The sequence below is a fragment of the Mycobacterium yunnanensis genome, from assembly GCF_025823185.1.
Taxonomy (GTDB): Bacteria; Actinomycetota; Actinomycetes; order Mycobacteriales; family Mycobacteriaceae; genus Mycobacterium; species Mycobacterium yunnanensis.
On the sequence record NZ_JACKVK010000005.1, the window covers coordinates 511,858 to 569,528 of the forward strand.

The following is a 57,671-nucleotide window of genomic DNA, read 5'->3' on the forward strand; positions in this document are numbered from 1 at the left end:
ATCACGTCGCGGATTGGCCGCAACAGGTGACGGTCCAGTTCGGTGGTCACCGCGTCGAAGGCGGCTGCGAAGACCGGGAACTCGGCGTGCAGCTCGCGACCCATGCCCAGCGCCTGCGCGCCCTGGCCGGGGAAGACGAACGCGGTCTTGCCCGAACCGGTGGCGCGACCGACGACGGTCTGTCCGCCGGGTGCGTCCTCGGCGAGCCCCTTCAACTCGGCCAGCAGGTCGTCACGACCCGCGCCGAGCAGCACCGCCCGGTGGGCGAACGACGACCGGCCGCCCAACGTCCAGCCGACGTCGACGGCGTCGAGGTCGGGGTGGGCGTCCAGGTGGTCGGACAGGCGGCGGGCCTGTGCGGCAAGCGCTTCGGGCGTCTTGGCCGACAGCGCCCACGGCACGACGGCCGGCCGGTGCACCTCGCCGACGGGTGCCTCCGACGGGGGCGCCTGCTCGATGATGACGTGCGCGTTGGTGCCGCTGATGCCGAACGACGAGACACCGGCACGCCGCGGCGTGCCGTTCTGGGGCCACGGCTGAGCCTCGGTCAGCAGCGCGACCGAGCCCATGGTCCAGTCGACGTGCGGGGTGGGTTCGTCGACGTGCAGCGTCGCGGGCAACTGCTCGTGGCGCATCGACTGCACCATCTTGATGATTCCGGCGACACCCGCGGCGGCCTGGGAGTGACCCATGTTCGACTTCACCGAGCCGATCCACAGCGGCTGCTGACGGTCCTGGCCGTAGGTGGCCAGCAGCGCCTGCGCCTCGATGGGATCACCGAGGGTGGTGCCGGTGCCGTGGGCCTCGACGACGTCGACGTCGGCGGCGCTGAGGCCGGCGTTGGCCAGGGCCGCGCGCAGAACGCGTTGCTGCGACGGACCATTCGGCGCGGTGAGCCCGTTGGACGCACCGTCCTGGTTGATCGCCGACCCGGCGACCAGTGCCAGCACCTCGTGACCGTTGCGCTGGGCGTCGGAGAGGCGCTCGACGACGAGGATGCCGCCGCCGTCGGCGAATCCGGTGCCGTCGGCCGCGCCGGCGAACGACTTGCACCGTCCGTCGGAGGACAACCCACGCTGCCTGCTGAACTCGACGAAGATGTCGGGTGCGGCGTTGACGGTGACACCGCCGGCGAGTGCGAGATCGCACTCACCGGTGCGCAGCGCCTGAACGGCCATGTGCAGGGCGACCAGAGACGACGAGCACGCCGTGTCGATCGACACGGCCGGACCCTCGAGGCCCAGCACGTAGGACACCCGGCCCGAGGCGACGCTGGAGGCCTGGCCGGTCAACCGGAAACCCTCCGCGCCCTCGGCGCCGACGCCGTAACCCTGGGCGTACACGCCGGCGAAGACGCCGGTGGCGCTGCCGCGCAACGACAGCGGATCGATGCCGCCACGCTCGAGGCCCTCCCACGCCAGCTCGAGGAACAACCGCTGCTGCGGGTCCATCGCCAGCGCCTCGGTCGGGGAGACGCCGAAGAAACCGGGATCGAAGTCGGCGGCGTTGTCGATGAAGCCACCCGTGCGGGCGTAGGACTTGCCAGGAGCGTCCGGATCGGGGCTGAACAGCCCGGCGAGGTCCCAACCGCGGTCGGTCGGGAAGTCGGTGAGGACGTCGCGGCCCTCGGCGACCATCTCCCACAACGCCTCTGGGGAGTCGACACCGCCGGGGTAGCGGCACGACATCGCGACGATGGCGATCGGCTCGTCGTCGACGCGCTGCGCCGCCGACGAGGTCGCGGTGATCTCCTGCGGCGCGCCCGCGAGCTCCTGGCGGATGTAGCCCGCCAGCGCCAGCGGAGTCGGGTAGTCGAAGATCAACGTCGGAGACAGGGCCAGACCGGTCGCCGTCTTCAGCCGGTTGCGCAGCTCGACGGCGGTCAGCGAGTCGAAGCCGTGGTCGGAGAAGGCCAGCTCGGCGGTGATGGCCTCGGGCTCGGTGTTTCCGAGCACCGCGGACATGTGCGACCGCAGCAGGTCGAGGATCACGGCCTGCTGAGCCTGTTCGGTCAGCCCGTGCAGGCGTTGCGCCAGAGCGGACTTCGACTTCGCCGCCACCAGGGAGTCGTCGACCCGGCGCCGAGCCGAGGTGCTGGCCAGCTGGGCGAACATCGGCGGCAGCAGACCCTCGGCCGACCTGGCCCGCAAGGCCGCGCGGTCGATGCGGACGGGGGCCAGCAGGGGCTCACCCACCACCAGGGCCGAGTCGAACAGCGCCATCGCGTCGGCGGTCGACATCGCCAGGATGCCGTCGCGACCCAGTCGGCTCAGGTCGGCGTCGGCGAGGTGCCCGGTCATGTCGCTGGCCTGGTCCCACAGACCCCACGCCAGGGAGGTGGCGGGCAGCCCGTGGACGCGGCGGTGTGCCGCCAAGGCGTCGAGGAACGTGTTGGCGGCGCAGTAGTTGGCCTGGCCGGCTGAACCGACCACACCGGCCATCGACGAGAACATCACGAACGCGGCGACATTGGCGTCGCGGCTGAGCTCGTGCAGGTTCCACGCCGCGTCGACCTTGGCCCGCAGTACGGGGTCGACGCGCTCGGGGGTCAGTGACCCGACCACCGCGTCGTCCAGCACGCCTGCGGCGTGGATCACCGCCGAGAGCGGTCGGTCGAGCCCGCCCAGGACGGATTGCAGCTCGGCCCGGTCCGCGGCGTCGGCGGCGAGCACCCGGACGTCGGCACCCGCGGCGCTCAGTTCGGCCACCAGCTCGGCCGCACCGGGTGCGGCCGGACCGCGACGGGAGAGCAGGACCAGCTGAGTCACCCCGTGGTTGGCGACCACGTGGCGGGCCACCGCGGAGCCGGCCATGCCGGTACCGCCGGTGATCAGCACGGTGCCGCGGGTCCATGCCGCGGGCATCGTCATCACGATCTTGCCGACGTGGCGGGCCTGGCTGAGGTACCGCAGGGCGGCCGGTGCGCGACGAATGTCCCACGTGGTCACCGGGAGTGGGGTCAGGATGCCCTCGTCGAACATCCGGGACAGCTCGACGATGTACTCGTGCATCCGCGGGCGGCCCGGCTCGAAGAGGTCGAACGCCCGGTAGCGGACGCCGGGGTGGGCGGCGGCGACGGTGTCGGCGTCGCGGATGTCGGTCTTGCCCATCTCGAGGAACGAGCCGCCGCGGGGGAGCAGGCGAAGGGACGCGTCGACGAAGTCGCCGGCCAGCGAGTCGAGCACGACGTCGAAACCGCGGCCGCCGGTGACCTCGGCGAACTTCTGCTCGAAGCCCAGTGAACGGGAGTCGCCGATGTGGTCGTCGTCGAAGCCCAAGGCCCGCAACGCGTCCCACTTGGGCTGGCTGGCGGTGGTGAACACCTCCAGCCCCCAGTGCCTGGCCAGCTGGACGGCGGCAAGGCCGACGCCACCGGTGGCGGCGTGGATCAGGATCGACTGTCCTGGCTGCACGTCAGCCAGCTCGCGCAGGCCGTAGTAGGCGGTGGTGTAGACGACCAGCGTGGCCGCGGCCTCGGCGTCGGTCCACCCGGTCGGGATGGGCGCGACCAGCCGGGCGTCGGCCTGCACGAGCGTGCCGGTGCCCTCGGGGAACAGGCCCATCACGCGATCGCCGACGGCGAAGTCGGTGACACCCTCGCCGACGTCGACCACCACGCCCGCACCCTCGGAGCCGAGCAGCGCGTCGTGGGTGAACATGCCGAGGGTGATCATCACGTCGCGGAAGTTGGCGGCGACGGCGTTCATCTCGACGCGAATGTGTCCGGTGCGCAACGGTTCTTCGGAGTGCGGCACCTCTTCGAGGGCGAGGTTGTCGAACGTACCCGCGGTGGCGATGCCGAGCCGCCACGGCTTGCCCGAGGTCGGCGGTTGCAGCACCGCGTCGGCACTGCGGCTGCGGACCACTCGCGCGACGTGCGGCACGCCGCCCCGCACGACGACCTGCGGTTCGCCGACGGCGAGTACGGATGCGAGGTCGAGGGAGACGTCCGGGTTGCCCGTGGCGTCGACCAGCACGATCCGGCCGGGGTTCTCGGTCTGCGCGGCGCGGACGAGGCCCCAGACGGCGGCGCCGGCCAGATCGGTGGCGTCCTCACCCTGCAGCGCGACCGCTCCGTGGGTGACGACGACCAGCGTGGCCGCCGACGGTTCGGCGAGCCAGGACTGCAGATGCGTCAGCGCGGCCTTGACCGCGGTGTGCGTCGCCGCGACGGCGTCGGCGGAATCGGCTGCGGCCGAGGGCACTTCGTACACCGTGAATTCCGCGGCAGGCGTGGCCGGCTCGGGCATGGCCACGGCGGACCACTCGACCTCGAACAGTTCACCGTCGGCGCTGGCCTGGCCGACGAGCGCCAGCTGCTCGGCGTTGACCGGACGGGTGGTCATCGAGCCCACCGACAGCACGGGCAGGCCCAGTCCGTCGGCCAGGTCGATGGACACCGAATTCGGGCCCACCGGTGCGATTCTCGCGCGCACCGACGAGGCTCCGGCGGCATGCAGGGCAACCTGCTGCCAGGAGAAGGGCAGGGCCAGCTCGTGATCCTCGAGGGCGAGCGCGATGGCGTGCATCGAGGCGTCCAGCAGCACGGGGTGCACGCCGAATTCGCCGGACTGCACGTCTTGCGGGATGGTGACCTCGGCGAACACCTCGTCGCCGCGGCGCCACATCGCCGTCAAGGCGCGGAAGGCAGGCCCGTACTCGTAGCCGCGGGCGGCCAGCGTCTCGTAGGCGTCGCTGACGTCGGTGGCCACGGCGCCGGCAGGCGGCCAGACCGACAGGTCTGCCGTCGACGGGACCTCGGCCGACCCGACGATGGCCTCGGCGTGCTGGACCCACGGGGCTTCGGGATCGTCGGGGTGGGAGAACACCGACACCGTCCGCGAACCGGACTCCTCGCTCGCCCCGACGACGACGCGGATCGGAACACCCGACGGGGCCACCACCAGCGGCGCCATCAGGGTCAGCTCCTCGACGATGCTGCAGCCGACCTCGTCGCCCGCGCGGACGACGAGCTCGACGAATCCCGCACCGGGGAACAGGATTAAGCCACCGACGGCGTGGTCGGACAGCCATGGTTGCGTCGCGGCGGACAGCCGGCCGGTCAGCACGACCTGACCCGTCTCCGGCACCTCGACCACGGCACCAAGCAGCGCGTGCGCCGCGCCGTCGATGCCGAAGCCAGAGGCGTCCGAAGATCCGGTGCCGCCGCCGGACAGCCAGAAGCGGCGGCGGTCGAAGGCATAGGTGGGCACCTCGACGAGGCGGCCGCCGGTGCACGTCGCACGCCAGTCGACGGCGATGCCCGAAATGAAGGCCTGCGCGGCGGAGGCAAGGAAGCGGTCCCAACCGCCGTCGTCACGCCCGAGTGTGGGCACCACGACGGGTTCGGTTGCGGCGTCGGTGCAGTCGCGGACGGTGTCCTCGATGCCCGCGATCAGCGCCGGGTGGGGGCTGGTCTCGACGAAGGCGCGGTAACCGTGGGCCGCCGCGGCGCGGACGGCCTGGTCGAACTGCACCGTCTGCCGGATGTTGCGGTACCAGTAGTCGGCGTCGAGCGTCGCGGCGTCGACGAGATCGCCCGTGACGGTGGAGAAGAACGCGGTGCGGGTCGAGTGGGGCTCCAGGCCGGCGAGGGCTTCCTGCAGGCGACCGTCGATGGCCTCCACCTGTGCCGAATGCGACGCGTAGTCGACGTCGATGCGGCGCGCGCGGATCTCGAGCGCTTCGCACTGGGCCATCAGGGCCTCGAGTGCGGCCGTCTCACCGGACACCACGACGGCGTTGCGGCCGTTGACGACGGCGATGCCGGCTTGCCGAGGCTCGATGTCCAAGCCCGACAACAGTTCTCGGGCGCGGTCGGCGCCACACGCCAGCGACACCATGCCCGCCGAACCGGACAGTTCGACCAGCAGCTTGCTGCGCAGCGCGACGATCTTCGCGGCGTCGCGCAGGGACAGCGCCCCCGCGACGTGCGCGGCGGCGATCTCGCCCTGGGAATGCCCGATGACGGCGTCGGGCGTCACGCCGACCGAGCGCCACAGCTCGGCCAAGGACACCATCACGGCGAACAGTGCGGGCTGGACGACGTCGACGCGGTCGAGGGTGGGTGCACCCGGCTCCCCGCGTAACACGTCGAGCAGCGACCAGTCGACGAACTCCGACAGCGCTTCGGAGCACGCGGTCAACTTCTCGGCGAACACCGTTGAGGCGGACATCAATTCGATGCCCATGCCAATCCACTGACTGCCCTGGCCGGGGAACACGAAGGCGACCTTGCCCACGGGGGTGGCGGTGCCGCGGATCACCCGCGTGACGTCGGCGTCGGACGTCAGCTCCGAGAGGCCGGCGGCCAGCTGAGCGCGATCGGTGCCCAGGACGACGGCGCGGTGCTCGAAGGACGTGCGTCCTGCCAGCGTCCAGGCGACGTCGAGGTCGGAGAGGTCGGCGTGGGTGGCCAAGTGGTCGGTCAGGCGAGCGGCCTGGTTGCGCAGCGCCGTCGCCGTCTTGGCCGACAGCACCCACGGAAGGACGCCGGCCTGCGGAACCGGTGCCGTCGCGTCCTTCTCGACCTGCACGGTCGGAGCCGACTCGACGATCACGTGGGCGTTGGTGCCGCTGATGCCGAACGACGAGATGCCGGCCCGGCGCGGGGTGGGGCCTGCGGGCCACGGCTGGGGGTCGGTCAGCAGCGAGACCGCACCCATCGTCCAGTCGACGTGCGGGCTGGGCTCGTCGACGTGCAGCGTGACCGGCAGCGTCTCGTGCTGCATCGACATGATCATCTTGATGACGCCGGCGACGCCGGCCGCGGCCTGGGTGTGGCCCATGTTGGACTTCACCGAACCCAGCCACAGCGGCTGCGTGCGGTCTTGGCCGTAGGTACCCAGCAGCGCCTGTGCCTCGATGGGGTCACCCAGCGGGGTGCCGGTGCCGTGCCCTTCGACGACGTCGACCTGGGCGGCCGTCAGGCCGGAGTTGGCCAGCGCGGCGCGCACCACGCGCTGCTGGGACGGCCCGTTGGGTGCCGTCAGACCGTTCGACGCGCCGTCCTGGTTGACCGCCGAGCCCCGCACCACGGCGAGCACGTTGTGTCCGAGCCGCTGGGCGTCGGAGAGGCGCTCCACGACGAGCACGCCGCCGCCCTCGGCCCACCCGACGCCGTCGGCTGCATTCGCATACGGCTTGCACCGTCCGTCGGCGGCCAGACCGCGATGGCGGCTGAATTCGACGAAGATCGTCGGCGTCGCGTTGACCGTGACACCGCCGGCCAGGGCCATGTCGCATTCGCCGAGTCGCAGCGCCTGGACGGCCATGTGCAGCGCGACCAGTGACGACGAGCAGGCGGTGTCGATGGACACCGCCGGGCCCTCGAGGCCCAACACGTAGGCCACCCGGCCGGAGGTGACGCTCGAGGTCATGCCGGTCAGCCGGTAGCCCTCGATGCTGTCGTCGGACATGCCGTAGCCGCCCGCGATGACGCCCGCGAACACACCCGTCGCGCTGCCCCGCAGAGTCGTCGGGTCGACGCCGGCCCGCTCGAGGGCCTCCCACGACAGCTCGAGGAGCATGCGCTGCTGGGGATCCATGGCGAGGGCTTCGCTGGGGGCGATGCCGAAGAAGCCGGCGTCGAAGTCGCCGACGTCGGTGACGAAGCTGCCCGCCCGGGCGTAGGACTTGCCAGGGGCGTCGGGGTCGGCGTCATAGAGGCGGGCGACGTCCCAGCCGCGGTCGTCCGGTAGCTCGGTGGCCACGTCGCGACCCTCGGCGACCATGTTCCACAGGTCCTCCGGGGAGTTAACGTCGCCGGGGAATCGACACGACATGCCGACCACGGCGATCGGTTCGCCAGAGCGCTCGAGAAGGGCCCGGTTCTGGGTCTTCAGCCGGTCGTTCTGGACGAGAGCCCGACGGAGCGCCTCGGTGGCATTGGCGAGTTGATCGGCCATACGGTGTGAAACCCCTGTCTGAACCGCTGCGCGTGCAGCGACCCACAAGTATTCGGTACGACGTGTTCGAAGGATGAGCCTAGAAGCCTCTGGCGGTGCAGGGCGAACCGTGACTGGTCATTGTGTTCCTTCCGGTGGCGTCGGGTATCCCGTCGGGTGCATACACTCGGGCGTTCCCTCCAACCGTGGAGGGGGCACCGAGCGAGATGACTAGGCGAGATGAGTGGTCACGCGATGAGGATCGGCGCAGGTAGCCGGCACGCGGTCCTGTTGGACGAGGGACTCGACGATGCCACGCTACTGGTGATCGGCGGCAAGGGTCGGGCGGTCGCCTCGATGGTGTCGCTGGGTTTGCCGGTGCCCCCCGCCTTCTGCGTGACCTCTGGCTGGTGTGACGAAGAACCCGCCAAGCTCGTCGACCGCCTGTGGCAGGACGTGCTGGGCGGGCTCGAGGTGCTGGAGGAGCGCACGGGGCGCGTGTTCGGTTCCGGCCCGCGACCACTGCTGCTGTCGGTCCGCAGTAGCGGTGTCACGTCCATGCCAGGGATGCTCGAGACCGTGCTGAACGTCGGAGTCGACGACGGTGTGGTCGACGCCCTCGGAAGGGAGCACTCGAGGCCGTTCGCCGAGGACGTCCGGGAACGCTTCCGACGCGGCTACCGGCGCGCGGTCGGTGCGCCGGCCCCCGACCGGCCGCTCGACCAGCTGCGCGGCGCCCTTGACGCGGTGGTGTCGTCGTGGTCGTCGAGCCGAGCCGAGGCATACCGTGCGCACCGCGGACTCGACCGCGGCGGGATTTCGATCTTGTTGCAGGCCATGGTCTTCGGCAATCTCGACGACCGCTCGGGCACCGGGGTGCTGTTCACGCGCAACCCGACGACCGGTGCGTCGACGCCGTTCGGCGAGTGGCTTTCCGCCGCCCAGGGCGAAGACGTCGTCTCGGGCATCACCGACTGCGAGCCCCTCGCGTCGATGCGCGAGCTGTTGCCGGAGGCCCACGACCAGCTGGTCGACGCCGGGACCCGGCTCGAACGTCTCGCCGGCGACGTTCAAGACGTCGAGTTCACCGTCGAGGCCGGCACGCTGTGGTTGCTGCAGGCTCGGGTGGCGCAGCGATCGCCGCAGGCGGCGTTGCGGTTGGCCCTCGCGTTCCGGGACGAAGGTCTCGTCGACGACGCCGAGGTGATCGAGCGGGTGACGCCCGAGCAGCTCGAGACGCTCCTGGCGGTGCGCTCGGCGCCGGCGGGACGGCTGCTGGCCACCGGTGCGGCCGCGTGCCCGGGCGTCGCCTCCGGGGTCGCGTGCACCACCAGCGACGACGCCATCGCGGCGGCCGACGAGGGCCGCGACGTGATCCTGGTGCGGCCGACGACGAGCCCGGACGACGTGGCCGGACTCGTGGCCGCCAACGGCGTCGTGACGGAGGTCGGAGGCGCCAGCAGCCATGCCGCCATCGTGGCCCGCGAGCTAGGGATACCGGCGGTCGTCGGGTGCGGTGTGGGGCTGACGGCGGCGATGGCCGGACTGGTGATCACCGTCGACGGCGACGCGGGCGAGGTCCGGATCGGCGAGTCGGCGTCGTCGCAGCCGGTGCTCAGCCCGGAACTGGCCAGGTTCGCCGAGATCGTGCGCGCGGCCGCCCCGAACGCCGTCGGCGACCTGCCTGCGCTGCATCTGGCCGCCCGTTCGGGGCGCCCGTGACCGACGCCGACCAGCTGGCGCTGCTGCAGACGGTCCGGCTCAAGGGCCGGATGCCGCGAGCCGAGCCGACCGGTCCCGTGGAGGACTGCGTCGCCGCCGGACTGCTGGTCGACGCGCCGTCGGTGCGGCTCACCGACGCGGGCCGGGCCCGGTTGGCCGAGCTGCTGGTCGCCGAACGCGCCGGCGTCGACCGAGCCGCCGCCGAGGACGTCTACGACCGGTTCCTCGCGGTCAACGGCAGCGTCAAGCCCCTGATCTCGCAGTGGCAGCTGACCAGGGACTCGGCGGGCCCGGACGAGGTGACCGCCGTGCTAGACCGGCTCGACGGCCTGCACGCCCAGGTGCTGCCGGTGATCACCGCGGCCGCCGACCTCGTCGCGCGGCTCGCGACGTACGCCGATCGCCTCGATGCCGCGTTGCGGAGGGCACGCGACGGCGACATGTCGTGGCTGACCCGTCCGATGGTGGACTCGTATCACACGGTGTGGTTCGAGCTACACGAAGAGCTCATCGGGCTGGCCGGGCGGACGCGCGCCACCGAGGCCGAATCCGGAAGCGGCGGATGAGTTTGCGTGCGAAGCTGGCGGCGTGACGGCTGAGAAGGTGCGCGTGGTGGTGGGTGACGACCACCCGCTGTTCCGCGACGGCGTGGTGCGCGCCCTGAATTCGAGCGGTTCGATCGAGGTGGTCGGCGAGGCCGACGACGGCGTGGAGGCGCTGGCGATGATTCGGGAGCACGGGCCGCGGGTCGCGCTGCTGGACTACCGGATGCCGGGCCTGGACGGCGCCCAGGTGGCCGCAGCCGTCCGTCGTGACGCGCTGCCGACCCGGGTCCTGCTGATCTCCGCGCACGACGAATCGGCGATCGTCTACAGCGCGCTGCAGGAGGGTGCCGCCGGCTTCATCTCCAAGGAGTCCAGCCGGTCCGAGCTGGTCGACGCCGTCCTGAGTTGCGCGAAGGGCCGCGACGTCGTCGCCCCGAACCTCGCGGCCGGACTGGTCGGAGAGATTCAACGCCGCAACGAGTCGGACGCTCCAATGCTCAGCGCCCGCGAGCGTGAGGTGCTCGGCTACATCGCGAGCGGTCGGAGCATCCCCGCGATGGCCAAGGACATGTTCCTCGCCCCCTCGACGGTGAAGACCCACGTGCAGCGGCTCTACGAGAAGCTCGGTGTCGGGGACCGGGGCGCTGCGGTCGCCGAGGCGATGCGGCGCGGACTGTTGGAGTAGCCGTGGACCGCGCGTCCCGCCAGATCGTCGACTACTTCGCCGCCGAACCCGTCCGCGTCTCGGCGCTACTGCGGCTCCCGCTCATCGGTCTGATCGGCTTCCTGGTCTGGATCTGGGAAGTCGACAGCTGGTTGCCCGAGGTCTACGCGGCGATCCTGGGTGCGTATGCGATCGCGGCGGTGCTGTGGGCGGTCGCGGTGTTCCGCGGGCCGGTGCCAAGCTGGGGTGGCCGGCTCTCCACCGGCGTCGACGTGCTCGCCGTGGTGGCGTTGTGCGTGGTGTCCGGCGGGGCCACGGCGGCGCTGCTGCCGGTGTTCTTCCTGTTGCCACTGTCGGTGGCGTTCGGTGACCGGCCGGTGTTCACCGGCATCCTCGGCATCAGCACCGCCGCGTGTTACCTGGCGGCGTGGATCGTCTATTCCAAGCGTGACGACCACGTCGGGTTGCCCGACGTGGTCTATCTGCAGGTCGGGTTCCTGGTCTGGCTGGCGGTCGCGACGACCGCCCTGTGCTTCGTGCTGACCAGGCGGGCAGCCCGGGTGGCGACGCTGCTGGACGTGCGCCGCAGGTTGGTGGCCGAGTCGATGCAAGCCGACGAGCAGACCAAGCGGGAGCTCGCCGAGGAGCTGCACGACGGCCCACTTCAGACCCTGCTGGCCGCCCGTCTCGAGCTCGACGAGGTGCGCGACCGGATGCCCGATCCCGCGCTGGACATGGTCTATGCGGCGCTCAACGACACCGCGGCCGGGCTTCGGTCGACGGTGACGGCCCTGCATCCTCAGGTGCTGGCTCAGCTCGGGTTGACCCCCGGTGTGCGAGAACTGGTGCGACAGTTCGAAATTCGTGGTGACTGGGTGATCACTGCCGAGTTGGAGGACGTGGGCAAGCCCGTGTCGCAGCCATTGATGTACCGCGCGGCGCGCGAACTGCTGACCAACGTGCAGAAGCACGCGGGTGCGCACGAGGTGACGATCCGCTTGTTTCGCCAGGGGCGCCGGGTGGTGCTCACCGTGGCCGACGACGGTGTGGGCTTCGAGCCGTCGATCGTCGACCAGCGGGTCGCCGAGGGGCATATCGGATTGGCGTCGCTGCAAGCCCGGTTCGACGCGATGGATGGTGAGATGTCGATCGTCTCGGGGGAGGGGCGTGGCACGGTGGTGACGGTGACGTCCCCGCCGGAACTCTTCGCCGACCTCTAGCGGGGGCGGAAGGCGCCCGCCGTCGCGAGGGCCACCCTGTCGCGGGCGCGTGGCGGCTCGTCGCCGAACCGGTCGATGGCCCAGGAGACGGCCGTGACGAGCTCGAAGAGGTCGTCTGCCGTGACGGACTCCGATGCCGATCCGTCTGCCTGGGCGCGGTCCAGGAAGTGGCGGGTGCGGTCGGTCAGTCGGGTGGCGACGTCCTGCACCGGGGACGAGGAGTCCTCGATGGAGGTGGCGATGCAGGTTGGCAGATCGTTCCAGATGCGAAGCTGCCACGCCACGCGCTGAAGCCATTCGCGCAGGGCCTCGTCGGCGGGCAGCGTCTGCCCCAATTCGACTGAGCCGTCGACGAGTTCGACGATGCTCTTCTCGATGACGGCGGCCAGCAGGTCGTTGCGGGTGGGGAAGTTGCGGTAGAGGGTCGCGTTGCCCACGCCGGCAGCTGTGGCGATGCAGTCGATGGGCGCGTAGATCCCCTGGGTGTCGAAGATCGTCATCGCCGCGCCGAGGATGGCGTCGCGATTGCGTTGAGCGTCCGCGCGCAACGGTCGAGGGCTCTGTGTCGTCACCGACGGACCTCCGCCCCTTGCGTAAGTGGGGACACTCCCCACATAATCGAAATGGGGAGTGACCCCACTTAGTGCCCGACTTTACCGCAGGAGTGATCATGGCAGAACGGCTCGACGGTCGAACGGTGTTGGTGACCGGGGCAAACGGAGGCCTCGGCGAGGAGTTCGTGCGGCAGGCCCTCGAGCGGGGTGCCGCGAAGGTGTACGCCACCGCCCGCACGCCCAAGAGCTGGGGTGACGACCGCATCGTCCCGCTGGCGCTCGATCTGACCGACCCGGCGTCGGTGGCCGGCGCCGCCGAGGCTGCCGCCGACGTCGACCTGGTGGTGAACAACGCCGCCATCGCACCGGCGGAGGACGTCTCGGTGGCGACCGGAGACGAGGAGATCACCCGCCGGATCTTCGAGACGAACTACTTTGGAAATCTGCGGGTCGCCAAGGCTTTCGCCCCGGTGCTGGCGGCCAACGGTGGCGGCGGCTTGCTCAACGTGCTGTCGTTGGCGGCCTGGCTGCCGCTGCCCACGGCCTATGCCGCCTCGAAGGCTGCGACGTGGTCGGCGACGAGCGCGCTGCGCACCGAGCTCGCGCCCGCCAACACGACGGTGACCGGCGTGATCGTGGGGATGGTCGACACGGCCATGTCGGCCCGGTTCGACATGCCGAAGGTGACCGCGGCGAGCGTCGTCGAGCAGGCGTACGACGGTGTCCTGACGGGCGCCTTCGAGGTGCTCGCCGACGAGGACTCGCGCGACGTGAAGTCCCGGCTCAGCGGCTCGGCCGAGGATCTCGGCGCCTACATCCTGGCCAAGCTCGCCACGTTCTACGACGACCTCGGTCAGGGATCCGCCGGCGCGGCATAGGGCTCGCGTTCGGCGTTGAGCTCGCGTTCGGCCGCGACGCGGTGGGCCCGGTCCTGGGCACGGGTGGTCCTGCGACGCGGCATCGCGAGTCCTGCGGCGTGGGGTGCGGGCCTCCCTGTCGTCGACACCGTGGCGGTGGGTCTGGAGAGTTCAGGGAGCAGCAGCCGACTGCCCGGCGTGGTGACGTACTCCCGGCCGTCGGGTGCGGTCCAGATGACGGTGCCGTCGTCGAGTTGCCGGTCGCGCCAACCGTTCTCACCACCCCAGAACGTCTTGAGCAGGTGGTGTCGGCGGCAGACGCATTTGAGATTGGACGCCGCGGTGGGGCCGTGCGGCCATGGGATCGTGTGGTCGATGTCCGTCTGGGTGGCGGGCACGCGGCAGCCAGGGAAGCGGCAGGTCATGTCGCGGCAGCGGATGAAGTCGGCCAGCTTCTTCGACGGTCGGTACCGGGTCTCCGGTGGCGCTTGCCCGGGGTGCACGACCGGGGTGATGGTGGCGCCGATCGCGGCGCGGCAGGCGATCGCACCGGGCAGGAACTGCCCACCCATCATCGCCGCGGGGCGCAGTGATGCCTGATACCCGGGGGTCGGGGTCAATGCTTCGGTCAGCGTGAGCTCACGCAAGGGCTTGTCGAACAGGGGAGGTTGCTCGCCGTCGAGGGCTGCGCGCTCGTCAGTGGAAGGGGAAGGCGTGGCTGGCCGTGAATCGCTCTGCGGCGCTGCGGCATCGGATGTTGGCGCGGCATCGGCGTCTTCGGCGGTGTCCTCCGCGACCAGTTCCGGTGGCGGCGCCGGCGACTCCGGCTTCGACGCAAGCGGCTCGGACCTAGGCGCGGGGTCGGGGTCGGGGTCGGCCAGCGTCTCCTGGCTGGCAATCACGTAGACCACCACGCCGGTGGCGGGCGGGTTCTGCGCGGCCGAGCAGTCGTCGTTGCCGCACAGGCAGGCCATGCGGTCGGTGCCGTTCCCAATGGCCCCGTAGGCATCGGCACGCAACTGGTCGGCGGTCCGGGGATCATCCGGGCAGACAGTGGCGGCCAGGTTCTTCAGTCGTGCCTGGAACGCCTTGGCGTCGTGGGCGAACAGGGTGGCCAACACCGTGGCCAGGCCGCTGCCGTCCTCCTCGATGCGCACCTCAACCGACCGGCCTCGTGCCTTGGTCTCGTCCCGCCGCACCGCGTGCGGGTCGACCTGCGCCACGAAGACGTCGATGGCCTTCTCGGTCTTGTCGACCGACCTCGGTTCCCAGTCCTCGAACGCTTCTGCCAGCAGGCCATCCAACGCACGTAGGGCGTCGGGGTCGATCACCAGGGCGCCGCGGTGCACCACGGTCTTCACCAACGCATAGGTGATCAACCCCTCCGCGAACACGGCAGCCACGCGAGGGAACCGGTCGTGCAACGCCACCGCGATTAGCAGTTGGTGAGAGGCCGTACCGGGGGTGGTGTTCTGTGCGGCGCCGATGTGGGCGGCGACGGCGTCGAGGTTGTCCAGGCACCACTGGTCCCGGTCGGCGGACCCCGACGCGGCATGTGCCTCGTCGAGCATGGCGGCCATCGTCGCCACTCGGTGGGCGCAGGCCGCATTCTCCACCCGCGACCACGACGACAGCGCACCGGCACCGCGGGTGCCGGTCGTCGCGTCCACCAATTCGTCGAACATACTTGCGACTATATGGCTCGACGCCCGCTCGCAGAAGACGTCCAGGAAAGTTGTGGATGGACCGGTCCACCCTGTGCACAACTGGCCACCAAACGCCGAAAGTGTCAGTGCGCCATGCTAAGCGATGAACCGCGCCCGCACGTCGGGTGCCGGGAGCGCACACGAGTCAACCCTGCCGAAGACGCGATAGCGAATCGCTGCGAAGCGGTCGTATAGTCCGTCGCGAACCGGTGCCGGCACCACCCGTGCCACGGACCCGAGCGCCTTCCACGGACCGCCAAGATAATCGGCGACGTGCAGCGCGGCCGCCGAGCGCACCGTCACGCGTTCATCCGCCTGATCCGGGTTCTCGACGTAGACGACCGAGTCCACGCCTGCCAACTCGGGATGGCGTCGTAGTACCGCCTGGCCAAAGTCGCTGTCGAGAGCGGCGAAGCGCATGTTGCCTCGCCGGTCCACCCGGAGCACGAACTGCACGGCGCCGTCACAGAAGCCGCACGTACCGTCGTACAGCAGGACGGGTTGCCCGTTAGTCGTCATCGGAGTGCTCCCTTCACCTCCGGTGTACCCCTGCGCCAGCGTTACTGCACGCGACCCCGGCGGTCGGCGGCGGCACGGCTCGACGTGCCGGTCGAGCGGTTCGCTCGCGACCCGAGCAGCAGACCCAGCGCGATCATGCCCAGGGCGAGGGCCAGGTGCAGCCAGTTGTCCGCGGTGTTCAGCGGCACGAAGTTGGCGGGGCCGTCGCGGTCGATCGCCAGCCCGTAGACGAAGAGCACCAGATAGATCGCGCCACCGCCCAGCAAGTAGATCCGTGACCGCGGGACGGAACGGGCCAGCAGGATTCCGGCCACTCCGAAGACCAGATGCACCACGTTGTGGAGGATGGACACGTTGAACACGCCCAGGAGCATCGCCCCCGAGTGGTGGCCGGCGGCCGTCATCGTGTCGTAGTTGGTCGTCACGCCCGGCACGAAGCCGAGCACCCCCACCAGGAGGAACACCGCCCCTACCGCCAGGGTCGCGATCTGAATCGGGGTCTTCGCCGTGCCGGCGCCCCTGTTGGTGGCTGTCATCGCCGTCCTCTCGTGTCGTCGTGAGAGGGGCCGGTACCCGCCGGTTGGGGCTCCAAACGAGCCTAGGCCGAGAGGCTTCGTGCAATGACGAGGCGCTGAATTTGGTTGGTGCCCTCGAAGATCTGCGTGATCTTGGCCTCGCGCATGTAGCGCTCCACGCGGTAGTCGCGGGTGTATCCCGCCCCGCCGAGAACCTGCACGGCATCGGTGGTGACCTTCATCGCCGCGTCGGTGGCGACCATCTTCGCGATGCTGGCCTGCGTCGAGTAGGACTGACCCAGGTCGCGGCGCCGTGCGGCGTCGAGATAGGTGGCCCGGGCACTTCCCACCGCCGCGGCCATGTCGGCGAGCAGGAAGCCCAGACCTTGATGGTCGATGATCTTGCGGCCGAAGGTCGTTCGCTCGTTGGCGTAGCGACTCGCGTCGTCCAACGCAGCCTGCGCGATGCCGGTCGCGACCGCGGCGATGCCCAACCGGCCGGCGTCGAGAGCGCTGAAGGCGATCTGCAACCCTTGGCCCTCGGCGCCGATGCGTCGGTCGGATTCGATCACCGCGTCGTCGTAGAACGCCGTCGTCGTCGGAATGGCCGCCAGGCCCATCTTCTCCTCGGGCTTGCCGAAGCTGAGGCCAGGCAGGTCACCGGGAACCAGGAAGCAGGAGATGCCTCGCGATCCCTCACCGGTTCGGGCGAACAGCGTGTAGAAGTCGGCGACCCCACCGTGGGTGATCCACGACTTGGTCCCGGACAACCGGTACCCGCCGTCGACCGGTGCCGCCGCACACCGCAGCGCGGCGGCATCCGACCCGGCTTGCGGCTCGGAGAGGCTGTATGCGCCGATCGTGTTGCCCGACAACATGTCCGGTAACCAGCGCTGCTTCTGCTCCTCGGTGCCGAAGGCGAGCAGGGGGTGCGACGAGAGGCTGTGGACGCTGACCGCGACCGCGACGGCCGCCCAGCGCGCGGCGAGCTCCTCGAGCACCTGCAGGTAGACCTCGTAGGGCTGCCCGCCGCCACCCCATTCCTCCGGCTGAGGCAGGCTCAGCAATCCCGCGGCGCCGAGCTGGGCGAAGACGCCGTCGGGGTAGGTCTCGGTGCGCTCGTGACCGTCGACGATGGGGTCCAGGAGCTTGTCGGCGACGTCGCGGGTGAGCGCGATCAGCTCAGAGGCGTCCTGGGAGGGCAGCAAGCGGTCGACCGGCATGGTTGCATCTCCTAGTTTCGGAACGCACTCACCATATCGCCGGGTCTCACGCAGGCGGAATGAGGACCGTCCAGAGGTCGGTGATGACCCCGTCGGCGATCACGGCAGCGTCGAAGCCCGTCATCTGTTCCGCGCCGTTCGAGTCGACCAGGCGCCACGCCAGGTAGCCGAAGCCGGGCAGCTCGTGGACGGGGCCGGCCGCCTCGAACTGGAGATCGCCGATGCCCGCTTGCAGGCCAACGCATTTGGCCTCTAGGCCGGCGTGCCCGACGGTCACCCCTTCGGCGTCGGTCCACCGCACCTCGGCGGCATAGGTACGTAGCGTGGCGGCGCGACGCTTCTCGGCGTCGCGTTCGTTGAACACCGCCATCAGGTTGTCGTGCATCAGCGTCTCGATGGAGCCCGTCGCGGCCACTGTTCTCCTCCAGGTCTGGGATTCTGTAACAGAACATATAAAACCACGTCACCGTCAGTCCCGGGAGACCACCACCAGGGCCGCCATCACCAGTGCGATGCCGACCACCTCGGCGACCGTCGGGCGCTGTGCCAGGGCGACGGCACCGACGATGGCTGCCGTCGCGGGCAGGAGGGCGAGCAGCAGCGCGAACCGGGCCCGCCCCACCCGCCTCAGCACCACCTGGTCGAGCCCGTACGGCACCGCCGTCGACAGCACGCCCACCGCAGCGCCCAGCGCCCAGGTGCGCGGGTCGGCGAACACCGAGGCGTCGTGGAGCACCTGACGGGCCAGCAGCGGCGCTGCAAGCACGACGGCCGCCACCGCCATCCCGATGGCGAGTGAGTCCAGACCCGAGCCCGCGTCGGCGACCCGTTTGCCGAGCAGAATGTAGCCGGCCCACAATGCCGCGGCGACCAACGCGAACGCGACACCCGCGGGGTCGGCGTCGAGCTGCACCCCGGCCGCCAGCGCCACCCCGGCGGCCGCGAGGACGACGGCGACGACGTCGGTGGCCCGTCGCGAACCCAGCACGGCCACGGCGATCGGACCGACGAACTCGACGGCCACCGCGGTGCCAAGCGGGATGCGGTCGATGGCCTCGAAGAACGCGACGTTCATTCCCACCGTGACGACACCGAAGCCGCCGGCGACGGCGATCGACCGGCGCGTCCAGTCGCCACGCCACGGTCGCCGCCAGACGACGAGCGCGACGGCCGCCGCCGCCGCTCGCAACCAGGCCACGGCCATCGGATCGGTGGTCTGAAACAGGAACACTCCGACCGCGGCGCCCACGTACTGCGATACGGCGCCGACGACGAAGAACAGCGGCACCGACCACCCGGGAACGGCTCTGAAGTCAGTCCCGATGGTCACGTCCTAGCGGCTGAGCGCGGCGGACTCCAGGGCCGAGTTGATCGCGTCGACCCGGTCTTTGGCGTCGCCGAAGAGCATCTGGGTGTTCTCGCGGAAGAACAGCGGGTTCTGCACGCCGGCGTACCCCGAGGCCATGGAGCGCTTGAAGACGATGACGTTCTCGGCGTTCCACACCGTGAGGACGGGCATGCCTGCGATGGGGCTGCTCGGATCCTCCGACGCGGCCGGGTTGACCGTGTCGTTGGCGCCGATCACCAGGACCACCGACGTGTCGTCGAAGTCGTCGTTGATCTCGTCCATCTCCAGCACGATGTCGTAGGGCACCTTGGCCTCGGCCAGGAGCACGTTCATGTGACCGGGCAGGCGACCCGCGACGGGGTGGATGCCGAAGCGGACGTTCACCCCGCGGTCGCGGAGCTTGCGGGTCAGGTCGGCGACGCCGTACTGCGCCTGAGCGACGGCCATGCCGTAACCGGGGGTGATGATCACCGAGCTCGCCGAGCTGAGCAGTTCTGCGGCCCCCTCGGCGTTGATCTCGCGGTGCTCGCCGTAGTCCTTGTCCTCCGCCGGGCCAGCCTCGATTCCGAAACCGCCCGCGATGACCGAGATGAACGAGCGGTTCATGGCCTTGCACATGATGTAGGACAGGTAGGCACCGGAGGAGCCGACGAGCGCGCCGGTCACGATCAGGAGGTCGTTGGACAGCAGGAAGCCCGACGCCGCCGCGGCCCAGCCGGAGTAGCTGTTGAGCATCGAGACCACCACCGGCATGTCGCCACCGCCGATGGAGGCGACCAGGTGCCAGCCGAGCACCAGTGCGAGCACGGTGACGGCGATCAGCAGCCACAGCTGCGGGCTGATGACGAACCACACCGTGAGTGCGAAGAACACCACCACGGCGCCGACGTTGAGGACGTTCTTGCCCGGCAGCATCAACGGGGTGGACTTGATGCGCGCGGAGAGCTTGAGGTTGGCCACGATCGACCCCGTGAACGTGACGGCGCCGATGAACACGCCGATGAAGACCTCGGCGGAGTGGATGCCCAGCAGACCTTGGCCGTCGAGCACGGCGGCTTCGGCGCCGGTGGGGTCACCCTCGACGTGCAGGTAGCCGTTCCAGCCGACCAGCACCGCGGCCAGGCCTACGAAGGAGTGCAGCAGCGCGATCAGCTCGGGCATGCCCGTCATCTCCACGACGCGGGCGCGCCACAGGCCGATCGCGGCACCGATTGCCATCGCGGCGACCAGCAGGCCGATGCCAAGCGGCTCGATGTGACGGGAGATCGCCAGCGCGATGGTGGCGACCAGCGCCACGGTCATGCCCGCGATGCCGAAGCTGTTGCCCGAGCGCGAGGTCTCGTGCTTGGACAGTCCGGCCAGCGCCATGATGAACAGCAGTGCCGCGACGACGTAGGCGGCCGTCGCCGCAGTTTCCAGGGTGAACACGGTGCTAGCTCCTCGAGAACATGGCGAGCATGCGGCGAGTCACCGCGAAGCCACCGAAGACGTTGATGCTGGCCAGCAGGATCGCTACGAAGGCCAAGGAGGTGATGACGGGATCGCCGTGCCCGATCTGCAGTAGCGCGCCGACGACGATGATGCCGGAGATCGCGTTGGTGACCGACATCAGCGGCGTGTGCAGCGCGTGGTGCACGTGCCCGATGACGTAGTAGCCGATCACGATTGCCAGCGCGAACACCGTCAGGTGCACCTGCAGTGCGGCCGGGGAGAGCGCGATGAGGACGAACAGCACCGCGGCCGCGGCGAAGGTGAGGCCCAGCCGGCGGCCGGCGCTCATCGGCTCCTTGACGGGCTTGGCCGCGACGGGCGCAGCCGCGGCGGCGGCGGCCGGGGCGGCCGACACCTGTACCGGCGGTGGCGGCCAGGTGATCTCGCCCTCGCGCACCACGGTCACCGACCGCTGCACCACATCCTGGAAATCGAGTCGAAGTTCGCCGTCCTTCTCCGGGGTGAGCAGCTTGAGCAGGTTGACCAGGTTGGTGCCGTAGAGCTGCGACGCGGTCGCGGGCAGCCGCCCGGCGAGGTCGGTGTAGCCGATGATCGTCACCCCGTTGTCGGTGACGACCGCCTGATCCTTGACCGTGCCCTCGACGTTGCCGCCGTTGGCCGCGGCCATGTCCACGATGACGCTGCCCGGCTTCATCGAGGCCACCATCTCGGCGGTGATGATGCGCGGTGCGGGCCTGCCGGGGATGAGCGCGGTGGTGATGACGATGTCGACGTCGCCGGCCTGCTCGGCGTAGAGCGCCGCCTCGCGGGCCTTGTAGTCCTCGCCCATCTCCTTGGCGTAGCCGGTGGCCGACACCTCGGCGGCCTCCGGGTCGACGTAGAGGTATTCACCACCAAGGGACTTCACTTGGTCGGCCACCTCGGGCCGAGGGTCGGTGGCGCGCACGACCGCGCCCATGCTGCCTGCGGCGCCGATGGCGGCCAGCCCGGCCACGCCTGCGCCGACGACGAGCACCTTGGCCGGTGGGACCTTGCCCGCCGCGGTCACCTGCCCGGTGAAGAACCGGCCGAAGGCGTGCGCGGCTTCGACGACGGCGCGATAGCCGGCGATGTTGGCCATCGAGGACAGCACGTCCAGCGACTGGGCACGGGAGATGCGGGGGACGGCGTCCATTGCCAGCACCGTCACGGGCCGGGCGGACAACGCCTCGAGGAGTTCGGGCTTCAGCGCCGGCGAGATGAGGCTGACGAGCGTCGCACCGTCCCGAAGCGCGCCGATCTCGTCGTCGGACGGCGCGTTGACCTTGAGGACCACCTCGGAGCTCCAGGGGTCCCCGACGCTGGCGCCCGCGTCGAGGTAGGCGGCGTTGGAGAAGCTCGACGCTTCGCCGGCGCCGGACTCTACGACGACGGAGTAACCCAGTTTGAGGAGCTGGCCGACGGTCTGCGGTGTGGCGGCGACGCGCGTCTCACCCGCGTGAGACTCGCGTGGGATCCCGATCTGCATCCGAAGAGTCTCGCATTTGCTCAACGTGTCGTTGCGCACACCTCGGCCGACGCGATGCGGTCCAGCGCCCACCGCTGCTGTGCCGCCACTGCCTTCTTGACGGTTCGCCCGCCCGCTCGGCGGGCCCGCCGACGCAGTGCGCGGCGTCGACGTGCGGTGGGCAGCGAGTCCAGCACCGCCGCGTCCACCCCGGCCAGGGGCATGTCATCGCGGCCCAGCGCGATGCGGTCGACGACCCGCCGACGCTCGTAGCGCAGCAGGAGGAGCACCGCGGTCACGAAGACGGCGATGTTGACGGCGAACTTCCACCACACGCTGGGCACGGGACCGTCCCAGACGAAGTGCATGAACGACGCGGAGAAGAAGAGCACCCCGGCCACGCTTACCCGACGTAGCCGGCACCAGCCGACGTCGTTGGCGAACGTCGGTAGTAGCAGCAGTACGCCCACGGCCGCCAACCCGGTGTAGGCCCAGTGCGCTGGGACCGCGGTGATCGCACGCACCAGCAGGCTGCCACCGGCTCCGCTGGTGTCGGAGTCCAAGCTGCCGATGGCCTCGTTGGTGGCGTAGGTGAGGTCTTCGGCGATGTCGAAGCCGAAGCCGACGAACATGCCGACGAGCAGCGCGTGGGAGATGCGGTTGAAGGACGACGCGCACAGCACCAGGACGACGGCGGCGCACATCGCCTTGGCGGCCTCCTCGACGAAGGGCGCGGTCAGTGCGGCCGACCAGTCGGCGTAGACGTCCGGCGGCAGGTAGCGGGCCCAGATCTGCCCGAGTTGGTCGTTGCCCAGCATGGCCATCGCCAGCGCGGTACTGGCGCCTAGCGCCGAACCGGCCACCAGGCCCTGCTTGTAGGGCCGCACGGTGCGGAACGGATCGCAGACGAACATCAGCCACAGCAGGAACGCCATCAGCGCCAACCACGCGGGCGCCAGGACGAGTTGCGCGTCGAGCGTCTCGTGGAAGGCCTGGCCGTAGTCGTTGAGCACCGACAGGATGCCGGCCAGCAGCGCCGCCGCGTACAGCCAGAAGACCCACGATTCGGGGCGGTAGACGACGGCGGGTCGCGACGTGACGCCGCGGGGCGGGTCGAGGAGTTCGGCGGTCATGACTGCTCCCTGGAGAACGGCGCGACGACGTCGGCGATGGCGGGGGTCGAGCGACCGCTGCTGCCGAGCGCAATCACCGAGAGCATGACGTCGCCGTCGGACAGATAGGCGCAGGTTCCGGTGGCCTGGTCGGTGAGCGCCACGCAGGTGTCGCCCGACAGCGATCCGTCGGCGGTGGCGACGCGGCCACCGTCGAGGGTGGTGTGGACGTCGCCCACGCGGTTGGACCGCATCAGCCGTCGCGCGACGGCGTCGGGGTCGCGGCCGTCGAGGTCGTAGACCTGGACGAATACGGCACCATCGTCACCGCGCAGGATGGCTTGGTCGCCGAGATCCTGAACCTGCCAGCCGTCGGGCGCGACGATGGCGACCGCCGCTCCCGCCACACTCGTCAACGTCATGGCGTCGGTGGATTGGGCGGACTCCCACTCCTTCTCCGGCAACCACGAGTTGACCAGGGTCGGTATCCCCGGCACGGCCAGCAAACCCAGGGCCAAGGCCAGAGCCGGTCCCCGTTGCACGAGCTTCGTCCCCACGATCGGTCAATGTAGTGCCACGACGGCGACCGCGCTCGGCAATTGACGGGTACGTCAAGCGCGTGTCACAGCCAATCCCTCCGCCGGAACATCACGTACAGGATCGCCACCAGCAGCACGATGACCGCCGAGCTGGCGACGAAGCCCGCCACCGTGTTGATCCCCGGGTATTCGACGTTCTGGCCGTAGAAGCCGGTGACCGCGGTCGGGACGGCGATGATCGCCGCCCACCCCGTCAGCTTCTTCATCACGGTGTTCAGCCGTGCGTCCTGCAGCGACAGGTTGGTCTCGAACACGGTGGTGACCATGTCGCGAAGCGATTCCGTCCACTCCGAGGCCCGCAGCACGTGGTCGTAGAGGTCGTCGTAGAGCGGGTTGAGCTCCGGTGAGGTCTTGGAGTCGAGCCGTCGCGTCTTGATGGCGCTGACGACTTCTCGCATCGGCAGCACCACGCGGCGCAGTTCGACCAGATCCTTGCGGTAGCGAAACGTGCGGCGCTGCAGTCCACGGCGGGGACCGCTCTCGTCGAACAATTCGTCCTCGAGCGACTCGATGCCGTCGTCGAGGGTCTGCACGGCGTCGAAGTGGCCGTCGACCACGACGTCGAGCAGACCGTGCACCAGTGCCGCCACGCCGTACTGCTGCCCGCCGAGCTCGTCGAACCGCTGGGAGACCTCGTCCATGGCGAAACCCGGATCGTCGCCGGCCAGCGGGGGTAGGCGCACGGTGATGAGACCGTGCGGCAGCACGAACGCCGAGATGCGGTGCTTCACCAACGTCGACGTCGAGTCGTCGACGGGGTCGAGCATCTGAATGGCGTAGACGGTGAAGAACGTGTGCGTGCGGTAGACCGTCGCCTTGGTGCGCTCGTTGGGCGCCGTCGCGTCCTCGACCGCCCACACGTTGAGGCTGAGTTCCTTCGCCAACGCCATGAGCGTCTCGTGGTCCGGGTCGTAGACGTCGGCCCACACCAGGGTGTCCTCGGAGCTCAGGCAGTCGGAGATGGCGGAGAACGTGAAGCCCTCCACCGGTTTGCCGTCGACCCACATCCGTCCGCGCACCTCGGTCATGGCGTCATCATTGCGTAGTTGTCTGGCATCTCGGTTGGGCACCGATCCCGCAACGAGATTCACGGGCCCGATGCATTCGAATGGACGTGGCCCCACGATGGCTGTCATGAGCGTGGTGGTCGAACGGGGACTCGCACGATGTCCACGGTGCGTGGCCGTGGCCGACTACACCTTCGTCGAGTCCGGCCCCAATACGCTGTGTTACGAAGTGCAGTGCGGAAAGTGCGGGGAGGCCTACCGCGAGGTGCACACCCCGGTGGCACCGGCGTTCGCCGCCACCGCCGACGCGCTGGTGGTGTTGCCGCCGCCCGCTCGCCCGACGGCGCTGCAGCTGTTCGAACGACGGGTCGTGGCGTGGCTGCAGAGCGTGCGCGCCAAGATCGCATCCGTGCGCCACGGGCGAGGCCCCTCCCCGGTCGTCCAGGAAGGGGCCTCATCGGAGCGGGTCTAGATCTGGTCGCGCAGCTCCCGGAGGGTCTTCTCCAGGATGCGGGACACGTGCATCTGGGATACCCCGATCCGTTCGGCGATCTGGCTCTGCGTCATCGATTCGAAGAAGCGCAGGTACAGCACGGTGCGTTCGCGCTCGGGCAACGCTGCCAGCAGGGGACGAACCGTCTCCTGGTCGGTGATGCGGTCGAAGGAGAAGTCGACGTCCCCCACCGTGTCCGACACCATCCGCGGTGCGGAGTCCCCGCTGGAGACGGGTGCGTCGATGGAGTGCACCCGGTACGCCTCGGCGGCCAACAGACTGTCGACGATGTCCTCGCGCCGCATGTCCAGTAGCTCCGCCAACTGACCGGCAGTCGGCGCCTTACCCAGGGTCTGCGTCAATTCCATTGTGGCCCTGGTGATGTGGCCGTGACGGTCCTTGAGCCGACGCGGTACGTGCATCGACCAACCGTGATCTCGGAAGTGCCGTCGCACTTCGCCCATCATGGTCGGCACCGCGAAGGCCACGAAGTGCGAACCCTTGGTGTGGTCGAACCGGTTGACGGCCTTGACCAAACCCAGTCGGGCAACCTGTACCAGGTCCTCGATGTCCTCACCGCGGCCCCCGTAGTGGCGGGCGATGCGATCGGCCAGGGGCAGGCACCTGTTGAAGATGGCCTCACGGCGGCGGCCGAGGTCGGCGGCGTCGCACAGCGTTCGGAACATCTCCATGACGTCGGCGTATTCGTCGACCTCGGGCAGTTCTGGGGCGTCGGAGGCCGGACGTTCGAGCTCTACGGTCACGAGGTCACCATCCCGGCATAGTCGCTAGAGATGATTTCCGTTGTGCAGCAATGATCTTCCACAGTGGACCCCCTAACAGGCGTCCATGGACTTAGCGCGCACCAATGGGACACGGTGCAGCGACGAGCCCAATCCGTCTACGACGGAACCGGCAATTTGCCGTAACCTCACGGTGATGAGATGGGCACGGTCTCTCGCAGGGTGTCTCTACGAAATCGGTGCGGCCAAATAGTGTCGCGGGGCTTCAAGCCCGCTTTGCACTAAACGGGGAATGTCCTTACGGGACTTCTGCCACCCTACGCCCTCACTGCGTCTGCCGGTAGTTCGGCGACTAAAACTCGCGGTGAGCGCAGCTGTGTACATGCTGCCTGAAAGCCGATAGAACGATCCGGTGACGACGACCGAGGCTGCCTGCTGTCGCTGAACGCCTTCCGTCCAGCCCAGCCTGCCAAAAGAAAGTCGTAGGAATCGTGTCGGTCTTCGTAGACATCACCCCGGACGAGTCGCACGTCGACTCTCCGCGCGTGCGTACCTCCGCAAACCCCTGGCGCGGCCGGCTGACCAGGGCGGCCCTGCCCGTGCTGTCAGTCGTCGTCTTCGGCATCGGCTGGCAACTCGTCGCCGCCGCCGGGCTGTGGAATCAGACGTTCGTGCCCTACCCCAGCACTGTCTGGAAGGCGTTCGTCGACGTCTCGACCACCCACGACGGCACCCGCGGCTACGCCGGCTACTTGCTGTGGGAACACCTCTACATGACGCTGCGCCGCGTGCTGGTCGGCGTCGTGATCGGCGTCGGGCTCGGTGTTGCCCTCGGTCTCATCATGGGTTCGGTCGGTTGGGTGCGAAGCGTCCTGGAGCCGTGGCTGACGTTCCTGCGGGCACTGCCGCCGCTGGCGTACTTCTTCCTCCTGGTCATCTGGCTGGGCATCGACGAGGCACCGAAGATCACGCTGCTCGCGCTGGCCGCACTTCCGCCCGCCGCCGTCGCGACCACGGCCGCGGTGGTCGCCGCACCCGTCGGATTGACCGAGGCCGCCAGGGCACTCGGAGCGAGCCGCCTCCAGGTGATCCGCGACGTCGTGGTGCCCTCGGCGCTACCCGAGACGTTCACCGGCATCCGGTTGGCGGTCGGCATGGCCTACTCGTCGGTGGTCGCCGCCGAACTGTTCAACGGCATCCCCGGCATCGGCGGCCTCGTTAAGGACGCAAGCAACTACAACAACACCCCCGTGGTCCTGGTCGGCATCTTCGCCATCGGTTTCTCGGGCCTGATCATCGACGGTCTCCTTCGCGCCGTAGAACGGCGCGCCGTCCCTTGGAGAGGAAAGATATGAAGCTGAGGGCACTCCTCGTCGCGGCAGTCGTCTCGACCCTGGCGCTCGCCGGCTGCTCGGTGGACCACTCCGGTCAGGACGCCAGCAAGCCGACCATTCGCATTGGCTTCCAAACGTTTCCGAGCGGCGACCTAGTCGTCAAGAACAACAAGTGGCTCGAGACGGCGCTGCCGGACTACAACATCAAGTGGATCAAGTTCGACTCCGGCGCCGACATCAACACGGCATTCATCGCCAAGGAACTCGACTTCGGCGCGCTGGGCTCCAGCCCGGTGGCCCGCGGCCTGTCCGCGCCACTGAACATCCCCTACAAGGTCGCCTTCGTGCTCGACGTGGCGGGCGACAACGAGGCGCTGGTGGCCCGTAACGGCACCGGCGTCAACACGATCGCCGACCTGAGGGGCAAGCGGATCGGTACGCCGTTCGCGTCGACCGCGCACTACAGCCTGCTGGCCGCCTTGGCGCAGAACAACTTGTCGCCCACCGATGTTCAGCTCGTCGACCTCCAGCCCCAGGCCATCCTCGCGGCCTGGGAACGCGGTGACATCGACGCTGCCTACACCTGGCTGCCGACTCTCGACGACCTGCGCAAGACCGGCAAGGACTTGATCACCAGCCGTCAGCTGGCCAAGGACGGCAAGCCCACGCTGGACCTCGGTGCCGTCGCCGACGACTTCGCCACGGCACACCCCGAGGTCGTCGACAAGTGGCGTCAGCAGGAGGCGCGTGCCCTCTCGACCATCAAGGACGATCCCGCCGCCGCGGCCAAGGCCATCGCATCGGAGATCGGTCTGACGCCGGAAGCCGTTGAGGGACAGCTGAAGCAGGGCATCTACCTCACGCCCGAGGAGTTGACCTCCGCCGAGTGGCTCGGCACCGAGGCCGCGCCGGGCAAGATCGCCGACAATCTGGAGAGCGCGTCGCAGTTCCTCGCCGAGCAGAAGCAGATCCCGGCGGCGGCGCCGCTGAAGACGTTCCAGGACGCGATCTACACCAAGGGACTGCCCGATGCCCTCAAGCAGTGACGTCCGCGGCGGCGTGCGGATCGAGAACCTCGCGCACCGCTACGGAGACGTGACCGCGCTCGGCCCGGTCGACCTCGACGTCGAACCTGGCGCGTTCTTGGTGCTGGTCGGCGCTTCCGGGTGTGGCAAGAGCACCCTGTTGCGGCTGATCGCCGGATTCGAGGAACCGACCGCGGGCAGTGTCCGCGTGTCGGGCGACGCACCGAGTCCCGGGGTGACGGCAGGCGTCGTCTTCCAGCAGCCGCGGCTCTTCCCGTGGCGGACGGTCGGTGGCAACGTCGACTTGGCGCTGAAGTATGCCAAGGTGCCAAAGGAGCGGCGGGCCGAGCGGCGCGACCAGCTACTGCAGCGCGTCGGTCTCGAGGGCACCGCCGCCAGGAAGATCTGGGAGATCAGCGGCGGGCAGCAGCAGCGGGTCGCGATCGCACGGGCGTTGGCAGCCGAGACCCCGCTGTTCCTGCTCGACGAGCCGTTCGCGGCGCTCGACGCGCTGACGCGGGAGCGGTTGCAGGAGGACGTGCGCCAGGTGAGTGCCGAGACGGGCCGCACCACGGTCTTCGTCACGCACAGCGCGGATGAGGCGGCATTCCTGGGTTCCCGGATCGTCGTGCTGACCCGCAGGCCGGGTCAGGTTGCGCTGGACCTTCCGGTGGACCTGCCGCGCTCCGGCGTCGACCCCGACGAATTGCGGCGCTCACCCGAGTACACCCGGTTGCGGGCGGAAGTGGGCCGCGCGGTGAAGGCGGCAGCGGCGTAGCCGCTAATTGGGCGTGAGCGGCGTAGCCAGAGGACTCTCCCTGTCATCCGAACGTAGGACACGCCGAGGTTGCTGAATCTGCACATCGACGACCAGAACGAGACTCGCGGGGAACGTGTGGGGCGGCAACGGTCTGTGTTTCCGGCCGTAGGCAGCGACCGGATCTTACGGGCCGGGCGAGCCCGGACAGTAGATACCAAAAACTGTAAAGCGTTGTTGCACAGCTGATTTCACAGTGCACGCGAACGCAATGACGTCACGGTGCAGCAAAGGCAACCGACCGGCAGCTCGGCGGCGGGGCGGGGCAGCAGGGGCGTTTCTGTTGCGGGGCGCCTGAGCCCGGGATACATTTGCGGCGGTTGTCAAAGTTGGCTGTGACTGCAGCCGGGGGCCGTATCGAGAGATCGATTGGCAGGAATTGACTGTCCGCTTCGCACGCTGAAGTGCCGCACTTGTCTTGCCCATAGGTGTGGCGACCCTGCGTGTGATGCGGGCGGAGGGGGCGGGTCGGTCATGATCGAAACCACTGCGCGCGCCGAAGCGGGCGTGGCGACGCGGACGTCGCTGACGGTCGTGGTGTGTGCCTATACCGAAGAACGGTTGCCACTGCTGGTCGAGTCGCTCGACGCACTCCTGTCGCAATTGCACGCGACGGACGAACTCATCGTCGTGATCGACTACAACGAGAAGCTGCTGACCACGATTGGCGAGCGCTATGCGCGACGCGCCGTCGTGCTCGAGAATCGTTGTGCGCGTGGTCTTTCCGGGGCGCGGAACACCGGCGTGGCCGCCGCGACTCGCGACGTGGTCGCCTTCGTCGACGACGACGCGACGATAGCGCCGGGGTGGGTAGAGGCCATGTGCCGCGGCTACGGGCAGCCGCAGGTGGCCGGGATCGGCGGATACGCGCAACCGGTCTGGCCCGGTCGGAGGCCGGGCTGGTTTCCGCCCGAATTCGACTGGGTCGTCGGATGTAGCCACCTAGGCCTTCCCCGCAGCGCCGCGCCGGTCCGCAACTTCATCGGCTGCAACATGTCCTTCCGCCGGAGTGTGCTGACCGAAGCGGGGGACTTCAGCACGGCGATCGGTCGGGTCGGCAACCGCCCCGTCGGATGCGAGGAGACCGAGCTGTGCATCAGGATCTCCCAACGTGATCCGTCGACCACGTTGATGTTCGACCCCAACGTCGTCGTCCGGCATTCGGTTAGCGAAAATCGGGTCACCGTCAAGTATTTCCTGGACCGGTGCTTCTCGGAGGGGCTCTCCAAGTACAAGGTGAGCGGTATGGTGGGCCGGTCCGACGGGCTCAGCAGCGAACGTGACTACGTGTTGACGGTCCTGCCATTCGGTGTGGTGCGGGGGCTCGTCGACGCGGTACGAGGCGGCGGTGCAGTTCGCCGGGCCGCCGCCGGGCGCAGCCTCGCCATCGTGGTCGGATGCGCCGCCACGGTGACCGGCTATCTCTACGCGATGACCCACGCTCGTCTTGGTCTGACATGACCGCGACGCTGTCAGACCTTGAGTCGGTCATGCCGACCGACGATGCTCCGGAGTGGCCGTCTGCCACGTGGATCGGAACGTTGGATCTGCCGGTCGAATTCGCCGACTCGATACGAGTGCACGACAGTGGCGGCTATCGTCGCGCACGGTTGTTGCTGCGGCGCGAAGGCCGGCCAGTCGCGTTCGTGTACAGCGAGATCGAGGACGGAAATCTGGATGCCGCCCGCCTCAGGGAGCTCGTTGCGCCGTGGAATGGCGGCGACGAACCTCCTGCAGAGGAATCGCCCGACGGTGACGTCGTGCAACTTCCGACGATGAGCGTCGTGATCTGTACCAGGGACCGGTTGGACTTGCTCCGAGAGGCCTTGGCTTCGGTCCTGAGGTGCGACTATCCCGACTTCGAAGTGATCGTCGTCGACAACGCCTCCTCTGACGACAGTTGTGTGAAATTCGTCGAGATACTTGGTGATCCGCGTGTGAGAGCGGTGACCGAGCCACGACCGGGACTGGCGGTGGCCCGGAACACGGGCGTCCTGGAAGCCCGGGGGGAATTCGTCGCCTTCACCGACGACGACGTCGTCGTCGAACCGAGGTGGCTTCGGTGGTTGGCCACTGCGGCGACCGGATCCGACCGCATCGGCTGTGTCACCGGACTGGTGCCCAGCGGCGAACTGCGCACGCCGACGCAGCAGTACTTCGAGAGTCAGGTCCACTGGTCGAACAATCTGCAGCGCACCGTGTTCGACATGGCAACTCCGCCGCCCGGCGTGCCGCTGTTTCCGTTTCAGGTGGGTTTGTACGGAACCGGCGCGAGCTTCGCGATGCCGCGCGCTGTCGTGGTCGACCTCGGAGGATTCGACGAAGGACTCGGCGTGGGATCACCGACGGGTGGCGGCGAGGACATCGACATGTTCGTTCGGGTTCTCGCGAGCGGACGTCAGTTGGTCTACGAACCGGCGGCAATCGTGTGGCATCGACACCGGGCCGACGTCGACGCGCTGGTGACCCAGGCACGGGGATACGGTCTCGGACTCGGCGCATGGCTGACGAAGGTTGCGTGCAGCGGCACCCTGATGCCGTTGGCCCTGCGGAGGGCCGTCCGGGCGGCCGGGCATCTCCACGACGTGACGGCGCCGCCGAACGTCGAGGACTTCTCTCCGCCGGCCGACCTGCGTCGCGCTCACACGCGGGCCGTCGTCCGTGGGCCGCTCGCATACGCGACGTCTCGTCGCCAAGGTCGCCGGGCGCGTCCCCTGTCCCAGCTTCGCCGCGGGCGCCAGATCCCATGGGAGGTCAGCGATCAGAACACGTGGACCGCGAGACTTGCGGTGCTCGCGGGAACCTCCGGGGCCCTGTCGACTCTTCCGCTCGGTGCGGTACCGAGCGCGCTGCTGCTTCTGGTCCTGGTGTGCTGTGGAGGCGGAAGCGCCGTCACCTGCTGGCTGGACTTGCCGGCCGTGGCCGCGGCGGCGAGCGTCGTCGGCCTCAGCGTCGGCGCGATTATCGCCGTCGCCACCGCGATGGCGTGGATGGGTGCGTGGTACCCCATCCCGTCGTGCCTCGTGCTCTCGGCCGCGGTAGCCGCGGCCGGTGGCCTCCGCCTGTGGCAGGCATCAGCCAACGGCCCTTCCCTCACGGTCCCCTGATGGTGCTCGTCGCCGAGCCGGTGCCCCAGCTGACGGTCGTTCCACCAGAGACGATTTCGGCAGCCGAGCCTCGCCACTCGGACTATGTCCGCTATCTGGCGCCGATGATGTACCTGTACGCGATCGCCATGTGGGCCATGGGTGTCATGCTCGTTGGCGACGGCGCGCCGGCCGGCCAGTACGGTTTGTTGGCCACGCGTGGCGGGCTGCTCCTGGCGGTGGCGATGGTGGCCACGGTCGCCACGTTCCTGTATGCGCTGGCCGCGCGCCACCTCGCGCTCGCGGCGGTCGGCATCGGCATCGCCATTCTCGTGCAACGCGTCTCGGTGACGCTGGTGACCGAAATACCGATCTACACCTGGACTTACAAGCACATCGGCCTCGTCGACTACCTCCTGGTCAACCACGAGCTCGCCCCGGAATCGGTCGACGTCTACAACCAGTGGCCAGGTTTCTTCACGGCGATGGCCTGGTTCACGACCGTCGCGGGTGTCGACCCGGTCACCGTGGCGCACTGGTTCGCCCCCGCCACCCATCTCGTGACGGCGCTGCTGGTAGCCGCACTCGCGGTCGGTCTGGGACTGGACAAGAGAGCGGCGCTGGCCGCCGCGATGCTCGTGGAGTTGTGCAATTGGGTGGGCCAGGACTACTACTCGCCCCAGGCCGTCGCGCTGATCCTGGCCACCGCGTGCCTCACCCTGCTCGCCTACTCGAGGAGATACCCGGCCGCGGCATACCTGTCGGTCCTGGTGTTCGCCAGCCTCGTCGCCACCCACCAGTTGACGCCGGTGTGGCTGTGCGCGGCGGTCGTCGCGCTGGCGGCCCTTCGCCAGATCCGGCCGCTGTGGCTTCCCGTCGTGTACGTCGTCATCACGTTGGCCTACGTGGTGCCCAGGCTGGGGAACGTCTCCAGGTACGGAATCTTCACCGGCTCGAATCCGATGTCGAACGCGTCGTCGAACGTGCCGACCACGGGTTCGGCGGGGCGGCTGTTCACGATGCACGTCGACAGATCCCTCTCGGTGGCGCTGTGGGTGGCGGCAATCGTCTGCTTCCTGATCCTGTGGCGTCGAGTGGGCGCCCCGTGGGCCGCCGGAATCATGGCGTTCTCGTCGATGCTCCTGCTGGGCGGCCAAAGCTACGGAGGGGAGGCCATCTTCAGGGTCTTCCTGTACTCGCTGCCAGGTTGTGCGGTTCTGATCGCCCCCGTGCTGGTCGGCCTGCTCGACGGCCGGCGCAGGTTGGCGCGGTTGGTGGCCACGCCCCTGGTCACGCTCGGCCTGGTGGCGCTGTGCGTCGCCAGCATGCAGGGCTACTACGGCGGCTGGTCCTACCTCACGATGACCAGGACGCAACTCGAGCAAAGTCGATGGCTACTGGCACGCAACCCCGAAGGCGCCACCATCACGGTATTGGCGCCTGCCGGATGGCCCGAGCGGCCCAGCGCAGACTACGTCGGGCACGCGACCGTCGACGCCGACTACGACAAACCCCTCGTGACGCTGAAGGAATCGCTCTCGGACGGATTTCCCACCTCGTCTGACATCGACAGGATGGAGCAGTGGACCCGGGGCTCCGGCAAGACGGTCTACCTCGTGCTCCCACGCCAGGCGGGCACGTATTCCGACTACTACGGGCTGTTCCGGCCTGGCGCGATGCCTGCGTTGATCGACCAGCTCTCGAGCCGCCCAGCGTGGAACAAGGTCATCGACGACGAGAACACGGTGGTCTTCACGTACGCGGTCCAGAAATGAGGTCCACCAGACGATGAACGAGACCCCCGCAGGCGACTCGACGCCAAGATCACGCCGGCTCAGGATGAGTCTTCCACAGCCCCGGATGGCGCTCTTGGTGGCGACGTGCGTAGTCGCGTTCACCGCGATGGGAATTCACGCCGCGGTGAGTGAGCCGGCAGTGAAGAGCAGCGGCCTGGAACTCTTGGGTCAGATGACCCTCGTCAACAGTGAGGACTTCGCGGGCCCCGCAGGTGCGCCCCCCAACCCCAAGCTCTGGCATGCCGAGACCGGTGGTGGTGGATGGGGCAATCACGAATCGCAGGTCTACACCAACAGTCCCGACAACTTGCGTCTGGACGGCAACGGGCACTTGGTGATCGAAGCGCGACGCGCCGGGGATCTCATCACCTCGGCCCGGATCTCCACGGTGCGTCGGTTCGACTTCGACGACGGAATGATCCAGGCCCGCATCAAGATGCCGCGCGGCACCGGCATCCACCCTGCCTTCTGGATGCTGGGGTCGTCGTTGCCGGAGGTCGGATACCCGGCCGCCGGCGAGATCGACATCGTGGAAACCGTTGGTAAGGACGGTATCTCGCATGCAGCCGTGCATGGGCCGGGCGATCCGAGTCAGGTCGGTCCGCAGGGAAAGTGGAAGCTGTCGGCCGACTCCGCGGCGACTGCGGGATCGGACGACTTCCACACCTACTGGCTACGCAAGGGACCCGGATATCTCACGGTCGGCGTGGACGACCAGGCGTACGCGACCTTCCACCGTGACCAGGTGCCGACCGGAGGCACGTGGGTTCAGGATCAACCGTTCTTCCTGCTCTTGAATGTCGCCGTCGGAGGAGACTGGCCTGGACCAGTTGCCAAGGGAGCGCTGCCGGCCGAGATGCTCGTGGACTGGATTCGAATCTACAAGTGACCTGGTGGTCCGTTGCCGTCGGGAATCCTCCCGGACCGTCAGCGAGCACCTCGAGACAGCAGTCGTCGAAACCAGCTCGGGCGGCGAAACTTGGGGCACGTGCACAACGCGCATTCCGTTCCTGGCCGGTGGTGCGTGTGGGCGGCCTGTTCGTGCGAGCACTCACATACGTCGTTTGCCACGGTGCGCCACCCTACCTGCCGTGCGCTGACGGCCGTCGACGAACCGACGGGCAAGACTGGCACGGGGCCGCACCTCACGGTGGCAGGAGGGTGTCGAACCAGCTGACGACGTCCGAGCCCTGAATGCAGGAGGGGTCCAGATGATCTCCGCTGCAAGGTGCAGTCGAGACGTTCGCCACGCCACCAAATCGCCGTTGGAAGGCCAGAGCGTTGCCGTCGGTGGGAACCACCGAATCGGCCGGGGTCACGTAGAACCGCACGTATCGGCCCACCATGGCGCTCAACGGAAGCGCCAACGGGCTCTGGGTGGCGGCCGCCGAACCTGCGTAGCTGGCCTGAACCGCGGACCGGTAGGTCGGTGGGACGTGCTCGAGGTTCAGCAACGGGTTGATGGCGGCGAGTCCGCGCACGGAGACGTCGGTGCCCTGTTCGGTGCCCTGGTCGACGCCCTTGGCCATGAGATTCATCGCCGCCACCGTGCCCATCGACTCGGCGAGGAAATACGTCTCGTTCGTGCGGTACCGCTTGCCCGAATCGCGAATCAAGGCGGCGTAGTTCCGCTGAGACGACGGATTGCCGAAGGCGTTCCCGCCGGCATCGCTGGCCACGACTGCGTAACCGGCGTCGGTCAATGTGCGGACCAGATCCCGGTGTGGCTGATCCAGGTCGAGAATGTTCGCGTCGCGATCCAACCCGTGAAAGAAGACGACGACGGCCCGTATCCGAGTCTGGGTCTTGTACGCCTCGAGGACGTTCTGGCCGTCGACCGTCGTTCGTACGAAGACGAGCTCGGCCGAGGCGGACGAGCATCCGGCAATGACCGTCATCACGACGACGAGCACGGCGTGCGCCCACGAAAGACGCCCGAGGGCCAAGAGTCACCCGCCCGTCATGTCGCGATACAGCCGCGCGAAACCATCGGCTCGGACTGCGGCGGTGTACCGCGAGCGAACACGGTCCTGTCCGGCTCGGGCGATCTTCCGCCGAAGGGTTTCGTCACCGAGGAGACGTCCCAGGCCTACGGCGAGATCATGCGAATCGTTGGGGGCCACCAACAGTCCCGTCACCCCGTCGACGATGAACTCCAGCGGGCCACCGGCCGACGTCGCAATCACCGGCACACCGCACGCCTGTGCCTCGAGCAGGATCTGGCCGAACGGTTCTTCCACCGAGGGGCAGGCGAGGACGTCGACGGCACGCAGCGCCGCCGGTACGTCGTCGACCTGGGGGACCATCGTCAGGGCGTCACCAAGAACCCGTTCGCCCAGCGCCACGAGATGGGCCTGGTACGAGCCGTCGTCCTTGTTGGGCGATCCGACCAGCACCAGCTGCGCGTTCTGACCCGAGGCCCGTAGCTCGGCCACGGCCGAAATCAACACGTGCAAGCCCTTTTCCGGGTCGACACGCCCCACCGCGGCGATGGTGGGAACTCCGCTCAGTCCACCGAGCCGACGAGGCGGCCCGGCGGTGGCGCTGCTGTCCGAGAACTTCTCGACGTCGACGCCCTGCGCAATGACGACGACGTTCCGACGGGCCCAGGGCGGAAGTTGGTCACGCACCGCCTCGCTGACGGCAATGGCGTTGCCCGCGATTCGCACGGCCACCCCCATGACGAAGCGACCGATTCCGGGGGCGACGATGTCGTGCAATTCGAGTACGGTCGCGACGCGGGCGAGGCGGCCGGCGATGGCGCAGTCGACGTGCGTCATCAGGGAATTGGAGTGCACCACCTGGGCGCGACTGTGCTTGACCAGCTTCGTGATCCGCACGATCGACGTGATCGTCTTGCCGGGCAGACTCGCGAGAAGCGGGATCCCGTGGTACCCCTTGCCCGTGTTCGGGCGGAAGCCCTGACGCGAGGGAACGGTGAGCGGAAGGAAGCGAAGGCCACGATCCAGCCAGCCCTTTTCGAGCGCCCCTCCCGGCTCCGCGGCCAGCATCATGTCGACCCCGCGCGCGCTCAGGTGGTCCGAGACGTTGAAGAGGCTGTGCTCGGTCCCCATGACCTCTCGGGATGCGGAGACGGCGAGGACGCGGGTCACCCGGTCCTCCGTTGCTCCACCATGAATTGCACGCCCGCCGCCGCGGTCAACGCGACCTGATGAACCAGTAGCGCCACGGCCCCGCCGAGCGCTCCGTAGTCGCGGCAGAGGACGGGGAGGATGGCCAACATCAACGCTGCGGTGAATGCGTTGAAGATCAGCGGCATTCGCAGGTTGCGCCGGGACTGCTGCCATGCCGCCCAGACGAGATACGGGACACGTGCGAGCGTCGACGCGCACAGCACCGCGATGACGGCGAAGGCGCCCATCTGCCCGTATTGCGGGTTGAGGAACCGCAGTGCTGCCGGTACCACCGCGATCAACACGACGACACCGGCCAAGGTGACGGCGCCGGAACGAATCAGGATGGTGCGAGCCATGGTTCGGGTGTCCTCCGGAGAGCCGGAGGCGTGCACCACCAGCGACACCGACATGGACGCCCCGATGAAGTCGAGGGTCGTGACGAGCGAGACCGACAGTGCGAAGAGCGCACCTTGGCTTGGGCCGGCGTACACCGTCACCAGGAACGGCGTCAGAAGGAGCAGACCAAGCCCGAGCGTGCACAGGGCGACGGTCCGGACCACCAACCGGTTGAATTCGGAGACCGCCCGATCCTCCGATATCGAGGCGCCGGAGGGAAGGTCGTCGTTCGACTTCATGACCTGATTGATCCGCGGCCACAGTATCGCGACGAGCGCGGCCCCCGAGATCACCACTGCCAGTTCGACACTGTGCCAGCTCAGCGTGAAGGCCAGCAACGGCAGAATGACGATCTTGCCAATCCCGACCGCGATGTTGGCCACCGGCAGCCATTGCGCCCGGCCGACCGCCGCGACCGTCGAGTTCTGCAAGGCCCACGTTCCCCACACGACGATTCCAACGGCCACCAGGGCGGCGACGCCCCACGAACCGCGGACCTCGCGCAGCAGCATCGTGCAGCCGACCGCCCCGACGACGGCCGTCACCGAGATCAGCGCGAAGAACACGCGCTGACCGTGTCGATAGACCAGCCCCCGCGCCGGCCCGACCGCAGGCAACAGCGCAGTGTAGGCATCACCCACGCCCGTCGACACGATGGCGACGGCTGAGAGGATGACAGCCAAGACGGCGGTCATCACGCCTAGGTCCGCAGGTGAGATGAACTTGGCCGAGAATGCCCAGAAAGAGGCTCCGAGAACCGAATTCACCAATGAAGCAACTGCCATCGCGGCGGCGTCCCGCTGCACGCGCCGAACCCCGAAGCGCGCGCCGGCAACGCCCTCGACCGCCTGCGGTTCGACGGTCATGCCGCCGCCGCTCTCGTCACGAGGCCATCTCCGAACCACTCGTCGGGCTGACGTCGACGACGGCCGGTACGACGTGCAACCGATCTACGGGGCGCGACCGCACGGTGGTGCGGCGCAAGCGTCGGAATTCGGTCATGATCGTGCGCAGGACACGGAGGCCGTCTCGGACGGCATTGAGATTGCTCACGCCGTGAATGCGAGACTCCTCGAAGCTGTGGACCTCGGCCACGGCCAGACCGCTGGCGGCGATGCGCACGTTGATCAGCGTCTCGATCTCGAATCCGTCGCCCCACTGACGGTCTGGGCTTCCGATGGCGGGCAGCTCCATCACGTCGAGGCACCGACGCCAGAATGCGTTGTACCCGTAGCACAGGTCGGTGTATCTACTTCCGAACAGTCCGTTCACCGTCGCGTTCAAGCACCAGTTCCCAATCCGCCGGATCTTGGTGATGTCGGCGCTTCCCCCGCCCTGGATGAACCTGGACCCCTTGGCGAAGTCGGCTCCACTGACCAAAGCTCCCACGTAGCGCGGAATCTCGGCTGGATCGGTACTACCGTCGGCGTCCAACATCACGACGATGTCGCACGTCGCCGCGGCGAACCCGCAGGCGAGCGCGTTGCCCTTGCCCGTCCGGGTCTGGGTGACCTGCACCGCGGCGGGCCACAGTGCCCTGCTCACCTCGACCGTGTCGTCGACTGAGTGGCCGTCGACGAAGATGATCTCGTCGATGTCGGTCGGTATGCGCGCGGCGACGTGTGGCAGGTTGCGCGCTTCGTTCATGGCCGGAATCACCAACGAGATCGTCGGGCGCGCAACCCCCAACGCCGCGCCGTCCCAGACGCTGAGGTTCAGCAGAGCCGCCGGCCTGGTGCCGGCGCTACCAGGCAACCCCTCCGGCGCCGGCCGTCGTGCCAGGCCGCGGATCCGTCGGCGGGTGCGGCGGCGGTCTTGCTCGCGGGTCAATCGTTCGGTAGTCATCACGGCCCCCTGTTTTGGTCTTCAACGAGCCGCGAGGCCCCCGGCCCGGCCAACTCACGATAGTTTGCCAACGCACAGTAGCACCGCACCCGCAGGTCACGCAGTTCGTCGCAGATGCGGTCTCGCCGGACATCCTTGAAAATGTTTGCGAACTGTCTCTAGGGCAGGTGTCGGCAGCTGGAGAAATGGCTGAAGATATCCCGTCTCAACGCTTTGCGCGGCACGTCTGCCGTCATCGACGATTGGACATCCCAGAGTCGAAATGTGCGGTGGACACCAGCCGTCGGACCCGCCGGCGGGCTCGGCAAGACGTCCGCGAGATGGCACCTAAATCCACCCTCAGCTGCGCATTTCCCAGCTCTGGGAAAGGCGACATCGGCTGTCGTACGAACGGCGGACACGTCCTGTCGGCGAATTGAATGATTACGCGGAAATGGATGGCCGGGGCGCTTTTCGAGTTGTGGAAGCTCGATGTCGCACTTAGTGTCTGTCCAATCGTCATGGGGATTGGCGGAAGCGCTTCGACCGGGGGGATTCGGGCATGGAATCGACGCTCGAGGTGTCCGTCGATCGTAGGACAGCAGTCGTAGTCGAAAGTTGCCAGCAATGGCACCGCAATGTATTTCGCGCCCGGTCTGGCTCATGAGCCTCGCCGCATCACCGCGATTCCCGGGCCTGGCCGGCTCCGTCACGTTCGTCACGCGCCCGGCTCGCGCCGAGCATGGGGCCGCCGACATGCCGACGTCCGCGTTGGCCAGAGAGCTGGCCAAGAGCGGGACGAGGGTGGTGGTGCTTACGGCCGAACGGGGTATCGACCGGGCGCTCGTCGAACGCCGCGATGGCTGCTGGAGCGTCAGCTTCCCGGCGTGGGCCGTGCGGTGGGGCACGTTCTCTCCCCGGCTCTCGTGGGCCGCCCTCCAGAGTCGACGAGCCGATCGCGTGACGCACGTCCACGGGTGTGACCTGAACGCGGCGCTCGCGCTTCTCGGCCGACGGGCGCCGGCGGTGTGGACGCCGCACCCGTACGGCACCACTGGCGGCCCTCGGCCGTCGCGGTGGTCCACCCGGCTCCGTCGCCTCGTGACGATGACGCTGGTGAGTAGATGCGCTGCCATCGTCTGCGGCTCCGAGGCGGAACGCCACGACTTCGTCGGAGACTTTCCCGCCGCCGCCAACCGAGTCGTGGTCATTCCCAGGGGTGTCGAGACCGAAGCGATACGGCGGGCCCAGCCGCTGCCGGGGCAGGCACCGACCGTCGTGTGCCTCGATCACGGAGACTCCGCCCTGCGGGTAGTCGACGTGATACGCGCGTTTCGCGACGTGCCTGCGCCCACCCAACTCGTCGTCGTCGGCGGCGACCGTCACCGTGACGAGTTGACCGCCCTGTCGGAGACCCTGGGCATCTCGGACCGCGTGATGATCACGGGACGCCTGGGTGCCGAGGAGATGTACCGGTGGTTTCGTACGGCTGCCGTCTTCGTCGCCATGTCGCCGAGTGAGACGGCGGGTATGGCGCCGGTCGAGGCCGCCTACGCGGGAGCGCGAATCATCCTGGGTGACCATCGATCTCATCGACGATTGGCCGATCAATTCCTGCGCCGATGCGCGACCATCCTGACGGACGGCACGCCAGCGGCCATCGCCGCAGAGATCCGACGGCAGCTGAACGCGTCGCGTTCCGATCCCTGCGGCGCCCTCGACTGGGGAGACGTCGCATCACGAACCGCCGACGTCTACCGGACGTTGGGTGTCGCACCCGCGATGCCGGTGTTGACGACAAGGGATCCGCTCGGTGCGGATCCGTTCGCACAGAGGGAGTTGAGGATATGAAGACAGCACGAGCCAAGGCACGCGGCAGGCGAACGAGCTATCTCGACCGCACCTGGTTGAACCGGTGGACGGTGCTCACCATAGCGCCCATCGTCACGCCGAGTCTCGACGAATTGCGCGGCAAGATGGTCGATTTCATGACCGCCGATCCGACCCACCCGTTGTGCTGCACGCTGGAGGACGGGGGCAAGCGTTGGCGCCCGGTTCCACGTGACGAGCGATGGCGCCACGTCAAGGACACCATCGTGAGTGGTGGACCGTACTATCTCGACGATCCGTTCGCCTACCTCGACCAGCACCGACCCGACGAGGGGTCGACGGCTCCGTTCAAGGTCATGGTCGGGCCCGATTCGATGACCTTCTACTTCCTGCACGCATGCGGTGATGCCTCGGTCTTCTCGCCGTTCTCCGTGCTGATGTCGCTTGGCGACGTCGACGGCCTCCGGGCGCTTCGGGGAGACGCCGGGCTTCCCGTCGCAACCAAGATCCTGTTCAAGGAGGCCAGGCCGCACTGGCGTGAGTGGTGGAACCACCTCCGGTCGTCGCACACCGCACCCGCCGCGCCTGGCGATGGTGAGGCGCACCCCGTCACGCCGCGACCCAATGCCACGACGGCCGTCGGAACCGTGCTGGATGCAACTGCCTTCGCCCATGTCAAGGCGTGGCGCAAGCAAGCCATGCCCGGTGTGGCCACCACGGCACTGATGGCGTCTGCGACGTATCTCGCACTCGCCGCAGAAGGCGTACCCGTCAACCCGCGGGGTCTCTACACCCTCGTGGACCTTCGGCGTCACCTGCCGCAGGATCAATCGTCACGACCAGGAAATCTGGCCAAGGGCGTCTTCATCCCTGCCGATCTTGGCGATCCGACGTCGGTGGGTGCCGGGCTCAAGCAACTGGTGTCTTCGGCACGTGCGGTACCTGCGTTGTTCTCCGGCGCGCTCGCCGTAGCGCTCCGAAGGACGACGCCATCGCCGGTGGCAGGAGATCGCACCGAGGAGGTCACCATGACGTTCAACTCGATGATGCGCAATCCCGGTGCGGACGACATTCCGTGGACGGACCCGAGCGAGGCCAGCTACGTCACGATGTCGTACCCCTCGGCATCCGACGGCATCAGCGTCTCGGCGTGCGCGATCGCGGGGCGGTTGCTCTTCTCGGCGTCGTTCGACCCGAACCGAATCGACGCCCACGCGGTCGACCGCGCCCTCAAGCGACTCCTGGACATCCCTGCGCTGTTCACCGAATCGTCGATGGCCGACGAACTGGTCGCCCCGGTGCCACAGGCGCCAGCGGGGAGCGGTGTTGGGCAGTGACGACCAGCTAGTGAACAGGACCTTGAACGACTGAACGATCAGAGGAAGAAAGCATGTCAGACAACGGAATTGGAGTCACCGGCCTAGGCGTCGTCAGTGGATACGGCTGGGGTCGGGAGGTGTTCTGGGACGGAATGTGCAGCGGAAAGTCCGCCGCCCGCCTGATCGGCGGTTTCGGGGCCGACGGCACCGATTCGGCCTGGATCGCCCAGATCCCCGAAGGGGGTGAGGTGGCCGACGGCGACGGTCTGTTCGGCCGCGCGTTCATGGCGGCGGGGCGTGAGGCGATCGTCGACGCCACGGCTCGAGGATGGACGCCGGGGGATCGAGTCGGCGTGATCTATGCGGGCTGCTTCAACGACATGTACGCATGGCGTGAGGTGAGCCGCGGCAACGCCCGCCGCGCCCGAGAATTCGTCAGGGCGTTTCCGTCCACGCCGACGGCAATGTTCATGAAGGAGTTCGGGTTTCATGGGCCGTCCTTCGAGGTGTCCGCGACCTGCTCATCCGCCAACTACGCGATGTTGACGGCCAAGGAGTGGCTCGAGCTGGGCAAGGCCGACGACGTCGTGGTGATCTCTTGCGACCTCTCGCTCACGCCCGAGGTAGTCGCCGGCTTCGTGGGCATGAAGGCCGCCGTCGTCGACGTCGAACCGCAGGACGCCTGCCGTCCGTTCCAAACGGGGAGCCGGGGGTTCCCGCCCGGCGAGGCGGCAGTGGGATTCGTGCTGTCCGCCGCGTCGCAGGACCCGTACGCCATGCTCCTCGGCGGCGCCATGACCAGCGACGGTTATCACGCGACGGGAATGGATCCGTCATACGCACAGGTGATTCGGTGCGTCACCGAAGCCATGGCCGACGCCGGCGTCGGTGCCGAGGACGTCAACTATCTCAACGCCCACGGCACCGGCACCGAACAATGCAACGCGGCCGAGGTGGCCTTCCTGGATGAGGTATTCGGTACCGCGCAGCCGTCGCTGTACGCGCTTAAGCCCCTTGTCGGCCACTGTCTCGCCAGCGCGGGTGCGGTGGAGCTGGCGGCGGGAATGATGGCATACCAACGCAAGGTGGTACCGGCGTCGAGAGTGGTCAGTGTCGGCCACCCACGGCTGCTCGACGGTCAGACGCCCTTCGACGGCGGGGTGACGCTGAAGACCTCCATGGGTATGGGTGGCTACAACTCCGCCCTCCTCGTCGGGCCACCCGTCGCCGCGGCGTGATGAAACGGCGGCGTCGTTCGAGTCGGAGGTGACCCCGGTATTCCCCGCTTTCGGACTGGCCAAGAAAGAGGCATTCGTTACGACGTCACCGTCGACGTCCTGTGTATCGGAGGGGGCCCGGCGTCGATGGTTGCGGCCATCGCCGCGGCCAACGCAGGCAGGGTGGTCTTGGTGGCCAAACTCGCTGTCGGGCAGGCACCGTGGCGCTCCGCGGAGCCCAAGCCGCCACGGTCGTGGACGGCTGCAGTGCGCGATGCGCTGAGCTTCGACGGCATGCCGGCGGCGACGCTGAACTACCTCGACGCGGTGACCAGCGGTGTCGACGCACCTCGCCCCGCTTCGATGCCGGCGGGGTTGCCGCGGCGGACCCTTGCCGAATCACGGGAGCCGTTCGGGCCGGTGCCGCCCTTTCGTGGCTGCGACATCCCGAGCTGGAACCATGACTGCCTGAACTCCAGATACTGGTCGATCTACACCCGGGCCACCGTGCCGGGAACGCGGGAACTCATCCTGCCGACCGGTAGGCGGATCGAGGTCGGCATGATCGGAGGTCAGCCCGACGACTGGTCGGCGACGACTCCATCTGCGTGGTTGGGCATCCGCGCGCGCACGTGCGGAGTGATGACGATGTACGCGGATTATCTGCACCACTTGGTGTTCGACGACGACGGTCAGGTCATCGGAGCTGCGTTCGGCAACCACACGGTCCGTGTGCACGACGGGGTCGCCTTCGCGTCGACTCCACAGGCGTCCGACGACTCCGTCCTGGGCGAAGCGTGGCGGTGGCCCGACGCCCAGCTCGGGCTGACCAGCGCCGTCGCCAGCCGGTTCGGCCGCCTCGAGCTGGTGACCAGCGGCGAGACCAAGCCGGTGTCGTCGGCGCGAATGGCCGTCTCCGAGGCCGTGGCGCGGAGTTCGGGTCTAGGTCGCGCCACCAGGCGTCACAGATCGTCGAGGTAGATGATGCCGTCTTGAATGGCGCGCGCGACCAGAGCGGACTTCGTCGGAGCAGCGCGTCCGACCGCGGCGTACTTGGCCCGCACTCGTTGCAAATGGGTTCGAACGGTCGTCGACGAGATGGCAAGCTTCTGCCCGACGAGATCCTTGCTCTCGGTTTGGAACCAGGCGATGAGGACTTCCTTTTCCCGCGGACCGAGTTTGGGTCTGCCGACGCTCCTGTCGTGAAAGATCGCCTTGGCCATCCGTGGGCCCACGTAGGGCTCGTTGGCCAGAGCCGCACGAATGGCGTCGACCAGATGAGACCGTCCTTCGGACTTCACGATGAACGTGACGGCGCCCAACTCCAGGCACCGCAGGATCACCTCGTCACCCGCCAGATGGGAGTACACGACCACCCGGTGACCACGTGCGACCACCTTCTCCAGGCCGGCGAAATCTGGTCGGTGCGAACGCTGTTCGAGGTCGAAGACCACGACGGCGGGCGGGCCCGTCCCATGGGCGCCGAGGAACTCCGAGGTCACACTGAATCCGGTGGCCACACTGATCGGTGGGTCTGCCTGCTGGCACCAGATCTGCACGGCCATCTGAATGGCATCGTGATCGTCGATGACCACGATCGGCATCGGGTGGGCAATCTGCGATTCTTCTGTCATGTTCCCCCGTTCGATCCTCATCCCGCGCGCAGCGTCCACCACATGGTGTCGTCTGCGACGACGACTTCCGCCTCCCCCGGCGGTCGTCGCGCGTTGATCCAGGTAGTTTCGGACACGTCACACACCACGCTGAGATCGACTTTGGTCTGCGCGGCCGTCAGGACGACTCTGGCCCAGGAGTTGGCCTGCTCGAGCACGGCGTCGACGTGTCTCAGCACGTCCTCGACGGTGTCGTCGTCGAGCGCGGGAAGATCGCGGTCGACGTGTGCGGTGACGCTCACGCCGCGTCGTTCGGCCTTTCCGATGAGCGCCTGGATCTGCCGTGACAGGTCGCTTGCCTCCGCACCGGACTGGTCGAATAGCGTTCGGAGCCGTTGGCATTCGGCCCGCGCCCGGCGCCGGACGTCCTCGGTGATCGGGCCACCCCCGGCCAGCCCCCGCAGCAGTGGAATCAGGCGATCCACGGTGTCTGAGCGGGCGCGGACGCACTCGGACTGCAGAGCCGAGGCAATGGCCTCGGCGGTCTGCAGACCTAGCTGAGCTTCGTTCTCTCGGCGTGCCCTGCGGACCGCGTCGAGGACTGATGCACCGATGAGACTGATCGCGATCTGGGGGATGAGGAACGCCGACGTCGCGATGCCGAGATCGGCGGCCATGCGGACGGACGGCTCTCGGAGGACGTCGAACGCCGCGGGAATCACCCAGACCACCAGCAGGATCGTGACACTACTGCCGGCGGGTAGCCCGAAGAGCAGGAGAAGGAGACCGAAGCCGACGATGCCCAGCGTCCAGTCTGCGTAGGTGTCCAGCTCCAGAGGGTCCAGCGTGCCGTGTTGGATCACGGCGGTCGCCGCCAACACCGCCGAGACGGTCCAGCCCGCCCACCGGACGCCACGTAGCGCCCGTGGGAGCGCGGCAAGTATGCACGACGTCATTGCGATGCCGAGACCTATTTGGACGTGGGCGACGGTGTGGTCGGTCGGGCTGCGCCACAACCCGATTGCCGTGAGAAGGGCCGACGCGACGACCAGTGCCAAACCGTACCGTGATCGGAGGCCGGGGATCGTGTCGTCGTCGACCGCGCGATCACCGGAATGGCGCGCCGGAACGCCTTCTCGTTCGGTGGACCATCGCAGCTCGACGGTCGTGCCGACGTCGGGCGTCGAATGGACGGTGGCGCCGCCGCCGATCCGGTGCATCCGCTCGACGATCGACTCGCGAATACCGTGGCCGCTGGACGGTGTGGGCACGAAACCCCCTCCGTCGTCGTTGATCTCGACGCATTGCCAACCCGTGTAGATGGTCGTGAGCGTCGCGCCCGCGTGACGGTCGACGTTGTTGAGCGCCTCGCGTGTCGCGGCGCAAATCGCCTGCGCCCGTTGACCGTCCAATAAGAGGTGGTCGAGCCCGGTGAACTCGACGGGGAGGTCTACGTACGCGGACGCCTCCGTGCGCAACAGCGTCACCAGGTCGACCGGTGCGCTGCCGTACGCGTACGGGTTGGTCTGCAGGACCACGATGTCGCGCGCGGCTCGTGCGGCCAGCCGCCGCTCGGGCACGTGGGCAGTCTGTGCGACCAAGAGCAGGGTGGCCGCAGCCGTGTCATGGAGCATGGCGACGTGCTCGCGCTCTGCCCGTCGCACGGCTTCCGCGACGCTGACGCCCATCTTCGTCGGCGCGTGACGTTGATGCAGGCGGTCGGAAGTCCTCGCCACGTGTTCGATCGTCAGGCGCAACATCACACCCACGGCCCAGCCGCCGAGGACCGCAGGTACACAGATAAGCGCGCCGTCGACCCCCGTGAGCATCGTCGCTCCATACGCGAGGGCGCCCGCGCTGAGCGCCGAGGCCGCCAGAGACCACCTCACCCGCAGTTGGACCGCAAGGGTGCCCGTCGAGACGACGACGATCGCCACCGGCGCACTGACCGCTCGAGTCAGCTCGGTCGCGGGTATGAGCGCCGGCAGGCTGGCGCCCGCGACGACGATCCACGCGACGTCGCATCCGGTTGCGACGCGCGACCGCGAGCGGCTGGCCAGTCGGTACACCGACCAGCCCGCCACGGCAGCCATCAACGACGTGCCGTAGATGCCGGGGACACCAGTTTCGACCGGTGCGAGCAAGGCGACCATGGCTGCGGCCAGACAGGAGCAATGCCGCGCGACGGTGACGATGCCCGCAATCTGCTGCCGCACTTCGTGCCGAGACACCTCGCGCGACGTGGTGGTCGTACGCGCAGAGGCTGCGCCAAGGTGCGTCCCGGCACGGAGGATCCCGACCGTGTCCCCGATCGCCCCCATGGGAACAAGATTAACGCCGACGTGCAGAACCAGCAACGCGTAGGGAGATGCAGAAGGAAGACGGTCAAACGCGCTATAAGCACATTACAAACGACTAATTCGCGATTACCGCAATGTTACTTTTCGCCGTAGGCGTGCGAATATGGCGAACGGTTGACGGATCAAGCCACTAAACGAACTGAGTAATTCGCGGACGGACGCCGCGGAGGAGCGGGTTGACTGCACGCTCAGTCGCCGAACCCTGGACCCAGGGGATGACGCTCAACCCAAAAACCGGTCGTCCATGGGACGACCGGTGAGGGGGACTGAGATTAGGTGCTAGACCGGCGGGTACGCCGGGGGCGGGTAGACGCCGCGCAGACCCCACGGGATGAAGTTGAAGAAGTATTCGGCTTCGTCGCTGATGTCGTAGTCAGGATTCGGGTCCATCATTACCTCCATAGCGGGCCGGCGTTGGTCGAAGTGTAGCCCGGGACGAACCGCGGTAAACAGTGGATGAGGACGATTCCCTAGACTGGCCAACCAGTTGATTGGTACCCCGGGAGCAGGCCCGGCCTACGTAGAGTGAGCCCTCATGTCCACCACCGAGCCAGACTCCCTTCGCGCCAACGGCCTGACCCGTCGGGAGGAGCTGCTCGCCGTCGCCACCAAGTTGTTCGCGGCGCGCGGGTACCACGGCACTCGGATGGACGACGTCGCCGACGCGGTCGGTCTGAACAAGGCGACTGTGTACCACTACTACGCCAGCAAGTCGCTGATCCTGTTCGACATCTGCAAGAGTGCCGCCGACTTCACCGTCGAGGCCTTGCACGACGACCCGTCGGCATCGGCGCGCGAGATGATCTACCACTTCACCCGCCGACTGCTCGTCGGGATCGCCTCCGACATCGAGCGGGGGGCCGTCTACTTCCAAGAGGCGCCCTACATCACGGAGTGGTTCACCGAGGAGCAGGTGGCCTACATCCGCAAGGCCGAGAGCTCGGTGTACGAGCACGTCCGCGACGTCATCGACCGCGGCATCGCGAGCGGCGAGTTCTACGACTGCGACTCCCACGTGCTGGCCCTCGGCTACATCGGCATGACGCTGGGGTCCTACCGCTGGCTCCGGCCGCAGGGCCGGCGGACGGCCCAAGAGATCGCCGTCGAGTTCAGCACCGCGCTGCTCCGCGGTCTCATTCGCGACGAAGCGGTGCGCACCGAGGCACCGCTCGGCATCGACGTCGCCAGCGAGGCGTAGAACGGTCTGATGAAGTCCACCTTGCTGTCGCGGCGCGATCTCGACTTTCTGCTCTACGAATGGCTCCGCGTGGAGGAGCTCACCAAGCGGCAGCGGTTCGCCGAACACTCCCGCGACACGTTCGACGGCGTACTCGACCTCAGCGAGGACCTCGCCGAGAAGTACTTCGCGCCGCACAACAAGAAGAGTGACGCCAACGAGCCGACCTTCGACGGCCAGCGGGTCACCGTGATCGGCGAGGTAAAGGAGGCCCTCGAGGCATTCGCCCAGGCCGATCTGGTCGGCGCCAGCATGGACGAGGAGCTCGGCGGTGCGCAACTGCCCGTGTGCGTCGCCCAGGCCGGATTCGCCTACGTCTCGGCCGCCAACGTCAGCACGTCCGGCTACCTCATGTTGACCGTCGCCAACGCGAATCTGATCTCCAAGTTCGGCGACCAGCAGCAGATCGACGCGTTCGTCAAGCCGATGCTCGCCGGCCGCTTCACCGGCACGATGGCGCTCTCGGAGACCCAAGCGGGTTCGTCACTGGCCGACATCCTGACCCGTGCGGAGCCGCGGCCCGACGGCAGTTACCGGCTGTTCGGGGCCAAGATGTGGATCTCGGGGGCCGAACACGAACTCAACGACAACATCGTCAACCTGGTGCTGGCGAAGATCCCCGGTGGACCGGCCGGGACCAAGGGCATCTCGCTGTTCATCGTGCCGAAGTACCTCGTCGGCACGGACGGCTCGATCGGGGAGCGCAACGATGTGACCGTGGCCGGGCTGAATCACAAGATGGGGCAACGCGGCCTGTCCAACACGGTGCTCAACTTCGGTGAGGGCATCCACCAACCGCTCGGCGAAGCGGGCGCGGTGGGCTACCTCGTCGGCGAACCCCATCGTGGTCTGGTCTACATGTTCCACATGATGAACGAGGCCCGCCTGGCGGTCGGGATGGGCGCGGTGTCGCTTGGCTACACCGGCTATCTGAAGTCCGTCGAGTATGCCCGTGACCGTCCGCAGGGCCGACTGGTCAAGGATCCCACCACGCCGCAGGTGCCCATCGTCCAGCACGCCGACGTCAAGCGAATGCTGTTGGCGCAGAAGGCATACGTGGAAGGCGGGCTGGCCCTGGGGCTCTACTGCACCAAGCTGATCGACCTGCAGCGCACGGCGGAGTCGGCCGAGGAGGCCGAACACGTGACCGACCTGCTCGACATCCTGGTGCCGGTGGCCAAGAGTTGGCCCTCGCAGTGGTGCCTTGAGGCAAACGACCTGGCCATCCAGGTGCACGGCGGCTACGGGTACACCCACGAATACGACGTCGAACAGCACTACCGCGACAACCGACTCAACCCCATCCACGAGGGCACCCACGGCATTCAGAGTCTGGATCTGTTGGGCCGCAAGGTGACTCAACGAAACGGTGCAAGCCTGGCCGAGCTGGGTCGGGTGGTGACGGCGACGGTCGAGCAGGCCACCGCCGCGGGCGGCGAGGCCGCCGAACTCGCCGGCCAATTGGCGGCGGCCTGGCAGCGTGTACTGCAGGTGACCTCGGCCATGTTCGCCACCGCCGACACCGAGGCGACGCTTGCCAACAGCGCGATCTACCTCGAGGCGTTCGGCCACGTCGTCATGGCATGGATCTGGCTCGAGCAGTTCGTCGTCGCCGACGGTCAGTCGGGGGACTTCTACGACGGCAAACGTCAGGCGGCCAGGTTCTTCTTCCGCTACGAACTACCTCGCACCGCACCGCAATTGGACCTGCTCGAGCAACTCGATCGGACCACCCTCGAGATGCGCGACGACTGGTTCTAGCCGAACTCCGCCCGCCACCAGCCGTCGAGACATAAACCTCGTCGGGGTTCCCCGGCGTGTCGCCGCCGACGTCTATGTCTCGCGGGGAGGGGCGAGGGGAGCCGCTAGAACTCGACGATCTGGCGCACCGCGAGCCCGTCGGCCAGCTGGTCCATGCCCTCGTTGATCTGGTCGAGGCCGATCGTGGCCGACACCAGGGATTCGACGGGCAGCCGGCCGTCGCGCCACAGCCCGACGAAGCGCGGGATGTCGCGCGCCGGCACCGCGGAGCCCAGATAACTGCCGATCAGCGATCGGCCCTCCGCGACGAAACCCAATGGCGCCACGCTGATTCTGGCGTCCGGGTGGGGGAGTCCGACCGTGACGGTGCGCCCGCCGGGCCCGGTGAGCGCGATCGCGGTCTCGAGCGCGGCGGGATGCCCGGCTGCCTCGATGACGATGCGGGCCTTCAGGTCACCGGCGTCCTCGGGGGTGACGACGGTGTGCGCGCCAAGTTCCGTTGCGCGCGCCAACTTCTCGGGCACCTGGTCGACGGCGATGACCTCGACGTCGTCGTGTGCCAGCGCGGTCAGCAGCGCCGCCATGCCGACCCCACCCATGCCCACGATCGCGATCGTGTCGCCGGGCCGGGGCTGGCCCGCGTTCAGTATCGCACCGCCGCCGGTGAGCACCGCGCAGCCCAGCAGTGACGCCACGACCGGCGGGACGTCGTCGTCGACCGGCACGACCGAGCGGCGGTCGACGACGGCGTGCGTGGCGAACGCGGAGACGCCGAGATGGTGCAGCACCGGCTCGCCGTCGGCGGCCAACCGGGTGCCTCCGGCGAGCAGGACGCCCGCCCCGTTCGCGGCGCTGCCCGGAATGCACGGCGCCAGGCCGTCGGTGTCGCACGCCGCGCACTCGCCGCACCGCGGTAGGAAGGTCATCACGACGCGCTGACCCACCCCCACGTCGCCCACACCGGCGCCGACCGCTTCGACGACGCCCGCGGCCTCGTGGCCGAGCAGCATCGGCACCGGTCTCACCCGGGAGCCGTTGACCACCGACAGGTCGGAGTGGCACAGCCCGGCGGCCTCGATGCGGACCAGGAGTTCGGTGTCGCCGGGCGGGGCGAGCTCGAGGTCGGCGACGGTCAACGGCGTCGACTCGGCGTAGCGCCGGGGCGCTCCGATGCGGTCGAGCACGGCTCCACGAATCTTCACACCCGACAGCTTGCCCGCACTGGCACACTCGTGCGGTGAGTACAGCCGAGCGGGACCTGACGTCGAGAGACTTTCCGGTGCACTGGCCGGTGACGACCAGGTGGGCCGACAACGACATGTTCGGCCATCTCAACAACGCGGTGTACTACCAACTCTTCGACACCGCGATCAACGCGTGGCTCGGCACCAGCACCGGTCACGACCCGCTTGCCGCACCGCAGCTCGGGGTCGTCGCCGAATCCGGCTGCCGCTACTTCGCCGAGCTGCAATTCCCCGACCCACTGGTCGTCGGATTGGCCGTCACCCGGCTCGGCACCAGCAGCGTGACCTACCGCCTGGCGGTATTCGCCCCGCCCGAGTCGGAAGATGACGCCAAAGCCGTTGCGGCGGTGGGGCATTGGGTGCACGTGTACGTCGAACGGGACAGCAGGCGGCCGGTTCCGATCCCGGATGCGTTGCGCGCTCTGCTGACCACCGCGGTCAGCACCTGAGGCCGTCGCGCACCACCGCTGCCGATATGCTCGCCCGATGCCGCTCGTGAGCAAGACCGTCGAGGTCGAGGCCCCCGCCGACGCGATCATGGCGATCGTCGCGGACTTCGAGTCCTACCCCCAGTGGAACCCCGAGATCAAGGGCTGCTGGATCCTGGCCCGTTACGACGACCAGCGGCCCAGCCAGTTGCGCCTGGACACCTCGGTGCAGGGCATGGACGGTACCTACATACAGGCGGTCTACTACCCCGGCGAGAATCAGATCCAGACGGTGATGCAGCAGGGCGATCTGTTCTCCAAGCAGGAACAGCTGTTCTCCGTGGTGGCCATGGGGCCGATCAGCCTGCTGACCGTCGACCTCGACGTCGAGGTCTCGATGCCCGTGCCGGCGATGATGGTCAAGAAGATCGTCAACGACGCCCTCGAACACCTCGCCGAGAACCTCAAGAAGCGGGCGGAGTCGCTGTCCGCCTGACGCCTAGGTCCAGAGCCCCAGCTCGTCTAGGCGCGCGGTGAGCCGGCGGGCGCCGTCGGTGAACTGGTCGTCGGTCACCCGCACGACGGTCTCCACGTCGCGCCGCCGCAGCGCGGCGATCAACTCGTGACGGTTCGCGACTGCCACTCGACCCCACTGTGGGTCGTCGGCGTAGATGTGCGGCGGCAGATACCGGGATGCGTGCAACAGGAACCACGCCAGCTTGATCCGGCCCGATGCGCGGTTGAACGCGCGATGGAAGGCGAACTCCGCGGCCACCACCGACTCGGTGTCCCGCCGGGTGATGGCGTCGGCCGAGGTCGTGGCGAGCCGTTCGAGTTCGTCGATCTCCTCGACGGTGATGCGTTCGGCGGCCGATCTGGCGAGCTGGCCCGCGATCACGGCCTGCAACCAGAAGATGTCCTCGATGTCGTCGCGGGTGAACGGCGACACCACGTGCCCGCGATGCGGTTCGAGCTGGACCATGCCTTCGCCGCGCAGCGTGCGCAGGGCCTCGCGGACGGGGGTGATGCTCACCCCGAGTTCGGCAGCCGTCTCGTCGAGCCGGATGAAGGAACCCGGGCGCAGCGCACCGGACATGATGCGGACCCGCAGGTGCCCGGCGACTTCGTCGGAAAGCTGTTCGCGCCGTGGCCTAACCGGTGCGCTCACGGTACTTGCGCCTTCATCGATCCCCCGCCGTCGGTGCCGCTGCCCGGGCTTGTCCACGAGCCGCCGAGGCCATAGTGTGACCGGGGCAACACCATGTTTGATCAAATATCAACGCCGCGCAACCCGCGCGCAGACGTCAGGGAGCGTAGCCGTTGACCGCGACGCCAGCATCGGATCGGCTGGTCCTCGAGCAGCCGTATCTGGCGCGCCGGCAAAACTGGAGCACCCAGCTCGCGCGGCACGCGCTCATGCAACCGGGGGCGACGGCGCTGCGATTCCTTGGCGAGACGACCACCTGGGATGACTTAAACCGGCGCGTCACCGCGTTGGCCGGGGCACTGAGTCGACGGGGCGTCGCCGTCGGGGACCGCGTGTTGATCCTGATGCTCAACCGCACGGAGTTCGTCGAGACGGTCTTGGCCGCCACGCGCCTCGGAGCCATTGCCGTGCCGGTGAACTTCCGCATGACGCCGCCGGAGATCGCCTTCCTGGTCGGTGACTGCGAGGCGCGCGTGGTCGTCACCGAGCCGGTGCTCGCCGCGGTCGCCACGGCGGTCCGCGAGCTCGACCCAACTCTGGCCGAGATCGTCGTCGCCGGCGGTCCGACCGAGGACGGGCTGCTCGGTTACGACGACCTGCTCGCCGAGGAGGGCCCGGCTCCGGCGCCGGTCGACATCCCCGACGACTCACCCGCCCTGATCATGTACACCTCGGGGACGACGGGTCGCCCCAAGGGCGCGGTGCTGACCCACGTCAACCTCGCCGGCCAGGCGATGACGCATCTGTTCACCAGCGGTGCCGACCTGAACGGCGACGTCGGCTTCATCGGCGTGCCGCTGTTCCACATCGCCGGCGTCGGCAACCTCATCACCGGCCTGCTGCTCGGCCGGCCCACCGTGCTCTACCCGCTCGGCGCCTTCGACCCCGGCGCGCTGCTCGACGTCCTCGAAGCCGAGCTCGTCACCGGCATCTTCCTGGTCCCGGCGCAGTGGCAGGTCGTGTGCGCCGCCCAGCGCGCCCGGCCCAGGAAGGTCGTGCTGCGCACCCTGTCCTGGGGAGCCGCTCCCGCGTCGGACACGCTGCTGCGCGACATGGCCGAGACGTTCCCCGGCGCCCAGATCCTCGCCGCGTTCGGGCAGACCGAGATGTCGCCGGTGACCTGCATGCTGCTTGGTGACGACGCGGTCAGAAAGCTGGGGTCGGTCGGCAAGGTCATCCCGACGGTGTCGGCCCGCGTCGTCGACGACGACATGAACGACGTTCCGGTCGGTCAGGTCGGCGAGATCGTCTACCGGGCGCCGACGCTGATGGCCGGGTATTGGAACAACCCGAAGGCGACCGCCGAGGCGTTCGCGGGCGGGTGGTTTCACTCGGGCGATCTCGTTCGCCAGGACGACGAGGGTTACGTCTGGGTGGTGGACCGCAAGAAGGACATGATCATCTCCGGCGGGGAGAACATCTACTGCGCCGAGGTCGAGAACGCCTTGGCCGCGCACCCGTCGATCGGCGAGGCGGCGGTGATCGGCCGTCCTGATCCGAAGTGGGGTGAAGTGCCCGTCGCGGTCGTGGCGCTCGCCTCGACGGCGGAGTTGACGCTGGCGAACGTGCAGGAATTCCTCGACGACCGGCTGGCTCGCTACAAGCATCCGCGGGCGCTGGAAGTGGTCGACGGGCTGCCGCGCAACCCGGCCGGTAAGGTCCTCAAGACGGAACTGAGGGCGCGGTTTGGCAAGGGGGGCCTGATTGACGCGAACGAAAGTTCTTCTGTCTCAACGGTTTCTGTCGACTCGGTGGATCGCTGACCTGTGACGACGAGTTTGCCAGCCAGCTGGGTGACAATCCGGCCGATGCGGTCCGCGGCGCTGAATTCATCGGGTACTCTCCTGTGGTCCGCCTTACTACCCACGAGTAGGGAGACTGTGATCACAGACACGAAGCTTGGGCAAGGAGGCGGCGTGCGACAGCTCTTGCCGTTGCATCACGAGTATCGTGGCCAGATCGCGCGCCAGACGGTGAGTTTCCGCCGGTGACGGCGCAGAACCCCGGCTTGTTCGACTACGTCCGGGACACGGTTCGTCCGGGCCTGGTGGCCGTCGGCGGCTTCGTCAAGATGTGCGTCCTGACCGGCAAGGCCCTGTTCCGCAGGCCGTTCCAGTGGCGCGAGTTCATCCTGCAGGGCTGGTTCCTGATGAGGGTGGCATTCCTGCCGACCATCGCGGTCGCCATCCCGCTGACGGTGCTCATCATCTTCACCCTCAACATCCTTCTCGCCGAATTCGGTGCAGCCGACATCTCCGGCGCAGGCGCGGCGCTGGGAGCGGTCACCCAGCTCGGCCCGCTGGTAACCGTGCTCGTGGTTGCCGGTGCCGGGTCGACCGCCATTTGCGCCGACATCGGAGCCCGCACCATTCGCGAGGAGATCGACGCCCTCGAAGTGCTGGGCATCGACCCGATCCACCGCCTCGTCGTGCCCCGCGTCCTGGCGTCGACGTTCGTGGCCTTCCTCCTCAACGGCGCCGTCATCACCATCGGCCTGGTCGGCGGCTTCGTCTTCGGCGTCTACATCCAGAACATCTCCGCCGGCGCCTACGTCTCCACGCTGACCCTGGTGACTGGCCTGCCCGAGGTCGTGATCTCCGTGGTCAAGGCCCTGGCATTCGGACTGATCGCCGGACTGGTCGGCTGCTACCGCGGTCTGACGGTGTCCGGCGGCGCCAAGGGCGTCGGCACCGCGGTCAACGAGACGCTGGTGCTCTGCGTCATCGCGCTCTTCGCGGTCAACGTCATCATGACGACCATTGGCGTTCGATTCGGAACGGGGCGCTGACATGTCAACGGCTGCAGTCCTCAGGTCGCGCTTCCCGCGCGCCGTCGCGGGTGGCGAGCGGCTGGCCAAGTCGCCGGCCCGGTTCCTCGACAGCGTCGGGCACATCGCCTGGTTCGTCGTCACCGCGGTCGGCTCCATCGGCCACGCGTTCCGCTATTACCGCAAGGAAATGCTGCGCCTGGTCGCCGAGATCGGCATGGGCACCGGCGCCATGGCCGTCATCGGTGGCACGGTCGCCATCGTCGGCTTCGTCACCCTCTCCGGCGGCTCGCTGATCGCCATCCAGGGCTTCGCCTCGCTCGGCAACATCGGCGTCGAGGCCTTCACCGGCTTCTTCGCCGCTCTGGTCAACGTCCGCATCGCGGCCCCCGTCGTCGCCGGTCAGGCCCTGGCCGCCACGGTCGGCGCGGGCGCGACCGCCGAGCTGGGCGCCATGCGCATCAGCGAGGAGATCGACGCCCTCGAGGTCATGGGCATCAAGTCGATCAGCTACCTGGTCTCGACGCGCATCATGGCCGGCTTCGTCGTCATCATCCCGCTCTACGCGATGGCGATCATCATGAGCTTCCTGTCCGCCCAGGTGACCACCACCTTGTTCTACGGACAGTCGACCGGCACCTACGAGCACTACTTCCGCACATTCCTGCGGCCCGACGACGTGGCCTGGTCGTTCGTCCAGGCGATCATCATCTCGGTCATCGTCATGCTCAACCACTGCTACTACGGCTTCTACGCCAGCGGCGGCCCGGTCGGCGTCGGCGAGGCCGTCGGCCGTTCGATGCGCGCCTCGCTCATCGCGATCGTGCTCGTCGTCCTGTTCGCATCGTTGGCGCTGTACGGCACCGACGCCAACTTCAACCTGACGGTATAGACGATGACCGCACCAGAGCAGACGAAGTCACCGGTCAACGAGCCGCGGACTCCTCCATACAAGATCGCCGGCGTGGTCCTGCTCATCATCACGGCGATCGTCGTCAGCCTGGTCTGGTTCCAGTTCCGCGGCGACTTCCAGAACCCCGAGAAGCTCGAGCTCATCTCGTCACGTTCGGGTCTATCGATGGACCCCGGTTCCAAGGTCACCTACAACGGTGTCGAAATCGGCCGCGTGGCCGACGTCTCGGAGACCGAGCAGGACGGCAAACCCGCGGCCAAGGTCACCCTCGACGTCGACCGGCAGTTCACCGACCTCATCCCGCAGAACGTCGACGCACAGATCAAGGCGACGACGGTCTTCGGCAACAAGTACATCGCGTTCTCCTCACCGAAGGACCCGTCCCCGCAACGGGTCTCGCCGAACACGCCGATCCTGGCCAGCGGGGTGACGACCGAATTCAACACGCTGTTCGAAACCGTCGTGTCGGTGACGCAGAAGGTCGACCCGATCAAGCTGAACCAGACGCTGACCGCCACCGCGCAGGCGTTGGACGGGCTCGGCAACCGCTTCGGCCAGTCGATCGAGAACGGCAACGCGATCCTCGCCGACGTCAACCCGCGCATGCCGCGGATCAACCAGGACGTGCGGGGGTTGGCAGATCTGGCCAACATCTACGCCGACGCGTCCCCCGACCTCTTCGACGGTCTGCAAAACGCCGTCACCACGG

At 68.1% G+C, this 57,671-nt stretch carries 48 protein-coding genes (2 of these 48 only partly in view); 25 read left to right on the forward strand and 23 right to left on the reverse strand.

Annotated features, from left to right (window positions below):
* Positions 1-7,907: the 5' portion of a type I polyketide synthase gene (locus H7K45_RS09680; RefSeq protein WP_263995565.1), read on the reverse strand. 4,540 nt of this gene lie to the left of the window's left edge; only the first 7,907 of its 12,447 coding nucleotides appear in the window; it begins with the start codon at positions 7,905-7,907; the stop codon falls past the left edge of the window.
* A 234-nt stretch (positions 7,908-8,141) separates the two neighbouring features.
* Here H7K45_RS09680 and H7K45_RS09685 point away from each other — a divergent pair, with 234 nt between their 5' ends.
* The 4 genes from H7K45_RS09685 to H7K45_RS09700 are packed head-to-tail and all read left to right on the forward strand — an operon-like array spanning position 8,142 to position 12,037.
* A complete protein-coding gene (locus H7K45_RS09685; protein ID WP_263995566.1) occupies positions 8,142-9,608 on the forward strand; it encodes a pyruvate, phosphate dikinase in 1,467 nt (488 codons plus the stop codon).
* A 50-nt stretch (positions 9,609-9,658) separates the two neighbouring features.
* Positions 9,659-10,174 carry a MarR family transcriptional regulator gene (locus tag H7K45_RS09690; RefSeq protein ID WP_263995659.1) on the forward strand — a complete coding sequence of 172 codons (516 nt, stop codon included), beginning with the start codon at positions 9,659-9,661 and terminating at the stop codon, positions 10,172-10,174.
* A 22-nt stretch (positions 10,175-10,196) separates the two neighbouring features.
* Entirely contained in the window at positions 10,197-10,838 is a 642-nt protein-coding gene (locus H7K45_RS09695; RefSeq protein ID WP_263995567.1) for a response regulator transcription factor, read from the forward strand.
* Between the two features lie 2 nt (positions 10,839-10,840).
* Positions 10,841-12,037: a sensor histidine kinase gene (locus H7K45_RS09700; protein ID WP_263995568.1), complete on the forward strand. Its 1,197-nt coding sequence runs from the start codon at positions 10,841-10,843 to the stop codon at positions 12,035-12,037.
* On the opposite strand, the gene H7K45_RS09705 is transcribed toward H7K45_RS09700, so the two are convergent.
* A complete protein-coding gene (locus H7K45_RS09705) occupies positions 12,034-12,609 on the reverse strand; it encodes a TetR/AcrR family transcriptional regulator (RefSeq protein WP_263995569.1) in 576 nt (191 codons plus the stop codon). The two genes, H7K45_RS09700 and H7K45_RS09705, sit on opposite strands and share 4 nt — an antisense overlap.
* A 98-nt stretch (positions 12,610-12,707) precedes the next feature.
* Between H7K45_RS09705 and H7K45_RS09710 the strand changes: the two genes are divergently transcribed.
* Entirely contained in the window at positions 12,708-13,469 is a 762-nt protein-coding gene (locus H7K45_RS09710) for an SDR family oxidoreductase (RefSeq protein ID WP_263995570.1), read from the forward strand.
* On the opposite strand, the gene H7K45_RS09715 is transcribed toward H7K45_RS09710, so the two are convergent.
* From H7K45_RS09715 to H7K45_RS09765, 11 genes are all read right to left on the reverse strand, one after another.
* Positions 13,445-15,133 carry an HNH endonuclease signature motif containing protein gene (locus H7K45_RS09715; protein ID WP_263995571.1) on the reverse strand — a complete coding sequence of 563 codons (1,689 nt, stop codon included), beginning with the start codon at positions 15,131-15,133 and terminating at the stop codon, positions 13,445-13,447. The genes H7K45_RS09710 and H7K45_RS09715 overlap by 25 nt on opposite strands.
* Positions 15,134-15,250: 117 nt before the next feature.
* Positions 15,251-15,673 (reverse strand): thiol-disulfide oxidoreductase DCC family protein, encoded by a 423-nt coding sequence (locus H7K45_RS09720; RefSeq protein WP_263995572.1) that lies wholly within the window; start codon positions 15,671-15,673, stop codon positions 15,251-15,253.
* 41 nt (positions 15,674-15,714) lie between these two features.
* Entirely contained in the window at positions 15,715-16,209 is a 495-nt protein-coding gene (locus tag H7K45_RS09725; protein WP_263995573.1) for a DUF4383 domain-containing protein, read from the reverse strand.
* A 62-nt stretch (positions 16,210-16,271) separates the two neighbouring features.
* Complete coding sequence (locus tag H7K45_RS09730; RefSeq protein WP_263995574.1) at positions 16,272-17,411, reverse strand: acyl-CoA dehydrogenase family protein; 1,140 nt, start codon at positions 17,409-17,411, stop codon at positions 16,272-16,274.
* Between the two features lie 46 nt (positions 17,412-17,457).
* Positions 17,458-17,826, reverse strand: coding sequence for a nuclear transport factor 2 family protein (locus H7K45_RS09735; protein WP_263995575.1), 369 nt, complete (start codon positions 17,824-17,826; stop codon positions 17,458-17,460).
* Between the two features lie 54 nt (positions 17,827-17,880).
* Entirely contained in the window at positions 17,881-18,741 is an 861-nt protein-coding gene (locus H7K45_RS09740) for an EamA family transporter (RefSeq protein ID WP_263995576.1), read from the reverse strand.
* Between the two features lie 3 nt (positions 18,742-18,744).
* Positions 18,745-20,187 (reverse strand): Re/Si-specific NAD(P)(+) transhydrogenase subunit beta, encoded by a 1,443-nt coding sequence (gene pntB / locus H7K45_RS09745; protein ID WP_263995577.1) that lies wholly within the window; start codon positions 20,185-20,187, stop codon positions 18,745-18,747.
* Positions 20,188-20,191: 4 nt separating this feature from the next.
* The gene (locus tag H7K45_RS09750) at positions 20,192-21,718 is read right to left on the reverse strand and encodes a Re/Si-specific NAD(P)(+) transhydrogenase subunit alpha (protein ID WP_263995578.1); all 1,527 of its coding nucleotides are present in this window, start codon (positions 21,716-21,718) and stop codon (positions 20,192-20,194) included.
* 20 nt (positions 21,719-21,738) lie between these two features.
* Positions 21,739-22,830, reverse strand: a complete 1,092-nt coding sequence (locus tag H7K45_RS09755) for a PrsW family glutamic-type intramembrane protease (RefSeq protein WP_263995579.1) — start codon at positions 22,828-22,830, stop codon at positions 21,739-21,741.
* The gene (locus H7K45_RS09760; protein WP_263995580.1) at positions 22,827-23,366 is read right to left on the reverse strand and encodes a hypothetical protein; all 540 of its coding nucleotides are present in this window, start codon (positions 23,364-23,366) and stop codon (positions 22,827-22,829) included. The genes H7K45_RS09755 and H7K45_RS09760 overlap by 4 nt, the downstream gene beginning before the upstream one ends.
* 65 nt (positions 23,367-23,431) lie before the next feature.
* On the reverse strand, positions 23,432-24,436 hold the full coding sequence (locus H7K45_RS09765; protein ID WP_263995581.1) for a magnesium transporter CorA family protein: 1,005 nt from the start codon (positions 24,434-24,436) through the stop codon (positions 23,432-23,434).
* A gap of 106 nt (positions 24,437-24,542) precedes the next feature.
* Between H7K45_RS09765 and H7K45_RS09770 the strand changes: the two genes are divergently transcribed.
* Complete coding sequence (locus H7K45_RS09770) at positions 24,543-24,887, forward strand: hypothetical protein (protein ID WP_263995582.1); 345 nt, start codon at positions 24,543-24,545, stop codon at positions 24,885-24,887.
* Here the strand turns inward: H7K45_RS09770 and H7K45_RS09775 are convergent.
* Positions 24,884-25,672, reverse strand: a complete 789-nt coding sequence (locus H7K45_RS09775; protein ID WP_263995583.1) for a SigB/SigF/SigG family RNA polymerase sigma factor — start codon at positions 25,670-25,672, stop codon at positions 24,884-24,886. The genes H7K45_RS09770 and H7K45_RS09775 overlap by 4 nt on opposite strands.
* 470 nt (positions 25,673-26,142) lie before the next feature.
* Between H7K45_RS09775 and H7K45_RS09780 the strand changes: the two genes are divergently transcribed.
* The 7 genes from H7K45_RS09780 to H7K45_RS09810 all read left to right on the forward strand — a co-directional run bounded on the left by H7K45_RS09780 (position 26,143) and on the right by H7K45_RS09810 (position 34,598).
* Positions 26,143-27,006, forward strand: coding sequence for an ABC transporter permease (locus H7K45_RS09780; protein WP_263995584.1), 864 nt, complete (start codon positions 26,143-26,145; stop codon positions 27,004-27,006).
* Positions 27,003-28,031: a taurine ABC transporter substrate-binding protein gene (locus tag H7K45_RS09785; protein ID WP_263995585.1), complete on the forward strand. Its 1,029-nt coding sequence runs from the start codon at positions 27,003-27,005 to the stop codon at positions 28,029-28,031. The genes H7K45_RS09780 and H7K45_RS09785 overlap by 4 nt, the downstream gene beginning before the upstream one ends.
* Positions 28,015-28,788, forward strand: a complete 774-nt coding sequence (locus tag H7K45_RS09790; RefSeq protein WP_263995586.1) for an ABC transporter ATP-binding protein — start codon at positions 28,015-28,017, stop codon at positions 28,786-28,788. The genes H7K45_RS09785 and H7K45_RS09790 overlap by 17 nt, the downstream gene beginning before the upstream one ends.
* A 513-nt stretch (positions 28,789-29,301) precedes the next feature.
* Entirely contained in the window at positions 29,302-30,288 is a 987-nt protein-coding gene (locus H7K45_RS09795) for a glycosyltransferase family 2 protein (RefSeq protein WP_263995587.1), read from the forward strand.
* A gap of 29 nt (positions 30,289-30,317) precedes the next feature.
* On the forward strand, positions 30,318-31,934 hold the full coding sequence (locus H7K45_RS09800; RefSeq protein ID WP_308206394.1) for a glycosyltransferase family 2 protein: 1,617 nt from the start codon (positions 30,318-30,320) through the stop codon (positions 31,932-31,934).
* Positions 31,934-33,688, forward strand: coding sequence for a glycosyltransferase family protein (locus H7K45_RS09805; RefSeq protein WP_263995588.1), 1,755 nt, complete (start codon positions 31,934-31,936; stop codon positions 33,686-33,688). The genes H7K45_RS09800 and H7K45_RS09805 overlap by 1 nt, the downstream gene beginning before the upstream one ends.
* A 64-nt stretch (positions 33,689-33,752) precedes the next feature.
* Positions 33,753-34,598, forward strand: a complete 846-nt coding sequence (locus tag H7K45_RS09810; RefSeq protein ID WP_263995589.1) for a glycoside hydrolase family 16 protein — start codon at positions 33,753-33,755, stop codon at positions 34,596-34,598.
* A gap of 256 nt (positions 34,599-34,854) precedes the next feature.
* On the opposite strand, the gene H7K45_RS09815 is transcribed toward H7K45_RS09810, so the two are convergent.
* The 4 genes from H7K45_RS09815 to H7K45_RS09830 are packed head-to-tail and all read right to left on the reverse strand — an operon-like array spanning position 34,855 to position 39,087.
* Positions 34,855-35,622: an alpha/beta fold hydrolase gene (locus tag H7K45_RS09815; RefSeq protein ID WP_263995590.1), complete on the reverse strand. Its 768-nt coding sequence runs from the start codon at positions 35,620-35,622 to the stop codon at positions 34,855-34,857.
* A 36-nt stretch (positions 35,623-35,658) separates the two neighbouring features.
* Positions 35,659-36,822, reverse strand: coding sequence for a glycosyltransferase family 4 protein (locus tag H7K45_RS09820; RefSeq protein WP_263995591.1), 1,164 nt, complete (start codon positions 36,820-36,822; stop codon positions 35,659-35,661).
* On the reverse strand, positions 36,819-38,108 hold the full coding sequence (locus tag H7K45_RS09825) for a lipopolysaccharide biosynthesis protein (protein WP_263995592.1): 1,290 nt from the start codon (positions 38,106-38,108) through the stop codon (positions 36,819-36,821). Before H7K45_RS09825 ends, H7K45_RS09820 begins: the two co-directional genes overlap by 4 nt.
* Positions 38,109-38,124: 16 nt before the next feature.
* Complete coding sequence (locus H7K45_RS09830; protein ID WP_263995593.1) at positions 38,125-39,087, reverse strand: glycosyltransferase family 2 protein; 963 nt, start codon at positions 39,085-39,087, stop codon at positions 38,125-38,127.
* A gap of 642 nt (positions 39,088-39,729) precedes the next feature.
* Between H7K45_RS09830 and H7K45_RS09835 the strand changes: the two genes are divergently transcribed.
* The 4 genes from H7K45_RS09835 (at position 39,730) to H7K45_RS09850 (ending at position 44,413) form a co-directional block, all read left to right on the forward strand.
* On the forward strand, positions 39,730-40,917 hold the full coding sequence (locus H7K45_RS09835) for a glycosyltransferase family 4 protein (protein WP_263995594.1): 1,188 nt from the start codon (positions 39,730-39,732) through the stop codon (positions 40,915-40,917).
* Complete coding sequence (locus tag H7K45_RS09840) at positions 40,914-42,233, forward strand: hypothetical protein (protein WP_263995595.1); 1,320 nt, start codon at positions 40,914-40,916, stop codon at positions 42,231-42,233. The genes H7K45_RS09835 and H7K45_RS09840 overlap by 4 nt, the downstream gene beginning before the upstream one ends.
* 53 nt (positions 42,234-42,286) lie before the next feature.
* A complete protein-coding gene (locus tag H7K45_RS09845) occupies positions 42,287-43,453 on the forward strand; it encodes a beta-ketoacyl synthase N-terminal-like domain-containing protein (RefSeq protein ID WP_263995596.1) in 1,167 nt (388 codons plus the stop codon).
* A gap of 126 nt (positions 43,454-43,579) precedes the next feature.
* Positions 43,580-44,413, forward strand: coding sequence for a hypothetical protein (locus tag H7K45_RS09850; protein WP_263995597.1), 834 nt, complete (start codon positions 43,580-43,582; stop codon positions 44,411-44,413).
* On the opposite strand, the gene H7K45_RS09855 is transcribed toward H7K45_RS09850, so the two are convergent.
* From H7K45_RS09855 to H7K45_RS09865, 3 genes are all read right to left on the reverse strand, one after another.
* The gene (locus H7K45_RS09855; protein ID WP_263995598.1) at positions 44,395-45,066 is read right to left on the reverse strand and encodes a DNA-binding response regulator; all 672 of its coding nucleotides are present in this window, start codon (positions 45,064-45,066) and stop codon (positions 44,395-44,397) included. The two genes, H7K45_RS09850 and H7K45_RS09855, sit on opposite strands and share 19 nt — an antisense overlap.
* 17 nt (positions 45,067-45,083) lie before the next feature.
* A complete protein-coding gene (locus tag H7K45_RS09860) occupies positions 45,084-47,366 on the reverse strand; it encodes an ATP-binding protein (RefSeq protein WP_263995599.1) in 2,283 nt (760 codons plus the stop codon).
* A 318-nt stretch (positions 47,367-47,684) separates the two neighbouring features.
* A complete protein-coding gene (locus H7K45_RS09865) occupies positions 47,685-47,798 on the reverse strand; it encodes a hypothetical protein (RefSeq protein ID WP_173008004.1) in 114 nt (37 codons plus the stop codon).
* Positions 47,799-47,940: 142 nt separating this feature from the next.
* On the opposite strand from H7K45_RS09865, the gene H7K45_RS09870 reads away from it, so the two are divergent.
* Together H7K45_RS09870 and H7K45_RS09875 are read left to right on the forward strand one after the other, a co-directional pair.
* Positions 47,941-48,603 (forward strand): TetR/AcrR family transcriptional regulator, encoded by a 663-nt coding sequence (locus H7K45_RS09870; RefSeq protein ID WP_263995600.1) that lies wholly within the window; start codon positions 47,941-47,943, stop codon positions 48,601-48,603.
* 9 nt (positions 48,604-48,612) lie between these two features.
* Positions 48,613-50,403, forward strand: a complete 1,791-nt coding sequence (locus tag H7K45_RS09875) for an acyl-CoA dehydrogenase (RefSeq protein ID WP_263995601.1) — start codon at positions 48,613-48,615, stop codon at positions 50,401-50,403.
* A 104-nt stretch (positions 50,404-50,507) separates the two neighbouring features.
* On the opposite strand, the gene H7K45_RS09880 is transcribed toward H7K45_RS09875, so the two are convergent.
* Positions 50,508-51,614, reverse strand: a complete 1,107-nt coding sequence (locus H7K45_RS09880; protein WP_263995660.1) for an alcohol dehydrogenase catalytic domain-containing protein — start codon at positions 51,612-51,614, stop codon at positions 50,508-50,510.
* 26 nt (positions 51,615-51,640) lie between these two features.
* Between H7K45_RS09880 and H7K45_RS09885 the strand changes: the two genes are divergently transcribed.
* Together H7K45_RS09885 and H7K45_RS09890 are read left to right on the forward strand one after the other, a co-directional pair.
* Positions 51,641-52,096, forward strand: a complete 456-nt coding sequence (locus tag H7K45_RS09885; protein ID WP_263995602.1) for an acyl-CoA thioesterase — start codon at positions 51,641-51,643, stop codon at positions 52,094-52,096.
* A gap of 37 nt (positions 52,097-52,133) precedes the next feature.
* Entirely contained in the window at positions 52,134-52,571 is a 438-nt protein-coding gene (locus H7K45_RS09890) for an SRPBCC family protein (protein ID WP_263995603.1), read from the forward strand.
* 3 nt (positions 52,572-52,574) lie between these two features.
* Here the strand turns inward: H7K45_RS09890 and H7K45_RS09895 are convergent, their stop codons facing one another.
* Positions 52,575-53,243 (reverse strand): GntR family transcriptional regulator, encoded by a 669-nt coding sequence (locus H7K45_RS09895; protein WP_263995604.1) that lies wholly within the window; start codon positions 53,241-53,243, stop codon positions 52,575-52,577.
* A gap of 152 nt (positions 53,244-53,395) precedes the next feature.
* Here H7K45_RS09895 and fadD5 point away from each other — a divergent pair, with 152 nt between their 5' ends.
* The 4 genes from fadD5 to H7K45_RS09915 all read left to right on the forward strand — a co-directional run.
* Positions 53,396-55,045, forward strand: a complete 1,650-nt coding sequence (gene fadD5 / locus H7K45_RS09900) for a fatty-acid--CoA ligase FadD5 (protein ID WP_263995605.1) — start codon at positions 53,396-53,398, stop codon at positions 55,043-55,045.
* 308 nt (positions 55,046-55,353) lie between these two features.
* Positions 55,354-56,070: an MlaE family ABC transporter permease gene (locus H7K45_RS09905; protein ID WP_372512527.1), complete on the forward strand. Its 717-nt coding sequence runs from the start codon at positions 55,354-55,356 to the stop codon at positions 56,068-56,070.
* A gap of 1 nt (position 56,071) precedes the next feature.
* Complete coding sequence (locus tag H7K45_RS09910; RefSeq protein WP_263995606.1) at positions 56,072-56,941, forward strand: MlaE family ABC transporter permease; 870 nt, start codon at positions 56,072-56,074, stop codon at positions 56,939-56,941.
* 3 nt (positions 56,942-56,944) lie between these two features.
* Positions 56,945-57,671, forward strand: partial view of an MCE family protein gene (locus H7K45_RS09915; RefSeq protein ID WP_263995607.1) — the 5' portion only. Its footprint extends 503 nt past the window's final position; the window shows 727 of its 1,230 coding nt (coding positions 1-727); the start codon lies at positions 56,945-56,947; its stop codon lies off the right edge, out of view.

Excerpts from the sequence above, each read along its gene's own strand:
- H7K45_RS09685 (WP_263995566.1), top strand. The coding sequence starts at position 8,142 with ATGAGGATCGGCGCAGGTAGCCGGCACGCGGTCCTGTTGGACGAGGGA.
- H7K45_RS09690 (WP_263995659.1), top strand. The coding sequence starts at position 9,659 with ATGCCGCGAGCCGAGCCGACCGGTCCCGTGGAGGACTGCGTCGCCGCC.
- H7K45_RS09710 (WP_263995570.1), top strand. The coding sequence starts at position 12,708 with ATGGCAGAACGGCTCGACGGTCGAACGGTGTTGGTGACCGGGGCAAAC.
- H7K45_RS09715 (WP_263995571.1), bottom strand. The coding sequence starts at position 15,133 with ATGTTCGACGAATTGGTGGACGCGACGACCGGCACCCGCGGTGCCGGT.
- H7K45_RS09720 (WP_263995572.1), bottom strand. The coding sequence starts at position 15,673 with ATGACGACTAACGGGCAACCCGTCCTGCTGTACGACGGTACGTGCGGC.
- H7K45_RS09725 (WP_263995573.1), bottom strand. The coding sequence starts at position 16,209 with ATGACAGCCACCAACAGGGGCGCCGGCACGGCGAAGACCCCGATTCAG.
- H7K45_RS09730 (WP_263995574.1), bottom strand. The coding sequence starts at position 17,411 with ATGCCGGTCGACCGCTTGCTGCCCTCCCAGGACGCCTCTGAGCTGATC.
- H7K45_RS09750 (WP_263995578.1), bottom strand. The coding sequence starts at position 21,718 with ATGCAGATCGGGATCCCACGCGAGTCTCACGCGGGTGAGACGCGCGTC.
- H7K45_RS09755 (WP_263995579.1), bottom strand. The coding sequence starts at position 22,830 with ATGACCGCCGAACTCCTCGACCCGCCCCGCGGCGTCACGTCGCGACCC.
- H7K45_RS09765 (WP_263995581.1), bottom strand. The coding sequence starts at position 24,436 with ATGACCGAGGTGCGCGGACGGATGTGGGTCGACGGCAAACCGGTGGAG.
- H7K45_RS09770 (WP_263995582.1), top strand. The coding sequence starts at position 24,543 with ATGAGCGTGGTGGTCGAACGGGGACTCGCACGATGTCCACGGTGCGTG.
- H7K45_RS09785 (WP_263995585.1), top strand. The coding sequence starts at position 27,003 with ATGAAGCTGAGGGCACTCCTCGTCGCGGCAGTCGTCTCGACCCTGGCG.
- H7K45_RS09790 (WP_263995586.1), top strand. The coding sequence starts at position 28,015 with ATGCCCTCAAGCAGTGACGTCCGCGGCGGCGTGCGGATCGAGAACCTC.
- H7K45_RS09795 (WP_263995587.1), top strand. The coding sequence starts at position 29,302 with ATGATCGAAACCACTGCGCGCGCCGAAGCGGGCGTGGCGACGCGGACG.
- H7K45_RS09800 (WP_308206394.1), top strand. The coding sequence starts at position 30,318 with ATGCCGACCGACGATGCTCCGGAGTGGCCGTCTGCCACGTGGATCGGA.
- H7K45_RS09805 (WP_263995588.1), top strand. The coding sequence starts at position 31,934 with ATGGTGCTCGTCGCCGAGCCGGTGCCCCAGCTGACGGTCGTTCCACCA.
- H7K45_RS09810 (WP_263995589.1), top strand. The coding sequence starts at position 33,753 with ATGAGTCTTCCACAGCCCCGGATGGCGCTCTTGGTGGCGACGTGCGTA.
- H7K45_RS09825 (WP_263995592.1), bottom strand. The coding sequence starts at position 38,108 with ATGACCGTCGAACCGCAGGCGGTCGAGGGCGTTGCCGGCGCGCGCTTC.
- H7K45_RS09830 (WP_263995593.1), bottom strand. The coding sequence starts at position 39,087 with ATGACTACCGAACGATTGACCCGCGAGCAAGACCGCCGCCGCACCCGC.
- H7K45_RS09835 (WP_263995594.1), top strand. The coding sequence starts at position 39,730 with ATGAGCCTCGCCGCATCACCGCGATTCCCGGGCCTGGCCGGCTCCGTC.
- H7K45_RS09840 (WP_263995595.1), top strand. The coding sequence starts at position 40,914 with ATGAAGACAGCACGAGCCAAGGCACGCGGCAGGCGAACGAGCTATCTC.
- H7K45_RS09845 (WP_263995596.1), top strand. The coding sequence starts at position 42,287 with ATGTCAGACAACGGAATTGGAGTCACCGGCCTAGGCGTCGTCAGTGGA.
- H7K45_RS09850 (WP_263995597.1), top strand. The coding sequence starts at position 43,580 with ATGGTTGCGGCCATCGCCGCGGCCAACGCAGGCAGGGTGGTCTTGGTG.
- H7K45_RS09855 (WP_263995598.1), bottom strand. The coding sequence starts at position 45,066 with ATGACAGAAGAATCGCAGATTGCCCACCCGATGCCGATCGTGGTCATC.
- H7K45_RS09860 (WP_263995599.1), bottom strand. The coding sequence starts at position 47,366 with ATGGGGGCGATCGGGGACACGGTCGGGATCCTCCGTGCCGGGACGCAC.
- H7K45_RS09865 (WP_173008004.1), bottom strand. The coding sequence starts at position 47,798 with ATGATGGACCCGAATCCTGACTACGACATCAGCGACGAAGCCGAATAC.
- H7K45_RS09870 (WP_263995600.1), top strand. The coding sequence starts at position 47,941 with ATGTCCACCACCGAGCCAGACTCCCTTCGCGCCAACGGCCTGACCCGT.
- H7K45_RS09875 (WP_263995601.1), top strand. The coding sequence starts at position 48,613 with ATGAAGTCCACCTTGCTGTCGCGGCGCGATCTCGACTTTCTGCTCTAC.
- H7K45_RS09890 (WP_263995603.1), top strand. The coding sequence starts at position 52,134 with ATGCCGCTCGTGAGCAAGACCGTCGAGGTCGAGGCCCCCGCCGACGCG.
- H7K45_RS09905 (WP_372512527.1), top strand. The coding sequence starts at position 55,354 with ATGTGCGTCCTGACCGGCAAGGCCCTGTTCCGCAGGCCGTTCCAGTGG.
- H7K45_RS09910 (WP_263995606.1), top strand. The coding sequence starts at position 56,072 with ATGTCAACGGCTGCAGTCCTCAGGTCGCGCTTCCCGCGCGCCGTCGCG.